Source organism: Xanthomonas campestris pv. phormiicola, from assembly GCA_025666215.1.
In the GTDB taxonomy this organism is placed as follows: Bacteria; Pseudomonadota; Gammaproteobacteria; order Xanthomonadales; family Xanthomonadaceae; genus Xanthomonas_A; species Xanthomonas_A campestris_A.
Genome location: CP102593.1, coordinates 57,672 through 114,342 on the forward strand (window position 1 = coordinate 57,672; position 56,671 = coordinate 114,342).

The following is a 56,671-nucleotide window of genomic DNA, read 5'->3' on the forward strand; positions in this document are numbered from 1 at the left end:
GAGCCTGCGTGCGGTCGGGTAAGGGTTGAGCTTGTCCTGTGCCTCGATCGCTTCGGCCGCCATGCCTGCCAGCCAGGACACGAACATCGCCAATGCGTGCAGCAGCAACACCGTCTCGATCCGCTCGCGCTTGCGAGTCAGGCTGTCCTCGAAGGCCTGGCCGTAGCGATGCGATTTCAGATCGCGGAACCCGAGTTCGATCTGCATCCGCCGGCGATAGATCGCCACCACCTGCCCGGCGCTGACGTGAGCCATCTCCTTGCACGCCATCAACAACCAGGGTTCGGCCTCGCGCTGTGCATGCTGCCGGCTTTGCTTGCCGCGGCGGCGCTCGCCCTTGAGCGTCGTGTGCCGCCGTCCCCGCGGCCTATCCGCATGCAGGACCAGGCGCGCCTGAATCGGCTCGTTGCGCACCACGTCGAACACGCCCAGATCGCGTGACTTGCCCGTCATGGTCAACGCGTACAGAGCGCGGCACGGTACCCACTGATCGGCCTGGTCGGGGATCTCGATAGGTTTGACCTGGGTGCGATGCCGCAGGCGCGTGATCCACTGCCATCCCAGCCGCTCCACCGTCCGGCACCACGGCGCCCGGAAGCCTGCGTCGGTGATCAGGATCGGACGGCTGTGCTCGGGCAACAGTGTTTTGAGGCGTTCAAGGAAGCGACGCTCTGCCTTTGGCGACGCCAGTTCCCGTTCCGGGAACACCTGCTCCAGCAACGTCAAGGTTCGTCCGCCCACTGGCACCGCGGCGCGCAACAGATGCCAGCGGCCATCGCCCTTCAAGCGGCACCAATCGACCGCGATCACCGGCGTGGGCGAGCGCACCAGCCAGCGCACCATGCCGCCATACAGGCGCTCACGTTCGGCGTGCAAGCGTGGGTTGCTCAGCAACCGATCCAGTCGCTTCAGCGGCGCACGGATACGTTCGGCGTCCAACCAGCTGCGGGCCAGATCGATCAGCACCAGGCGGCGACCCGCCAGCAGCGACTCGACCGCCAGCAGCAGCGTCTGCCGGCGTAGTGCATGCATCGGCGACAGTGCCGACTCCAGGCATCTTTGCAATACTTGGCTCGCGCGCATGGTCTGCGATCCTCATTGGTGTGGTAACCGCGAAGATCGCGCCATGCGCGCGCTTTTGCAAACCAAAGCCGCTGCAAACTCTTGATTGCTAAGAACTAAAGCTGGGGAAACCTCAGGGTCAGAGTAGAGTTTCCTTCACAGAACAAGGAATTGGAAAACTTTGCTCTTTGCAAAAGTTATCTTTGGAGCAGTTGCATGCGCTGGAGCAAAAGCTTCTTGAACTGTAAACTTGCACGCAAATACAAAATTTTGTATATTCTTTCGGGGCGTGATAGTCATGCCACTGGAAGACATGACCACATCAAGGAAGGCCAAGCATGGAAGTCCAGGTTAGGAAACTCTCAGGCAGTTGGGATCTAGGGTATGCCCTGCACAAACACACTCTTTCGAGCATCTACATTGGGGATGATGAGTGGGGACACCCTCGCTTCGACAATACCCGCTCCGAACCCGGAGAAGCCCTCTATCAGCTCAAATATCGAAGCGATTGGGGACAGGTCGAACCGCTGGCGGCGCAGGTGCAAGCCACGCTGCTGCCCTTGTTCGGAAAAATCGGCTTGATCGTCCCAATGCCGGCATCGACCGTGCGCGCCAAGCAGCCGGTGAACGAGCTGGCCTACGCGCTCGGTCGGCTGACAGGAATACCAGTGTTTGACAAGATGGTTGCCAAAACGCCGGCCCCGCCTAATAGTACGCCACTCAAGAACATGCACACTAGGGCAGAAAAGGATGCCGCGCTGGTTGGTCGGTTTAGCATCGACCAGCGCATCACGAACGAAGGGCGCTGGAACGCCCTGCTTCTCGATGACCTGTTCGATACCGGCGCGACTATGGAAGCAGTGTGTCAGGTGCTCCGGACCTATCGAAAAATTAATCATATATATGCGGCCGTAATCACTTGGAAATAGACCATGACAACTGTATTTATCGCCGGGTCAATATCCATTAGCCGCCTCCATGAGAAGGTGCAGGAGCGGATCAATAACATTATTTCGTCTGATCTCAATGTCGTTGTCGGCGACGCCGATGGCGCCGACACGTCCATACAGCAATGCCTCCGCGATTACCACGCTACCAAGGTCACGGTTTACTGTACGGGCGACAATCCCCGGAACAATGTGGCTGATTGGCCGGTGCATCGAGTCCGCTCGAAGGCACGCGCCGGAAGCCGTGCTTTCTTCACCGCGAAAGATTTGGAGATGGCCCGGAGTAGCGACTATGGGCTGATGGTTTGGGACTGCAAAAGCACTGGCACACTCAGCAACGTCATTGAGTTACTGAAGGAAAAGAAGAAATCCGTCGTCTTCGTCAACAAAAATAAAGAGTTCGTTACGATTGCCGACAAGGTTAGCCTAGAAAATCTTCTGCATTTTATGTCGGAGCACGCGCGCGCCAAAGCTGAAGAAAAAATTGGCCTCTTGGGGAAGCTCGCTGAGCTGAACCAGGAACAATTTTCCCTCGATATTTCGTGTGATGGTCAGCCCTCGGCAGCACAAGCAGATCAAGGCGATAGTGCAGCCGAAACCATCACAGAGGATGCGGAACAAACCGAAAGCATGAAGCTGCGCTTTGAACTTATGGCTGAACTCAAGGAATACATCTATCGCGAACATCTGAACCAATCGCAAGCCGCCAAGGTGTTTGGCGTGACTCAGCCGAGGATCTCCGACCTAACAAGGGGCAAGGTCGATTTGTTTGGTTTGGACGCACTTGTGAATATGGCCTCAACAGCCGGCCTGCGTGTCGAAATGCGCGTGCGCCCTATATGATCTCGTGGCGAAAAAGGTGGCCAATAAAGGTGGGGCGAATAGGTTTGCTGACCCGATACTGGAGTCAGGTTAAGTTAGTCGTTCCTGAAGCGAAATAGAGATGCCGGAGGAATGAATCTCCTGACCCCAATCCTCCAAGATGGCAGACAACATGCACGCAATCTTCGTCTTCGTGGCCCTAATCACCCTGCTTTTTCCGGCATTTGCACTCGCACATCCTGGCGGTCTGAACGCCGAAGGTTGCCACAATGACCGGAAGACCGGCGATTACCACTGCCACCGAGGTGGCGCTTCTGGCTCTAGCAATTCTACTGTCCCTCGGCAGAGCTTCTCCGCCCCAGCCCGGGTCGGTGGCAATACTCGGCCGTTTGCCAACTGCACCGAAGCTCGGGCAGCCGGTGCTGCACCCGTCCGCCGGGGCGATCCAGGGTACGCTCCTAAGTTGGATCGCGATAACGATGGTGTTGGGTGCGAGTGATATCCAGAGGCTTGAGTACAACAAACCGACCAAGCTGATGTCGCTTCGTTACATGGCTTAATTTGCATGTCTGATATGAGGCGGAAAGAAGTCTGCGATAACAGGATCGAGTTCACTTTTAATCCTGCGATTTCGCCACGTTCATCAGTTGACAATCGAAAAAATCAGTAGCAATCTATTCCCCAAGGAGCGTAGAAACTCCTCTAAGAGCGGTACCCACCTCCGACAAACCGGTGGGTTTTTTGTGCCTGTTTCTCAGGTACAAACCGACGCGATGCCTACGTCGGGAGGGCGGCTAATACAACACCCTTCGGGGAAATACGCCCGCCGTCTCTTAGCGGTTTCTAACCTCCCGACATCCCGTCGCCGGTCGGCGGCGGGCTTCTGGCCGTCAAGGAGGGCTTCGCCATGCATCCACCGTCATCCCGTCCTGCTCCTGCGCGCAAGCGTGCCACGCGCAAGGCCACCCGTTGCCCAAACTGGACCATCGTCGAGTCCGAGCTCATCCCCATGCTGACACCCGAACAGATCGCCGCGGCCGATGCCGCCGATCTCGCCCGCCAGCAACGCGCCCCGCGCCGCACGCGCCCGCCGCAGCACTGCACCGTCGGCTGCGGCCATGCCGCCAACGGCAAGCGCATGCCCGCCTTGCGCCTGGCCGGCCGCTGGATGGAGGAACTGGGCTTCGCCATCGGCAAGAAGTTGCACGTGCGCGTGCGCGACGGCGAACTGGTGGTAAGCCTGTCCGCGGAGGACTGACTCGGGCATCCTGCACCTGCTGCGCCACTGCTCGGCCGGCTGCACCGGCCGCGTACGGCGGCAGCGCTTCATCGACCTGACTGCTCGGAATCGCGCGTCACCAAGCTTCCGTGCACAGGTCCGGTCATTCAATTAAGGGAGCAGGCATCGGAATGTCATCGTTCTTACTTCATGCTGGAAGCGTCGCGGTAGGACACCCAGAGGGAGAGTGCCATTTGGTCGGCTTCGCCGACCAAATGTTCGATACCACAACCTATCTCGTCCTCCAGCGCGCATTCGCGTTCGACGAACAGGACGTGGCATTGGGGATGGACACCTATCATGTCGAATGGTCCGGTCAGGAAACCTCGGGCTATGGTGGCATCTCCCAGTTCCTGCTCAGCCGTAGCCATGCGCGGATCACGTTCGCTCCAGATTCGCCAATGGCAAGGGGCGGCGTGGCGCTTCTCACCATCGTGTTCCAGTTGGTACCTTCGGAGTACCTGGCATTGCAGGATGCCCTTCACCACATCTTCCAGGGGAGCGATTGCCACTTTGTGGCCGACACTTAAAGCGTCACAATCAAACAGTCAGTCCAGGGTTAACCCAATGAGCACTCCCCACAAGATCATTTTGCACTCGCTGCACGGCTATCGAACCGATCTCGAGCCGTTGGTTGCCGACTGGATTCGAGAGGGGATTAAGTACGTCGGTGTTGTAGGTGTAGACGCCGCGCGGATTGAGGAAGCGATCGATGATCTGTGCACGGGCGACGGCTCAACCCCCTACTTCATGCTTACCGCCTCTCATGGCCAAGGCGAGACTCTCGCTGATGCCGTCCTCCTTGCTGAGCAATTGTCGGATGGCTTCGACGGTCCTCTAAGCGTGGTCGAATTCTGAGACACTTATGCAGAAAATGCTGGTATCGGGGAAGCCGGGCAGCACATTGGGCTGATTGACGGCTTTCAAAGGATGGGGTCAGAGTGCACTTCTAGTCACAAATGCGTTACGGCGCGGCGGCCTTGACGTCATACACGACCACGCGCTGCCACAGGTGCTCGCAATCGGCGACGAACTGCTTGTGAATGGGATGGACCTGATAGGCGTTCTGTCCGGCCACATCGTCGAAGAACAGGAGTTCCGAGGCGCTGTAGCTGCCATCGACGACGCCACGCTGCTCGGTCTCCGCCGGCACGCCGATGTGGATGCCGCGCACGGTGTCGATGCCGGCCAACGTTCGCAAACCGGCCAGCAGCTTGGCTAGATCCTCTTTGGAATCCGGATGCTTAAGCCAGAAGAACACATGGTGCACGACCGGCGGGAACGCTGCCTTGTTGGCTGACGTGGCCGTGGCCGCGCGGGAGCCGGCGGCAACCACGCCGGCAGCCAAAGCGGTGGCGGCAACGATGAGATCTCGGCGTGTGCGATCGGTCATGATCAGGCCCTTCAGTTCATAGTCTGCGGGCCTGCGAGTATAGGACGGCAAGAACGTGGTCAGGTTCACTTGAGAGGAAGTCAGCCTGACCCCGCTTTTGTGCGTCTATCCTTGACGGCCCTCGGCTGGTCGAGGATCGCTCCAATCAATCGTCCATGAGCACCTTCCAATTCCAACCACGCTGGAAAGAAGAACTGGTCTGCACCGGCCCGGGCGGCGCGTTCGTGCTGGACTTCACGATGGGCGTGCCGACCGTGTTCGCGCCCACCGAACACGCCTGGGCGCAGAGCGCGCCGGCGTGGGCGCAAGCGCTATGGCCGGTGTTCAAGGCCGAGCTGGAGGCCTGGTGCCAGGCGCATGACGTGCAGTTCTTCCTGGACGGAACGGCGAAGTGCTACTGAACGGCGGCCGGAAGCGCCGATAGCAGGGTCCAGATCAGAAGCAACGCAGCAAGCGGACGTTGGCGGCTTGGTATCCTGGCTTGCCACTGCGGCCAAGTTACTAAGCGCGCACACTCATGCTTCGACATTTCACTTGTCTGTTTGCCTTGCTCCTCGCGGCATCCACTGCTGCGAATGCCCAGTGCCTGCCAGGCCAGCCTTCGGTGGTTCGGCTCACAGGCGTACTTGAGCGCGTCACGTTTGCAGGCCCGCCCAACTACGAGAGCATCCAGAGCGGCGACGCACCCGAAACCTATTTCGTCCTGCGACTGCCGGCGCCGGTATGCGTGCTCGATTCAGATCAAAGCGCAATCTCGGCCAACCGCCTGCAACTGCTCCTGGAGCCGGGGCAATACAATCTATTCCGGCCTAAGCTCGGCAAGCGCATTACACTGCCTGGCGAACTGTGGCCGGCTGAAACCGGTCACCACCACACGCCGCTGATGTTCACGCCGGATCGTGGGAAGACGGGCTAACGATCCGTCCAAGCCGATGCTCGTTTGCCGGTAACGGAGTAAAAGGGCAATCTGACTCCGGTTTCGGGGGTACGAACCGCTTGGCGGAACTTCGTTTCCGGCAACGGCGGGTAACGCAGTCTTCCTGCAGATCCTACAAAGTCGCGGATGGATCAAAACGGCCGGCGTATCGATCTCGTCTACACCAACCCAGATGATCCCCCACTCCCACCAAGCTTTACGCTCAGAGGCTCAGTGGGAATACGAGGCTGACCGTGCGCGGCAACATACGAGTGCAAGCTGGATTGCGGTCAATGGCACCATTACTGGCCCGCGGGAAGTTCCCCGACGTGGGGGCAGATGCCTAGCGTTCCCTTCAAGCCGGCGATGCCGGCTACCAGCTCAATTGGATGGCTACCCCTCAACGACATCAGGACAGGAGAGCCTTGTTGCGACGCCTCTACAAATCCAGCAAAGTGGCGTGGAACCTGCCTCGGTATCGACCCACCCAAGGATGGCGAATGCCATGTTGGATCTACGCAAAGTTGCAGATAGCTTCTCGTGGCCCGTCTACTGCCGCAGCTATCTCACCACTCTGGGCGGCTTGTTGATCGGGCTATGCTGTCTGATCGCAGGACGCGAGTCCGTTGGCGTTAGCGCGCATTCCCCAGCGTGGCAACTTGGGTTCGGACTCGCCCTCCTGGTTGGAGTCTTGCTTATCCTCGTTGGGCTCGTGGGAAAGTCGCGCACGATCGAAAAGTGGGCTGATTCATGGTCGAGGCATGAGATCGCCTTTGCGATCATGCTGCTGGCCTTGCCACTGTACTTCGTGCTCGCCACTTTCTACCGACGCCGCTAAGCCTCGCTCAGCCGTCTTGGCAGGTACCCTTCAAGATGCTTCGTCGAATAGGCGGCCAGCAGCGTTTCCTGGCGTGGTCGCTTCGCAACACGATGGTCTACTCATGTATGGACAGAAAATGAAATTACGTCCCCTGGACAAGCGGCAAGAAAAGCATCTGCTGGCCTCGATGCTGGCCAGCATGAACGAGCCGATAGACAACCGTTGGCAATCGATGTTCAAGAGGGAGGTGATTGGCTTGACGATTCCATTCCTCGTAGTTGTGATTGCTTTGGGCGTCCTTCGTGCCAACTCCCTGCTCACTCTGTTCACGACGACTGGCGCCCTCGTCGTCGGGTTGGCTATTGGTTTTGGCCAGTGGCGCATGAGCGCGGCTCGGCATTGGCCCGCGGTGGCCCGTTGCTTGGACCGAAACAAGATCGAGCAGCGGTTGCGCGAACTGGATGGCTGACAGAAGGAATATGGGGTCAGAGTGCGACCGTCTCCTCTCTATGCGCGCTTTTGAAAGTGCACTCTGACCCTGAGGTTTCCCCAGCTTTAGTTCTTAGCAATCAAGAGTTTGCAGCGGCTTTGGTTTGCAAAAGCGCGCGCATGGCGCGATCTTCGCGGTTACCACACCAATGAGGATCGCAGACCATGCGCGCGAGCCAAGTATTGCAAAGATGCCTGGAGTCGGCACTGTCGCCGATGCATGCACTACGCCGGCAGACGCTGCTGCTGGCGGTCGAGTCGCTGCTGGCGGGTCGCCGCCTGGTGCTGATCGATCTGGCCCGCAGCTGGTTGGACGCCGAACGTATCCGTGCGCCGCTGAAGCGACTGGATCGGTTGCTGAGCAACCCACGCCTGCACGTCGAACGTGAGCGCCTGTATGGCGGCATGGTGCGCTGGCTGGTGCGCTCGCCCACGCCGGTGATCGCGGTCGATGGGTGCCGCTTGAAGGGCGATGGCCGCTGGCATCTGTTGCGCGCCGCGGTGCCAGTCGGCGGACGAACCTTGACGTTGCTGGAGCAGGTGTTCCCGGAACGGGAACTGGCGTCGCCAAAGGCAGCGCGTCGCTTCCTTGAACGCCTCAAAACACTGTTGCCCGAGCACAGCCGTCCGATCCTGATCACCGACGCAGGCTTCCGGGCGCCGTGGTGCCGGACGGTGGAGCGGCTGGGATGGCAGTGGATCACGCGCCTGCGGCATCGCACCCAGGTCAAACCTATCGAGATCCCCGACCAGGCCGATCAGTGGGTACCGTGTCGCGCTCTGTACGCGTTGACCCTGACGGGCAAGTCACGCGATCTGGGCGTGTTCGACATGGTGCGCAACGAGCCGATTCAGGCGCGCCTGGTCCTGCATGCGGATAGGCCGCGGGGACGGCGGCACACGACGCTCAAGGGCGAGCGCCGCCGCGGCAAGCAAAGCCGGCAGCATGCACAGCGCGAGGCCGAACCCTGGTTGTTGATGGCGTGCAAGGAGATGGCTCACGTCAGCGCCGGGCAGGTGGTGGCGATCTATCGTCGGCGGATGCAGATCGAACTCGGGTTCCGCGATCTGAAATCGCATCGCTACGGCCAGGCCTTCGAGGACAGCCTGACCCGCAAGCGCGAGCGGATCGAGACGGTGTTGCTGCTGCACGCATTGGCGATGTTCGTGTCCTGGCTGGCAGGCATGGCGGCCGAAGCGATCGAGGCACAGGACAAGCTCAACCCTTACCCGACCGCACGCAGGCTCTACTGCCTAGTGCGATTGGGTCAGGAAGCCTTACAGCGAGGATGGTTGGAACGACCGCTCCACGCCATGCTTCACGCGCTACGTCAGCTGTCACCGGAGGCCAGTCAGAACATGCGGTTCGTAACATGAAAAAGTGGGGAAACCTCAGCCTCTGGCCCCTTTCTCTGGCACGGCCGTCCCTGCAGGCCCGCGGTTGGTCCCCAACCCGCGGGGAATGGTCACATTCGGCTTGCCCGGCGGGGGAGCTGCGCGAACACTCTGCCGCATCCCGGCCGATGCCCTGCCATGAACGCTTCCCTGCCTTCTCTCTACTCTGCCCCTGACGCCGCCCATCGGCCGGCGGCCGCCCCGGCCGGCGGACACGGCCGCCGCTCCGGCCTGGCGCTGCTGCTCGTGCTGGCGCTCGTGCGTTTCGTGGCGCATCTGTGGCTCAACGGCGCCTACGGCTTCCACCGCGACGAACTGCAGGTGCTGGACGATGCCCGCCACCTGGACTGGGGTTATGTGCCCTATCCGCCCCTGGTGCCGTGGCTGGCGCGGCTGGAACTGGCGCTGTTCGGCACGTCGCTCACCGGCTTTCGCGTGGTCGCCGCGCTGTCCCAGTGCGGCGCCATGGTGCTGGCGGGGCTGATCGCGGGGGAACTCGGGGGCCGCCGCTTCGCCCAGGTCTGCGCGGCACTGGCCGTGGCGTGCATGCCGTTCGGGCTGGTCAACAGCAGCATCCTCATGTACTGCGGCCCCGATCTGCTGTGGGTGGTGGCGGCCGCGTGGCTGGTCCTGCGCCTGGCCAATGGCGGCGATCTGCGCCTGTGGCTGGCGCTCGGGGCGGTCTTCGGGCTTGGCCTGATGACGCGCTACACCATCGTGTTCTGGGCCGTGGGGCTGGGCGTTGGTGTGCTGGCCGGACCGCTGCGCGCGCAGCTGCGCACGCGCTGGCCCTGGCTGGGCGTGGGCGTGGCCTTCATGATCTTCCTGCCGAACCTGCTCTGGCAGATCCGGCACGACTTCATCTACCTGGACTTCGTCGCCCATATCCACGCACGCGACGTGGCCATCGGCCGCACGGACCTGTTCTTTCCCGAGCAGTTGTACGCCAACGCGAGCGCATTGACGCTACCTGTCTGGCTGGCGGGACTGGGTTTCGTGTCGCTGGCTACTTCGATGCGCCGTTACCGCGTGCTGGCCTGGATGTACGCGGTGCCGCTGCTGCTGTTCGCGCTCTCGCGCGGGCGCGGCTACTACATGGCGCCGGGCTATCCGATGCTGCTGGCGGCCGGCTATGTGGCCGTCGAGCACTGCTGCACCCGCCTGCCGGGGCGCCGCGCGCGCTGGCTGCGCCTCGCGCTGGCGGGCCTGCTGGCGGTCGGCCTGCCGCTGGGCGCGGCGCTGCATCTGCCGATCGCGCCGATCCATTCCCCGCTCTGGCAGCTGGCCCGGCGTCTGCACGGCGACTATGCCGAGCAGGTGGGTTGGCAGGAACTGGCACAACGCGTGGCGTCGATCTACCGCGCGCTGCCCGAAGCCGAGCGTGCCAACACGGCCATCCTGGCCAACAACTACGGGGAGGCCGGCGCGATGGCGCTGTACGGCCCGGCGCTCGGCTTGCCGCCGGTGATCAGCCGGACGAACTCGGCCTGGTATCGCGGCTATGGCGAGCGGCCGCCGAAGGTGATCATCGAACTTGGCACTACCGCCGAGGACGAGCGCGGCAGCGTCGCCAAGTGCGTCTCGCACGGTCTCTTCCGCAACCGCGAGGGCGTGGCCAACGAGGAATCGGCGAACGGCTATGAGATCTTCGTCTGCCGCGACATCCCGCCGCTGTGGCCGCAGATCTGGGGCGTCGAACCCCGCTTCGGCTGAACGGCGCGGGCGCCTCGCACCGGCGCGTGGCCTGGCTCAGGCCGGCATGACGGACGTTATCGGTCGGGAGGTGCGCTTATCGGGCCAAGAACGAAGGCGTGGACAACGCTGTTTTTCGCACCTCGGATAACACCTCGCCGACACGCGTCAGGACGTTCTGCGAGCAGAGCCTGAGGCCGGTACAGCTGCAGATCATTTGCTCACCACTGCGTTTTCTCTGGACGGCGGCCCACGCCCGACGCCGCAGGGTATTGAATACGGATGATCGCTCTCAATCCATCAACGTCATTCAATCTTCTGATCGGCGGGGTCTGGTGGCTGGCTGCCAGTCCGCTTGGGGGAAGATCCGGGACCATCGAGCCCACGTGCCTGAGCATATGCGCCAAGAATCGCGGCGGCGAACCCGAAACGGCACCAACGCCGAGCGCCCAGCGCGGCCCGAAAGCGTTCGCCAGCCACCCCACGATCGGGGCGCCGATCGGCGTGCCCCCAAGCGCGATGCCGACACGCAGCGCCATCACCCGCCCCCGCATGGTGGGCTCCGTGGAAAGCTGCATCAAGCTGTTCGTTGTGTTGGTAAAGGTCAGGGCGGCAACGCCGAGAACCACCAGCGCAATGGCGAACAGCCAGGAGCTCGGGGCGAGCGCGGCGAAGGTGCAGCCGAGCCCGAACACCCCGGCGCCAACCAGCAGCAAGCCGAAGCGTGGCCTGTCGCGGCCGGCGCTCAGCAGCGCGCCCGCCATCGTCCCGATCGCCATGATCGATGACAGCAGACCATATCCGCGATCACCGGCGTGGGCGAGCGCACCAGCCAGCGCACCATGCCGCCATACAGGCGCTCACGTTCGGCGTGCAAGCGTGGGTTGCTCAGCAACCGATCCAGTCGCTTCAGCGGCGCACGGATACGTTCGGCGTCCAACCAGCTGCGGGCCAGATCGATCAGCACCAGGCGGCGACCCGCCAGCAGCGACTCGACCGCCAGCAGCAGCGTCTGCCGGCGTAGTGCATGCATCGGCGACAGTGCCGACTCCAGGCATCTTTGCAATACTTGGCTCGCGCGCATGGTCTGCGATCCTCATTGGTGTGGTAACCGCGAAGATCGCGCCATGCGCGCGCTTTTGCAAACCAAAGCCGCTGCAAACTCTTGATTGCTAAGAATTAAAGCTGGGGAAACCTGAGCCTCTGGCCTCTTTGGAGAACCCCCTTTGGAGAACAGGCCATTGCGGCAGGTGGCCGCGTCCGCGTCGTCCGGCGCAGCATGCGCCATCGCCGATATCGTCAGCAGGGCGAGCAGACAGCCCTGTGCATCTGGATCACTCCACGGGCGGGCCGGTGTTGTGGGCCAAGGGCGGTGCACTATCATGGAGGAAGCAGATGCCAGTCGGTGCTGCGGTCACCGCGGAGGTGCACGCTGCGGGCTGGTCGACGGCGCCGAGGATGTGAGCGATGTTGTAAGCGGTGCGGCCTCGGGCCGCCGAATCACGCATTCGAACCGGAGTCAGGCCCATGAGCGCCTCCCAGCCCATCCACGCCCTTACCGTGATCTACGCCAGGAACATCGAGCGGGTCGCCGACTTCTACAGGAACACGCTTTCGCTCGCGCTTGTGGAGCAGGGCGACGCGTTCGTGGTGGTGGGAAACCCCCATTTCGAGATCGCGGTGGTCCGGATGGCGGGCGACAAGGCGCCCGCCTCCGGACCCGGGTCCTTCCACGTCAGAACCGAGACTCCACTCAAGGGCTCGTTCCTGGTGGAGAGCCTGGAGCATGCCCGCTCCGCCGCCGAGGCCTCGGGCGGCGCCTTCAAGCCGCTCGCGTCGGCGTGGCGCTGGCGCGAGCAACTCCACCTGGACGGGCATGATCCGGAAGGCAATGTGGTGCAGGTGCGTGCCCGCGCGACCTGACGATTTTGCTAGGCCAACGCCGCTTCGCGGTGGGCGGTGGCATCATTGGACGAATCCGTTCGTACCAGGCTGCTTCGCGGTCGACCTTGCCGCCGGGCATCGATCAGGGACAAATGATGGCGGTACTCCTTCTCCCGTTCATGGCATTGGCGGCGGTCGGGCTGCTCCTGAGCATCGGCGTTCACATCGCGTCCTTGCTCGGACTCCAGATCCCGGGCGGCGAGTTGGTGTGGTCGCTGCACCTCGGCATCTTCGTGGTGTGGCTTCCCGCGGTGCTGGTCGCCACTCGCGCCAATCGGGGAAGGCCGCATGGCGACTACTGGAAGACGGTATTGTCCGGTTGCCCGCCATGGATGCGTTATGCGGGCTACGCCTTGTTCGCTTACGCCATCGCCAATTTTCTCTGGTTCATGGCGACCAACGGATCGCAGCCTCATCCCAAGAGCGATGGGGGTGCTTCCATCATCCGCGGATTCTCCGGGCATTGGCTGGTCTTCTATGCTGCGGCTTTCGCGATTCTCTATTCGGCATACCGCAATCCACGCCTGTTGCGGCGGCACAGATGCCCTGACGGCCACGAAGTCTCGGGCGGCGACACCTTCTGCGCCAGCTGCGGCAAAAGGATTCGGCCGCCTGCGGCCGAAGATTGATGCAACGCAATGGCGAAGCCAGATCCCGGGCTGATGCCGATGCTACGCGGCCCGGCAGATTTGGAACACATAAGCGGGAATCGTATGCGACGCGTCGTTCTGTTGGCGGGAACGCCGAGCTCGATCCTCGGTGTCCTCGTGACCGGTCCCATTCTGCGCATGCTCGGAATTTCCGTAACGGGCGCCGGCGCGAAGACGCGTTAGGTCGAAAGGGCATTCACGCCCATCGTGTGCTGCAGATACCCTTGAATCAGAAGCTCACTGCCCTAGGCTCGATCCATGCGCATCTATCCTGACGACGAAAGACCAATCCCTCCCGATTGGACATGGGTGTCTTGGCCTGACGAGGCGATCGCGCTTCTGCAGCCAGACGTCGTCGCCGCAATCAGCCTCGACCACGATCCCGGCGACGGCCAGCGGGAGCGGGGCACGGGGTACGACATCGTCGCCAGGATCGAGGACGCCGTCGTCACACGCGGCTTCGTGCCGCCGGCACTCCGCGTGCACTCCGCGAACCCGGCCGCCCGCAAGCGGATGGAGGCGGGCATCGCGGCCATCCAGCGGCATGTCGCGAGGCGCACCGGCGCGTGAGGCCGTCGCTCGCTGGCAACGCGCAGCGGTCATGCGGCTCCCGTATCCTTGCCCGCCTCTGACGTCCACGGATACACCCCATGTCGCTGCGCACCGTGTTCTTGTTCGCCTGCCTGTCGCTCGGCGCGGCGCCATTGGCGCAGGCGCAGCCACACTGCCTGCCCTATGGTCCGATCAAGGTCACGCTGTCCGGCAAGTTGGAGCGGCATGCGGGGGCAGAGCCGGCCGGTGCAGCGGCGGACGCTGGCAGCGAGGTACTGATGCTGCCTGCGCCGGTGTGCGTGGCGGCGACGCCCGCCGGACAGGCGCCGCGCCATGAGGATGTGCGCCGCCTGCGCCTGGCGGTGACCAAGGACCAGGCCGCGCACCTGGAGGAAGAAGGCGCCGGGCAGATCGTGCGCGTCACCGGCATGCTGTCGGAGGTGGCGGGGAGTGAAGGCTCACCCAACCTGCTATTGACGGTGATCGGGATCGATAGCGACTGACGCGGCGCCGTACGCGCCGAGGCCGCAGGCGCAGGCCAGCCGGCTGGCGAAGACCGAGCTGCCAGTGCGTGCGATCACGCGCATGCCGGCCATGCCACGGGCTTGCAACATCGATGACATATCGTGCCGCGCTACGCCATCTCATGGCGCGCCGTCGCGAGCTGCTGCGCAAGCCGAACGGAATCGTCATTCAGCCAAAGGAATCGCCATGTTGCTGCATCCCGATCTTTCCGCGTGCCGCTCGGCCGCGCGTTCGTCGCGCCTGTCCGCTGCCCCGGTCCGCAACCGCCTGGCCCAGGCCTGCGCCGGCCTGCTGTTGGCGTCGATCGTCACCGCGGCCGCTGCGCAGGATATGGCGCCGTCGCTGGCCGGTAGCGAGCAGCAGGCCACGCGCGGCACCGCGACCGGCGATGCGGCGACCGCGCTGGACACCATCACCGTCACCGCCGAGCACCGCGAGCAGAACCTGCAGGACGTGCCGGTGTCGGTGGGCGTGGTGCAGGGCGATGCGATGCGCACCTACACCGCCGGCGGCGACGACACGCTGCTGGCGCTGTCCGGCCGGGTGCCCAGCTTCTACGCCGAGACCACCACCGGCCGCATCTTCCCGCGCTTCTACATCCGCGGCCTGGGCAACATCGATTTCTATCTCGGCGCCTCGCAGCCGGTGTCGATCATCCAGGACGAGGTGGTGCTGGAGCACGTGGTGCTGAAGTCCAACCCGGTCTACGACCTGGACCAGGTGGAAGTGCTGCGTGGTCCGCAGGGCTCGCTGTTCGGCCGCAACACCACCGCCGGCATCGTCAAGTTCGACAGCATCAAGCCCAGCGACGACTACAGCGGCCGGCTCAGCGCCAGCTACGGCAGCTACGGCACCACCTCGCTCGACGGCGGTTTCGGCGGCCCGATCAACGACGTGCTGTCGTTCCGCCTGTCGGCGCTGTACCAGCACCGCGACGATTGGGTGGACAACACCTACAGCGGCCCCAGCGCCGACGGCACGGTGACGCCGAAGAAGGACGCGATGGGCGGCTACGACGACCGCAACGCGCGCCTGCAGCTGCTGCTCAAGCCGAGCGAGGACTTCTCGCTGCTGGCCTCGGCGCATACCCGCGACTACGACGGCACCTCCACGCTGTTCCTGCGCAATGCGATCACCAAGGGTTCGGACAAGGTCGATGTGCCGCGCGACCAGGTCGCCTACGACGAGGCGCACGACAATCCGCAGGCGTACAAGACCCACGGCGGCTCGCTCAAGGCGGTGTACGACGTCGGCGGCGTGTCGCTGACCTCGATCAGCGCCTACGAGACCACCTCCGGCTACAGCCGCGGCGACACCGACGGCGGCGCGGCGGCGAACTATCCGGTCAACGGCGTGGCCAACGGCTACGGCCAGTCGATGGGCCAGGTGCGCGACCTGGACCAGTACACGCAGGAGCTGCGCCTGGCCAGCGAAGGCGACGCGGCGCTGCAGTGGCAGGCCGGCGCGTTCTACTTCGACTGCAAGGACACCACCGATTTCTACCAGCGCGCGTACTTCCTGCAGACCGCGGCGCACAATCCGAACAACTGGGTGCGCCTGCGCAACAGCAATACCTCGTGGGCCGGTTTCGGCCAGTTGACCTACAAGGCCACCGACGCGCTGACCCTGACCGCCGGCGTGCGCCAGACCCGCGACAGCAAGGAAACCAGGCTGCTCAAGACCGCCGACACCGCGGCCGGCGTGGTCACCTACCGCGGCCGCCGCGACGTGCGCATGGCCGACACCCAGCCGAGCTGGGACCTGAGCGCGATGTACGCGATCGACGACAACGTCAGCGTGTATGCGAAGGTCGCCCGCGGCTTCCGCGGCCCGACCATCCAGGGCCGCTCGGCGGTGTTCAACTCCGACTTCACCACCGCCGATTCGGAGACGATCCTGTCCTGGGAAGCGGGCATCAAGAGCAGCCTGTTCGACAACCGCCTGCGCCTGAACGTCACCGGCTTCACCTACACGGTCGACGACATCCAGCTCAACGGCAACGACTCCAACGGCAACGGCGTGCTGTTCAATGCCGACAAGGCCAAGGCCTACGGCCTGGAAGCCGATCTGGACTGGCGCCCGATCCCGAACCTGTCGCTGAGCGCCGGCCTGAGCCTGCTGCACAGCGAGATCCAGGACAAGCGTGTGTACGCGCAGGTGTGCGCGCTGAACGGCGTGGTGGTGTGTACGGTGAACGATCCGACGATCAAGGTCGGCGCCAACACCTTCGCCCAGATCGACGGCAATCCGCTGCCGAACGCGCCGACCTACAACGTCAACCTGGCCGCGCGCTACGACATCCCAGTCGCCGACGGCGGCGCGTTCTTCGTCGCCACCGACTGGAACAGGCAGGGCAAGACCAGCTTCGTGCTGTACGACTCTGCCGAGTTCAATTCCAAGGGCAACTTCGAAGGCGGCCTGAAGCTGGGCTACAGCGGCGACTACGGCGCGTGGGAAGTGGCGGCGTTCGCGCGCAACATCACCAACGAGAAGAACCTCAAGGGCGTGATCGAGAACTACATGGCGGCGGTGTACAACGAGCCGCGCATCGTCGGTGTGTCGGTCGACGTGCACTGGCATTGATCGCGCCGCGCTGAGGTCTGCGCAGGCTCCGGCATGGGCCTGTTGGCGCTCTTGGGCGAGCCACGCCCAAGAGCGCTGGGCAGCTGTCAGCCGCGCCCAATCCTATTGTGGGAGCGACTTCAGGGCACCTCTAATAACCCCAAAAACTCGACCAAAGCACTCGCAAGTCATTGATGCGCATAGTGCGAAATTTTTAGAATCGAGTTTATTAGAGGTGCCCTTCAGTCGCGACAGGCTCTACAGGGAAAGCCCGTCGCGACCGAAGTCGCTCCCACAACAGCGGGCTGTTGCCAGGATGTGCCGCGACCTGCCACTCCTCATCCTCCTGTAGCCGCCGTCTTCACGCTCTGTTAAAGTCCGCGCCCAGCGCTGCCGGGTCCGGCAGCCAGGCACAGCCGTCGCCATGCCTCCGTCCGATTTCTTTCACGGAGCGATGCGCGTGCGCGTCAATTTGCTGCCTTTGTCTGTGTCCGTTGCCGCCGTCCTGGCCCTGCATGCCCCAGCGCCCGCGCTGGCGGCGGAGGCCGACGCGGTCGATCCCATCACCCTGGACCGCGTCGTCGTCACCGGCGAGAAGCGCGCGCGCACCTTGCAGGACACCAGCACCAGCGTGGCGGTGACCACCCAGGCGCGGATCGAGCAGGAGAACCTGCAGAACCTCTACGAGGTGTTCAACCGTACCGCCAACGTGGCGCAGACCTACGGCGATACCGGCTTCACCATCCGCGGCATCCGCGAGATCGACGGCGGCGGCGATGCGCCGCTGACCACCATCTACCTGGACGGCGCGGCGCTGCCGCAGAATGCGATCAGCTCGGCGCCGCTGAGCCTGTGGGACCTGCAGCAGGTGGAGATCCTGCGCGGGCCGCAGTCCACGCTGCAGGGCGAGAACGCGCTGGCCGGCGCGGTGATCCTGCGTACCGCCGAGCCGACCATGGACTGGGAGGGCAAGCTGCGGGTGCTGGCCTCCGATCCGTCCGACCGCACCCTGGCCGCGGCGTTCGGCGGTCCGCTGGTGGCCGACGAGCTGGCGTTCCGCGCTTCGGTCGAGCAGCGCAGTTTCGATGGCTACAGCTGGAACGCCACGCGCCAGGCCTCCGACGATGCGCTGCACGCGCTGACCTACCGCGGCAAGCTGTTGTGGACGCCGTCGGCGATCGAAGGCCTGCGCGTCCAGCTCGGCTACACCAAGGCGCACCGCAGCGGTCCCTACCTGTACGTGTACGTGCCCACCGACGAAGCGGACTACTTCAAGCGCCGCGTCAACTACGACAACACCCCGAACCGCAACGTCACCGACAGCGACATCGCCAACCTCAACGTCGATTACGCGATCGATGCGGCCTGGTCGCTGTCGGCGGTGACGGCATGGAACAAGGTGGACATGGACAGCATCTGGGACGGCGACCGCAGCGCCGCCCAGGTCGCCTATGCCACGCGCCTGGCCACCACCCGCACCACCTCGCAGGAAGTGCGCCTGAACTACGACGGCCAGGCGCTGGACGGCCTGTTTGGGTTGTACTGGGCCAAGCACGACACGCAGAACGACGTGGTCAACCGCCTGAACGTCAACACCCCGCTTGCCACCATCACCCGCCTGCTGGCCGGCGCCGGCTTCCCGGCCGCCACTGCCGCGGCGATCTCGGCCGCCTACGGCCAGGCGCTGCCAGTGATCCCGGTGCTGTACGTCAGCGATGCGCCGACCACCTCGGAGAACCGCGCGCTGTTCGCCGACGGGCAGTGGCATGTGGGTGGCGGCTTCTCGCTGATCGGCGGCTTCCGCTACGACCGCCAGCGCTACGAGATGGCCTCCAGCACCACCGCGACCTTCGTCGGCAGCTATCCGGGCGCGGCCAGTTTCGCCAGCCCCGGCACGGCGCTGTACCAGGCGATCACCGCGATCAACGCGGGCGTGGCCGGCATCGTCGATGCGGCCAGCGGCGAGGTGCCGGACAACACGCGCGACTTCAGCGCGTTCCTGCCCAAGCTGGGCGCGCGCTACGAATGGAGCCCGGACCTGGCCGCCAGCCTGGTGGTGCAGCGCGGCTACCGCTCCGGCGGCTCCAGCTTCAACACCGCGCGCAGCCAGGCCTTCGCCTACGACCCGGAATACACCTGGAACTACGAGGCGGCGCTGCGCTCGCAGTGGCTGGACGGGCGCCTGAGCGTCAACGCCAACGCCTACTACATCGACTGGAAGGACAAGCAGGTCTTCGCCTTCTTCGGCCTCAACGACTACGACTACAACACCGTCAACGCCGGCCGCGCGCATCTGTACGGCTTCGAGCTGGAGCTCAGCCACCGCCTCGGCGAGGGCTTCGACTGGTATGCGTCGCTGGGCCATTCGCGCACCCGCTTCGACGACTTCAAGACCGTGGCCGACGCCGAGATCACCGACTATGCCGGCCGCGAGTTCGCCTACGCGCCGCGCTGGACCGCCGCGCTCGGCGGCAACTGGCGCTTCGGCGCCGGCTGGGTCGCCAACCTCAACGCCAACTTCCGCGACAAGGTCTACACCGACATCGGCACCGACGCGCCGCAGCTGGCTTCGCGCACGCTGCTCAACGCCAAGTTCGGTTACGAGAACCTGGACTGGAGCGCGTGGGTGTTCGCCAACAACCTGCTCGACAGGCAGTACATCCAGTACCGCTGGTCGGACCAGCCGGTCGCCATCCTCGGCGCGCCGCGGGTGGTCGGCATCGGCTTCGAGGCGCGCTGGTAACCGGCGATGGCCATGCATGCGTTGACCACCGCCCTGTACCTGCTCGCCGCACCGCTGGCGGCGCTGGCGTTCTACCTGGCCACCGCGCACCAGCGCCTGCGCCCGGGCTGGCGCCGGCATGCGCGCGCACTGCGCGTGGCCGGTGCGGGGTCGAGCGTGCTGGCGCTGGCCGCGGCGATCGCCGCGCTCGGGGTGTGGGCCGGCACGTTCGCGGCGCTGGCCGCGCTGATGCTCGCCGCGGTCGCGCTGCCGTACCTGGATGCCTGGCGGCACCTGCGTGGAGAGCGTGCCGATGTGGGCTAGGTGGCTGGCGGCGATCGTGCTCGGCCTGCCGTTGGCGGTGGGCGTGGTCGGGCTGTGCGTGCTGCTGTGGCCGGGTGCGTTGCAGGTGCATACGCTGCCCTGGCTGCTGCTGGTGTTCCCGCTGTGGATCGGCGCGATGTCGCTGGCATTCGTGTTCCGCAGCGGCGCGCGCGCCTGGCTGTGGCTGGGTGCGGCCACGCTGCTGTGCCACGCTGCGTTGTATGCGTTGAAGGCCGCCGGCCTGGTGCAGGTGACGCCATGAAGGCGGCGACGCTGCGCCAGTTCCTGTCGGCCCACAGCTGGATGGGCCTGCTCGCCGGCATGGCCTTGTTCATCGCCTTCTACGCCGGCGCGATCACCGTGTTCACCCACGCGCTCAACGACTGGCCGCGCGCGGCGGCGGTCGCCGCCCCGGCGACGCAGACGCCGGAACAGGCGGCGCAGGCCCTGCAGGATGCGGTGCTGGCGCGGCATCCGGCGCTGGCCGAGTCGTTCTCGCTGATGCTGCCGGGGGAACACGGCGCGTTGCCGCGGCTGTATGCGTTCGGGTCGGCGGCGCAGCCGTTCGGCGGGGCGGTGCAGTTCCAACTCGGTGCGGACGGGCGACTGGTGCAGCTGCCGCAGCGCAGCGGCTTTGCCGATTTCCTGTACGACCTGCATTTCACCGCCGGGCTGCCGCGTACCTTCGGCACCTACCTGTTCGGCGTGGTCTGCATCCTGTATGGGTTGGCCCTGGTCAGCGGTGTGGTGCTGTATGCGCCGGTGTTCCTGAAGGACCTGTTCGCGTTGCGCCCGGGACGCAACGTGAAGCGCCTGTGGCAGGACGCGCACAACGCGATCGGCATGCTGTCGCTGCCGTTCCACGTGATCTTCGCCTGGTCCGGCGCGGTGCTGACCCTGGGCGTGCTGCTGCTGGCGCCGTTCCAGTACCTGGTGTTCGACGGCAAGCTGATGCAGGTGCTGGCGCCGGATTTCGAACTGACCCCGCATGTGCAGCCGGCGCAGGTGAAGGCGCCGCCGTTGCCGGTGGCCGACCTGCTGGCGCGCGCACGCGCGGCCAGCCCCGGCTTCGAGCCGGAGAGCCTGTCCTTCCACGACGCCGGCGACGCCAATGCGCGCGTGGAGGTCTATGGCCATCAGCCGCAGCGCCGGCTCAACACGCTCGCCGGCGTGGCCATGGAGGCGGCCACCGGCAAGGTGCTGCGGGTGCTGGCGCCGCAAAGCATGTCGCCCGGCGTGGCCGCGTTGCGCGGGCTGCAGTCGCTGCACTTCGCCAACTACGGCGGGGCGCCGCTGCAGTGGCTGTATTTCCTGCTCGGGCTGGGCGGCGCGTTCCTGTTCTACAGCGGCAACCTGTTGTGGGTGGAAGCGCGGCGCAAGCGGCGCCAGCCGGCGCAGCCGTGGCGCACGCACGCGATGGCGCGGCTCACGGTCGGCATCTGCCTGGGTTGCGTGGCGGGCGTGTCGGCGCTGTTCGTCGCCGCGCGCCTGCTGCCGCCGGGGCAGGAGCGCTACGCGTACTACGCCGTGTTCGGCCTGAGCGTGGCGTGGGCGCTGTTGCGTCCCACCGCGCGCGGCGCGTACGAACTGCTGCTGGCCTGCGCCGTGCTCACCGCGCTGGTGCCGCTGGCCGCGCTGCGCGGCATCGGCGGCTGGGTGGCGCCGTGGAGCAGCGCGCTGCTGTTGTCGGTGGATGGGTGCGCGCTGGCGTTGGCCTGGGCGTACTGGCAGATGGCGCGCGCGACCCATCGTCGCGGCCGCAACGGCGATCCCAACAGCGTCTGGGCGCTGCCAGCGAAGACCTGAGCGCTGCACTACGGCGGACGGGCGAGCCGCCGCGGCAACCGGCGGTTCGCGCTGTCGCGTGCCAGCCGCGGTGCGTCCACATTGCATTCTTTCGCTGGCGTGCGCTGCGCATCGCGCGCATGCATGGTGGCGAAAAGTGGACAATCGTGCGCCAGTGATTTCTCATGTACGCAGAAGTCGAAGTCTGCAGCGTTGGCGCTGGGTGTCGTACGGTGAATTTGTGTGATAGCCGCCGCATTCTGTTCCACGCTGCCGCGTCCAGGGGATCGCATGCACCAACGCTACGAAGGACCGCCGGACGCTCCGTCCGGCGAGGACTACGCCAGGCAACTGCATAACGGCTTTGCCGCTCTGCGCTTCGACCCGCCGCTGGAACGGGCGTATCGCCTCTATACCGCATCGACCATGGGCTTCGCGCAACGCGTGGCGGCTTCGCTCGGGGTGCTGATCGCGTTGCTGCTGCTGGCCTGGGATGCGCTGCATTTCGGTTGGTCGGGCAGCACCGGGCTGGTCGGCTATGCGGTGGCGGTGCGCGCGGCCACCTTGCTGGCGCTGCTGTGGGTGGCGGTGTCGATCCATCGCGCGCATGCGCACGGGCCGGGCCGCGCGGCGCTGTTGCTGCTGGTCGGCGGCACCGGACTGGTGCTGTCGAGCATCGGCTATCCGCCGCAGGAACTGCGCTATGCCGCCGCGGTGATGACCCTGGTGATCGTCGCCGGCTTCTTCCCGCTGGGCCTGGCGCTGTGGCAGAGCGTGGCGGTGGCGCTGACGCTGTGCGCGATCAGTGCCGCGGCCGCGCACCTGCTGCTGGACGGTCCCGCGCAGGCCGGTTACCTGCGGCTGCAATGGCTGCTGTGGGCGGCGGTGCCGATCGGCGCGGTCGGCGGCTATCTGCGCGAGCATTCGCGCCGCGAAGGTTTCCTGCAGCGGCGGGTGCGCGACGACGAGGCCTTGCGCGACGCGCTCACCGGGTTGGGCGATCGCCGCCGTTTCGACGAGCACCTGGCGGTGGCGCTGGCCGAGACCCTGCGCCTGCAGCGCGGACTGGCATTGATCCTGGTCGACCTGGATGGCTTCGCCGCCTTCGTGCAGCGCTACGGCCCGCGCGAGGCCGACCGCGCCGTGGTGGACGTGGCCGAGGTCCTGCAATGCCTGCTGCGGCCGATGGACGTGACCATGCGCATCGACGCCGGCCGCTTCGCACTGGTGCTGTACGACGCCAGCGGCGCGCACCTGCGGCAGGTGGCGCCGGCGCTGCGCGACATGGTCGAGCTGCTGGAGATCGCGCACGCCGACATGGCCAACCAACGGCTCAGCGTCAGTGTCGGCGCCTTGCTCGCCACGCCCGCCGACACCGCCGCCACGCTGATGCAACGCGCCGAAGCGCTGCTGCAGCGGGCGCGCATCGGCGGCGGCAACCAGGTGGTGCTGGCCGAGGACACGGGGTGGTGACAGTGCCGGTGTCGGCGCGGGGCGGACGGGCATTGCAATGCCGGCCGTGCGCCAGCCGATGAGCGATCGTTTGGCCGCACACGCATGCGGTGCAGTGCGCCACTCAAGGTTTTTCCTCTCGGTTCCATGAGCGTTGTGGGAGCGACTGAAGTCGCTCCCACAAAATAGTCGCACCATTGCGATCGAGGCTGGGCTGCGGCAGTCGATCCGGACGAAATCGCGACCGCGCGCAAACAAGGCGCCGCCGGCCTGCCGCCGCATCCTCCACCTCAGAACGTCCCGCGCTGCACGAACGGTACCTGCTGGTAGAGGCGACGCTCGCCGCCGCGCGGGTCGTGCGCCAGGCGGCTGTCGGCATCGAACAGCATGGTCTCGCGCCGGGCCAGCGAATACGCTTGCCAGCGCGGCAGTCCGGCGTGGTTGGGATCGCCGTGGCGGGCGAAGGCGAGCAGGGCTTCGCTCATCGCAGCGGCCACGCGCTGCGCGTCGGCACCGTCGCCGGTACGCGAACCGGGCTGGCGAATGTTGTCGAACACCAGCGGGATGTCCAGGGTGTGGAACGCGCCGAACTTGCCGCCGTCCAGCGGCGAGCCCCAATCCAGCTGGTAGGCCCAGGTCGGCGCGCCCTGCCGCGCGCGCGCCTCGGCTTCCTCGATCGCGCCGCGCCACGAGCGCCCGGCGGTGGTCGCGGCGAAGAACACTTCGCTCGGCGTGTAGTGCGGGTACAGCCGCCGGTACTCGGCGATCACCACCTGCGGCAGCAGGTCCACGAATTGCTCCTGCTCCAGCCTGGCCGGCAGCGTGTCCCAGCTCAGCGCGAAGTTGGCCGGGTCGTTGCCGAGGAAGGCGCGGGTCTCGTCGTGGGTGTTGCCGATCACCAGCGGGATGCGCGCCGACTGCGGCGGCGCGTCCGGCCAGAACGGGTGCCGGTGCAGCACCTGCGCATCCAGCACCGGGCCCAGGTACAGGGACGTGTTCTCCACCCGCGACGGATCGCGCGTGCGCGTGGCCTCGAGCAGGCGTTGCAGCGGCAGCGTGCGCAGCGCCGCCAGTTGCGTGGTCTCCAATTGCAGTGTCTGCAGCAGCAATTGCGCGCGCTGGGTGGCCGCGCGCGGCCCGGCGGCGGTGACCTGCTGGCCGCTCATGGTCCAGGCGCGGTGGAACAGCCCTTGCGCGGCCGGCATCGCCATCAGCGTGGCGATCTTGGCGCCGCCGCCGGATTGGCCGAACACGGTCACGTTGCCGGCGTCGCCGCCGAACTCGGCCGCATGCGCGCGCACCCAGTGCAGCGCCCGCACCAGGTCGAGCTGGCCGACATTGCCTGACGCGGCGAACGCGGCGCCGCCCAGCTGCGCCAGGTACAGGTAGCCGAAGGCATTGAGGCGGTGGTTGACGCTGACCACCACCACGTCGCCGCGCCGGCACAGGCGCACGCCGTCGTACAGCGGATCGCTGCCGGAGCCGTTGTTGTAGGCGCCGCCGTGGATGTAGAACAGGATCGGCCGCTTCGCGCCGTCGCGCAGGGCGGGGGTCCACACGTTGAGGAACAGGCAGTCCTCGCTGACCGGGTCGAGCCTGAGCTGCGGTGCGGAGGCGGCGTAGCTGGTGCAGTCGCGCACGCCGCGCCAGGGTGGTTCCGGCAGCGCCGGCTGGAAGCGGCGCGGCGCGGTGTCGGCGCCATAGGGAATGCCCTTGAACACCTGCACGCCTTGCTCGCGATAGCCGCGGATGCGGCCGCTGCGGGTGCGCGCCAGCGGCGCGTCCGGAGCGGCGGCAACGGGCGCGGCGCCGGCGTTGCCGCCAGGCAAGGCGCCGCTCAAGGCCAGTGCGCCGAGCGCGCTGCCGTGCAGGAAGCGGCGCCGGCCGTGGTCGTCGGGTGCGGTGGACGCGGTGGCGGCAAGGTCGGCAGGCGGGATGGCGGCGGGTGGGGTCATGCGTGGCGGAGTCCGTGGGCAAACGCCGCCGGCCATGGGCCCGGGCCGGCAGCGGAAACGGTCGGGTGGATGCGGCGCGGCACGCCCATGCCGGGCGCGGCGCAAGACGGCCCGCTGCAGGCGGCGTTCGGGCGCTGGGTCAAGGCGGCGTGGTGCATGGCAATGCGGCAGCGCCGGCTACGGCTTCGGCGCGGCAGGCGCAATCGGCGCCAGCGCAGCCGGATCGCCCTGCACGCTGCGCATCCATTCCAGCGCCAGCGTCGGCCAGGCCGCCAGCGGCAGGCCGGCGATGCCACGGGTGCCGAAGCCATGGCCGCCGTGGGCGAACAGGTGCAGTTCCGCCGGCACCCCGGCCTGGCGCAGCGCCTGGTAGAACAGCAGGCTGTTCTCCTCCGGCACCACCCGGTCGTCCTGCGCATGCACCAGGAAGGTCGGCGGCATCGCCGGGATCACGCGGTTCTGCAGCGAATAGGCGGTCATCGTGGCGGCATCGGGGTGGCGGCCGAGCAGCCGCAGGCGCGACCCGGTATGCGCCGCGGTGCCGCTGCCCATGTCGATGACCGGATACAGCAGCAGCAGGAAGTCCGGCCGCGCGCTGCGCCGGTCGATCGCATCGCGCGCCGGGTAGACGCGTTCGTCGTAGCGGGTGCCGAGGCTGGCGGCGACATGGCCGCCGGCGGAGAAGCCGATCGCGCCGACCCGGTGCGGGTCCACGCCGTAGTCGGCGGCGCGCGCGCGGATCAGGCGCAGCGCGCGCTGCGCATCGGCCAGCGGCAGATCGCGCTGCGCCGCCGCCTCGGCGCCCGCCGCTTCCGCATCGGGCAGCCGATAGCGCAGCACGAACAGGGTGATGCCGGCCTGTTCGGCGAAGATCGGCAGCAAGGCGGTGCCTTCCTTGTCCAGCACGATGCGCGCGTAGCCGCCGCCGGGCGCGACCAGCAGCGCACTGCCGTTCGGGGTCTTCGGCCGGTACACCACCAGGTAGGGCTGGTAGCGGCCGCTGATCGCGCGGTCGGGCAGGGCCGGGTCGTCGCTGCGCTCGACGATGCGCGCCTGCTCCGGGCCGGCCGTGGAGCCGGGCGCCGGTCCCGGCCACAGCGGCAGCCGCGCGGCCTGCTCGGCGGCGGTCTCGCTGCCGGGATGTTCGGCCGCGATCGCGGGGCCACTGAGGGCCAAGGCCAGCAGCAGGCCCAGCGCATGCCGACGATCGCGCCACGCCAGCACCAGCGCACCGGCCGCTTGCCCCAGGATCGGGCGCGAACCCCGGCCCTGCCGGCCGTTGTCGTCGATGTAGCCGACCGCATCCGCATGCGCCATGCCTGCGCGTCCCGTTGTCGTCGTCTTCCGCATCCGTCGCCCTCCCAGGTCAAGGATGTGCAGCTAATCCGCTCGCATGGCGCCGCGCAAGCGACAGGTCTTGCAGAAGGGATCAGATCGCAGCGCTTCAGCGAATCCCCCCTCCCGAATGCCCAATCCCGGCTTTTTGCCGCACCGCACATTGCCAATGACACCGGTTTACCATATACAACTGCGCAACGCGCTGTCGATGAGCGGCGCAGCAATTCTTCCGATCCCCCACCTTCTTGCGGAGATGCCCTTGAGCACTCATTCCGGCCCGTCGGACACGCCACCGCCTGCGTTGGCCGACATCGCGGCCCGCTTCGTGCAGGCCCGCCAGCAGGGCCGTTCGCTGCCCGATTTCCCCGGGATCATCCCCGACGACCTGGAGACCGCCTACCGCGTGCAGGACCTGGCGATCGCGCAATGGCCGGACCGGGTGGTCGGCTGGAAGGTCGGCTACATCGCCGCCGAGCGCCGCGACCATTCCGGCGACGAGCGCCTGCTCGGCCCGATCTTCGCTCGCAACCTCTGGAATGCCACCGGTGGAACAACGGACATCCCGGTGTTCGCCGGCGGCTTCGGCGCGGTCGAGGCCGAGTACGTGCTGCGGCTGGACGCGGACGTGCCGGCCGACCAGCTGCACTGGACCGCCGAGCAGGCCGCGCAGCTGCCGTCCACGCTGTTCATCGGCGTGGAAGTGGCCAGCAGCCCGCTGGCCACGATCAACCAGCTGGGGCCGCGCGTGGTGATTTCCGACTTCGGCAACAACAACGGCCTGATCCTGGGGCCGCAGGTCGCCGACTGGACCACGCTGGACGAGACCGCGTTGTTGGCGGAAACCTTGATCGAGGGCCAACGCGTCGGCAGCGGCGGTGCCACCCTGTTGCCGGGCGGCCTGCGCACCGCGTTCGCGTTTGCGCTGGCGCGCTCGGCGCGGCGCGGCCGGCCGCTCAGGCGCGGCGAGCTGATCGCCACCGGCAATGCCACCGGCATCCACGACATCGCCATCGGCCAGCACGCGACGATCCGTTTCGACGGCTATGGCGAACTTCATTGCAGGGCGGTCGCGGCCTGAGCCGCGGCACGCCGACGACGCGCGGGAGGGCGCAGCATGATCACTCGTAGAGGTTTCCTGGGAGCGGGATTGGCCGCGGCCGCGGCGGCCCCGCTGGGCACGCTGGCCCAGGCCGGCGGCGGCGGCCGGCTGCTCACCGCCACCGACGTGCACGTGGCCGACTACCCCACCGTGGAGGCGGTGCGCTGGTTCGGGCAGACCCTGGAGCGGCAGACCGGCGGGCGGCTGAAGCTGCGCCAGTACCACTCCGGCCAGCTCGGCCGCGAGGCCGAGGCGATCGACATGGCCCGCTTCGGCGCCATCGACATCACCCGGGTCTATTCCGGCGCGCTCAACAACACCTTCCCGCTGACCCAGGCGCTGTGCCTGCCGTACGTGTTCGACTCGGTGCCGCATCTGCGCCGCGCGATCGACGGCCATGTCGGCGACAGCATCCTGGCCAGTTTCGAGCAGCGCGACCTGGTCGGCCTGGCCATCTACGATTCCGGCGCGCGCTGCTTCTACAACACCAAGCATCCGCTGCAGCGGCCCGAAGACCTGCATGGGTTGAAACTGCGCGTGGCCTCGTCGGACATCTTCCTCAAGCTGATGCGCATGCTCGGCGCCAATCCGACGCCGATGTCGCTGGGCGAGACCTTCTCGGCGATGGAGACGCACATGATCGACGGCGCCGAGAACAACATGCGCAGCTTCCAGTCCAGCCGCCATTTCGAGGCCGCGCGCTACTGGTCGCAGAGCGAACATTCCTACGCGCCGGACGTGCTGGTGATGTCGCGGCACAGCTTCCAGGCGCTGTCGCCCGGCGATCGCGCGCTGGTGGTGGAGACCGCGCGGCAATCGGTGGCGGTGATGCGCAAGCTGTGGGATGCGTCCGAGGCGCAGGCGCGCCAGGAAGTGCTCGACTACGGCGTGGCGGTCAACGAGGTGGACATGCCCGCCTTCCGCAAGGCCGCCGCACCGTTGCTGGCCGAGTACCGGCGGCAGCCGGAGATCGAAGCCCTGTACCGCCGCATCCGCGATTTCGCCTGAGGCCATGATGACCGACCACGCCATTGCCGTCCCGGTGGCGCCGCTGCAGCGGCTGCTGGACCGGATCTCCAACCTCGCCATCGGCATCGCCGCCGCCGCCCTGCTCGGGCTGGTGGTGGTGCAGGGCTGGCAGGTGTTCACCCGCTACGTGCTCAACGATTCGCCGAGCTGGACCGAGCCGGTGACGCTGCTGTTGCTGAGTACGGCGATGAGCATGGCGGCGGCCGCCGGCGTGCACACCAGGCGCCATTTCGGCTTCTTCCTGCTGGCCGAGAAGCTGCATGCGCACGTGCGCCGGGCGATCGACCTGATCCGTCCGCTGATGATCGCCGCCATCGGCGCGGTCATCGCCTGGTGGGGCGGCGTGCTGCTGCTGGACGGGTTGGACATCAAGATCGCCGGCGCCGCGTTGCCGCAGAGCATCAACTACCTGCCGCTGTCGATCGGCGGCGCGCTGATGAGCGTGTTCGCGCTGTACCAGGCGTGGCAGGTGCTGCATCCGGCCACCGCAGAAGGAGTGAACTGAGCCATGGCCATCGCAATCCTGCTCGGGCTGTTCGTGCTGCTGCTGCTGATCGGCGTGCCGGTGGCCTATGCGCTGGGCGCCGCGGCGCTGGCGACGCTGTTGTACCTGGACCTGCCGGCGGTGGTGCTGGTGCAGCAGATCTCCGCCGGCAGCGGCTCGGCGTCGCTGATCGCGATTCCGTTGTTCATCTTCGCCGGCGAACTGATGCTGCGCGGCGGTATCTCCGATCGCCTGATCGCGCTGGCGTCGTCGCTGGTGGGGCGCATGCGCGGCGGCCTGGGCCAGGTCAGCGTGCTGTCCTCGCTGTTCTTCGGCGGCGTGTCCGGCTCGGCCATCGCCGACGTGTCGGCGGTCGGCGGCACCATGATTCCGCAGATGATCAACCGCGGCTACGACCGCGACTACGCGGTCAACGTCAGCATGACTGCGGCGCTGGTCGCGCTGCTGGTGCCGCCCTCGCACAACCTGATCCTGTTCTCGGCCGCGGCCGGCGGCGGGCTGTCGATCGCCGATCTGTTCGCGGCCGGCATCTTCCCGGCGCTGCTGATGACCGCGGCGATGATGATCACCGGCTATGCGGTGGCGCGCCATCGCGGCTACGGCACCGAGCCGTTCCCGGGCTGGCGCGCGGTGGCGCTGCGCCTGATCGGCGCGCTGCCCGGGTTGGGCCTGGTCGCGCTGATCTTCGTCGGCATCCGCGCCGGCATCTTCACCGCGGTGGAGAGCGCGGCGATCGCGGTGGTGTACGCGCTGATCGTCACCGCGCTGCTGTACCGGCAGTTGCGCTGGGCCGAGTTCTTCGCCGCGGTCACGCATGCCGCGCGCACCACCGGCGTGATCCTGTTCGTGATCGCCACCGCGGCAGTGTTCGGCTGGCTGCTGGCCTACCTGCAGGTGCCGGCGGCGGCGGTGTCGCTGCTGCAGTCGATCGCCGACGGCAAGAACACCGTGTTGCTGATGATCGTGGTGATGCTGCTGCTGCTGGGCATGTTCATGGACCTGGCGCCGAAGATCCTGATCTGCACGCCGATCTTCCTGCCGGTGGTGAAGGCCTACGGCATCGACCCGATCCACTTCGGCCTGGTGATGGTGCTGGCCGGCGGCATCGGCCTGATCACCCCGCCGATCGGCTCGGTGCTGTTCATCGGCACCTCGATCGGCCAGATCACCGTGGCCCAGAGCATGCGCACGATCTGGCCGTTCTGGCTGGCGGCGCTGTGCGTGCTGCTGATCGTGGCGTTCTTCCCGGAACTGTCGCTGTGGTTGCCGCGCGCGCTGCGCGCCTGATGCATCGCGCCGCACGCAGCCGCTGCGGCGCCCACCAAGGAGTGCTCGCATGACCTCGCCCACGATCCCGCCCTGCCTGCGCTGGCTGCTGCTGGCCGGCCTGCTCGCCGCCAGTACGCTGGCCGCGGCGGCCGACTGGAAGCGCGGCATCGAGCAGCAGCGCATCGCCGACCAGGGCGACGGCACCTACCTCAATCCGGTGCTGGCCGGCGACCACCCCGATCCGTCGGTACTCAAGGACGGCGACGACTATTACCTCACCCTGTCCTCGTTCGACGCCTATCCGGGCCTGCCGATCTGGCACTCGCGCGACCTGGTCAACTGGCAGCCGCTGGGCCACGCCATCCGCGAGAACGTCGGTGCGATCTGGGCGCCGGACCTGATCAAGCACGGCAGCCGCTACTACATCTATTTCCCGGCGCGGCGCGGCGAGCAGGGCCAGCGCAGCAACTTCGTGGTCTGGGCCGACGACATCAAGGGTCCGTGGAGCGCGCCGATCGACATCGGCCTGGGCAAGTACATCGACCCCGGCCATGCGGTCGGCGAAGACGGCAAGCGCTACCTGTTCCTGAGCGGCGGCGACTACGTGCAGCTGTCCGACGACGGGTTGAAGGTCGTCGGCACGCCCAGGCATGTCTACGACGGCTGGACCTACCCGGAAAGCTGGGACGTGGAGGCCTATGCGCAGGAAGGGCCGAAGATCACCCGCCACAACGGCTGGTACTACATGACCACCGCGGTCGGCGGCACCGCCGGCCCGCCGACCGGGCACATGGTGATCACCGCGCGCTCGCGTTCGATCCATGGGCCGTGGCGCAACGCGCCGAACAACCCGATCACCCGCACCAGAAGCGCGGCCGAGCCGTGGTGGTCGCGCGGCCATGCGACCCTGGTCGAAGGTACCGACGGGCGCTGGTGGATGCTCTATCACGGCTACGAGAACGGCTACTGGACGCTGGGCCGGCAGGCGCTGCTGGACCCGATCGAGTGGACCGCCGACGGCTGGTTCGTGGCCAGGGGCGGCGATCTCGGCACGCCGCTGAAAAAGCCCAGCGGGCAGGCGCTGGCGCACGGGCTGGCGTTGTCGGACGATTTCCGCGGCGGCCGGCTCGGCCCGCAGTGGGCGTTCTTCAATCCGGACCGCGACGAGTCCCAGCGTCTGTCCTTCGGCGACGGCACGCTGAGCGTGCAGGGCAAGGGCCGCGCCCCGCGCGACAGCTCGCCGCTGACCGTGATCGCGCCCGACCCCGCCTACCAGTTCGAGGTGGAGCTGGAGATCGAACCCGGCGCGCAGGGCGGCGCGCTGCTGTTCTACAGCGAGCGCCTGTACGCCGGGGTGGGCAGCAACGGCGAGGCGTTCGTCATGCACCGCTACGGCGAGGAGCGCCCGGCGCAGCTGGCGCCCAGCGCCAAGGGCGGCCGCCTGTGGCTGCGGGTGCGCAACGACCGCCACATCGTCACCGTTCACAGCAGCCGCGACGGCAGCACCTGGACCAAGTACCCGGTGCAGATGGAAGTGTCCGGCTATCACCACAACGTCGCCGGCAAGTTCCTGGCGCTGAAGCCGGCGCTGTATGCGGCCGGAAATGGAAAGGTGCATTTCCGCCAATTCCGCTACCGTGCGCTGGAGTGAACATGACTACCGGTAGAATCCGTCCCCTTCCGTCCGGTTTTCCGTCCATGGCGCCGAGCAAACCCCCTTCCGCCGATGTCCACGCCTCCGTCCACGGCAAGGCCGCGACGATCAACGACATCGCGCGCCTGTCCGGGGTCTCGAAGAAAACGGTGTCGCGGATCATCAACAACTCGCCGCTGGTGCGCAAGGACACGCGCGAGAAGGTCGAGGCGCTGATGCGCGAAGTCGGCTACGCGCCGGATCCGCTGGCGCGCGGGCTGGCGTTCCGGCGCTCGTTCCTGATCGGCATGGTCTACGACAACCCGACCGCGCAGTACATCGTGGACATGCAGTACGGCGCGCTGGACGCGCTGCGCGGCTCCAGCTTCGAGCTGGTGGTGCATCCCTGCGACAGCCGCAGTCCGGGCTACATCGAGGGCGTGCGCCGCTTCGTGCAGCAGCAGAAACTGCATGGCGTGATCCTGGTGCCGCGCGCCTCGGAGGACCAGGCGCTGGCCGACATGCTCGCCGGCATCGGCGTGCGCTATACCCGCATCGCCTCGCTGCCGCTGGACGAGACCTCGCAGATGGTGGTCACCCACGACCGCGACGGCGCTGCCGAAGCCGCCGACTACCTGCTGTCGCTGGGCCACCGCGAGATCGCGCTGATCACCGGTCCCAGCGCCTACCGCTCCGCGCACGAGCGCACCGCCGGCTTCATCGACGCACTGACCCGGCGCGGCATCGAGCTGCCGCCGGAGCGCATCGTCGAGGCCGGCTACACCTTCGAATCCGGCGTGGCCGCGGCCGAGAAGCTGCTGCTCGGCAAGCAGCGCCCGAGCGCGATCTTCACCGGCAACGACGAGATGGCGGCCGGCGTGTACAAGGTCGCGTTGCGCGCCGGCATCAACATCCCGCGCCAGCTGTCGATCATCGGCTACGACGACAGCCCGCTGGCCTCGCGCCTGTGGCCGTCGCTGACCTCGGTACGCCGCCACACCCGCGACACCGGCCGCACTGCCGCGGCGATGCTGATCCAGCCCGAAGGCACCCCGGCGCTGGCGATCGCCAGCGTGCGCCCGCACCTGATCGTGCGCGATTCCTGCCAGCCGCCGGAAGACTAGAGCCCCTCTCCCGTCGGGAGAGGGGTTGGGGTGAGGGTCCGGCGCGAAGCGACTCGCGGAGTTTGGGTGCACGAGGCTGCGCCCGTACCCTCATCCGCCCCTGCGGGGCACCTTCTCCCGACGGGAGAAGGGAACAGCGCTAGCCCCTCTCCCACCGGGAGAGGGGTTGGGGTGAGGGTCCGGCGCGAAGCGCCTCGCGGAGTTGGGTGAACGAGGCTTCGCCCGTACCCTCATCCGCCCCTGCGGGGCACCTTCTCCCGGTGGGAGAAGGAAAGGCCCCGTTTCGTGCACTGCGCAATGACACCGGTTTACCAGAGCCGCTAGAATGCCCCCACGCGGGCTGCCGCTTGCCCCTGCTTGCCCCGGAGATCCCCATGTCCCTGTACTGCAAGACCCACTACGCCACCCATCCCGACGCCATCAAGGGCGCCAGCAACGACCAGCTGCGCGAGCTGTACCTGCTCGATGGCCTGTTCGCCGCCGACGCGGTCACGCTGAAGTACACCCACTACGAGCGCTTCGTGCTCGGCGGTGCCGCACCGGTGAGCAAGCCGGTGGCGCTGCCGCAACAGACCGAACCGGCCTCGGCCGCCGGCCACCCGTTCCTGGAGCGCCGCGAGCTGGGCGTGATCAACGTCGGCGCCGGCAGCGGCACGGTCAGCGTGGACGGCACCGCCTACACGCTGGGACCGAAGGACGGGCTGTACGTGGCGATGGGCAGCAGCGAGGTCAGCTTCGCCTCCGACGATGCGGCCAACCCGGCCCGGTTCTACCTGGCCTCGACCCCGGCGCATGCGCGCTTCCAGACCAAACAGCTGTCGATCAAGGACGCGGTGGCGCTGGACCGCGGCGCGCTGGAGACCAGCAACGAGCGCACCATCTACCAGTACATCGTGCCGGCCACCTGCCAGTCCTCGCAGCTGCTGCTGGGCCTGACCGTGCTCAAGCCGGGCAGCGTCTGGAACACCATGCCGCCGCACCTGCACGACCGCCGCAGCGAGGTCTATTTCTACTTCGACCTGGGCGCCAACGACCGCGTCTACCACTTCATGGGCGAGCCCGACGCGCAGCGCCACATCGTGATCCGCAACGACGAGGCGGTGGTGTCGCCGCCGTGGTCGATCCACATGGGCGCCGGCACCAGCAACTACGCCTTCATCTGGGCGATGGGCGGCGAGAACCTGGACTACACCGACATGCACGTGCTGGACATCTGCCAGCTCAAGTAAGCCGCCGCGCGCGCCATGCGCGCCGCCCCCCACCGTATCCGCAGCATCCTAGGGAGCACCCGCAATGACGAACCCGTTCAGTCTCGAAGGCAAGGTCGCACTGGTCACCGGCGCCAACACCGGCCTGGGCCAGGGCATCGCGCTGGCGCTGGCGCAGGCCGGCGCCGACATCGCCGCCGCCGGCATCCAGGCGCCCACCGAGACCGAGGAAAAGGTCAAGGCGCTGGGCCGCCGCTTCGTCGCCATCGAGGCCAACCTGATCAGCATCGAGCCGGTGCCGCGCGTGCTCGACGAGACCCTGGCCGGGCTCGGCCGCCTCGACATCCTGGTCAACAACGCCGGCCTGATCCGCCGCGCCGACGCGGTGGATTTCAGCGAGCAGGACTGGGACGACGTGATGAACGTGAACATCAAGTCCGCGTTCTTCATGTCGCAGGCCGCCGGCCGCCACTTCATCGCCCAGGGCAGCGGCAAGATCATCAACATCGCCTCGATGCTGTCGTTCCAGGGCGGCATCCGCGTGCCCTCGTACACCGCCAGCAAGTCCGGCATCGCCGGCATCACCCGCCTGCTGGCCAACGAGTGGGGCGCCAAGGGCCTGAACATCAACGCCATCGCGCCCGGCTACATGGCCACCGACAATACGGCGCAGCTGCGTGCCGACGCCGCGCGCAACCAGTCGATCCTGGAACGCATCCCGGCCGGGCGCTGGGGCGTGCCGGAAGACCTGGGCGGCACCGCGGTGTTCCTGGCCAGCAGCGCCTCGGACTACGTCAACGGCACCATCATCCCGGTCGACGGCGGCTGGCTGGCGCGCTGAGCCAAGCACGCAGCGTGCGCTGTTCCCTTCTCCCCCCTGGGACCATGGCCCCTTTTTGGGGGGAAGGTGCCCGCAGGGCGGATGAGGGTCGGCCCGCACGCACACCAACCAGAGGCAAATGAAGGTCGGCACCGCACGCACCGCAACGATCACGCGCAACACTCTTCCCCCGCAATCGGAGACACCCATGAAAATCGCACTGATGAACGAGTTCAGCCAGGCCGGCAAGAACCCGGTGATCCTGCAGCAGCTCACCGACGTGGCCGGCGAACAGGGCCACAGCGTGTTCAACGTCGGCATGGACGGCGACAACGACCATCGCCTGACCTACATCCACCTGGGCATCGTCGCCAGCCTGCTGCTCAATTCGAAGGCGGTGGATTTCGTCGTCGCCGGCTGCGGCACCGGCCAGGGCGCGATGATGTCGCTCAACGCCTACCCGGGCGTGTTCTGCGGCTACTGCATCGAGCCGACCGACGCCTACCTGTTCGCCCAGGTCAACAACGGCAATGCGCTGGCGCTGGCCTTCGCCAAGGGCTACGGCTGGGGCGCGGAGATCAACGTGCGCTACATCTTCGAGAAGGCCTTCAGCGGCGAGCGCGGCATGGGCTATCCGGCCGAGCGCCGCGAATCGCAGCAGGCCAACGCCGGCATCCTGGCGCAGGTCAAGCAGGCCACCGCCAAGTCCTACCTGGACGGCCTGCGCGCGCTGGATCCGGAACTGGTCAAGCAGGCGGTCGGCGGCGAGCGCTTCCAGCAGTGCTTCTTCGACAACGCGCAGGATGCGCAGATCCGCGCCTTCGTCGCCGGCGTGCTGGGCAAGCCGGAAGCCGCGGCGGCCTGACCGCATCGAGCCCCTCTCCCGCGGGAGAGGGGTTGGGGTGAGGGCCGAACGGTTCGACCAACCCGCACCGCGCTTTCCTGTCGCCTCGCCACGCTCGCCGTGACAGCGGTGGCGGCGCAAGCGCGGACACCGCGCACCGGAGCCCAGCATGCGCCTGCTCTTGTCCGTCTTGCTGTTGCTCTGCGCAGGTAGCGCCTGCGCAGCGCCGCAGCGCGTGTTCATCGCCGGCGATTCCACTGCGGCCGACTACGGCCCCGAGCGCGCGCCGCAGGCCGGCTGGGGCCAGGCCCTGCAGAGCTACCTGGATCCGGCCGCCTGGCAGGTGCGCAACCATGCCAAGGGCGGGCGCAGCGCGCGCAGCTTCATCGCCGAAGGCCGCCTCGACGCGATCGCCAGGGACCTGCGTCGCGGCGACGTGCTGCTGATCCAGTTCGGGCACAACGACGCCAAGGTCGAAGACCCCAGCCGCTACGACGATCCGCAGCAGGCCTATCCGCAGTTCCTGGCGCGCTACGTGGCGCTGGCCCGCGACAAGGGCGCCACGCCGATCCTGCTCACCCCCGCCGCGCGCCTGCTGTACGACTTCGGTTCCCTGCTCGACACCCACGGGCTGTACACCCAGGCAGTGCTGCGCCTGGCCGCCGAACAGCAGGTGCCGCTGATCGATCTCAACGCCAGCAGCAGCGCCTGGATCCGCGCGCTGGGCGAACAGGCGGCCAGGCCGTACTTCCTGTTCGTGCCGGAACAGGGCAAGGCCGACGGCACCCATTTCAGCCACGCCGGCGCCACCGCAGTGGCGTGCCTGGTGGTGCGCGACTGGGCGGCACTGCAGCCGACACTGCGGGCGCAGCTGCGCCGCGATATCGACTGCGGCATGCCGGCTGGCACAACGGGCGCGCCGCGTCCATCGACCGCGCCATCGATGTCGGCGCCGTCGCTGGTGGCACAGGAACGCGACCTGGCGCGTACGCAACCCGGCCCACACGGCGGCGCGGGCGAGACCACCGCGTATCCGCTCTTCGCCGACGCGCCCGGCCTGGCCTTCGTGCTGCGCAAGCGCGTGCTGGACAAGGGCGCCGGCATCGGCCTGCACCTGCACGACAAGGACGAGATCTACTACATCGTCAGCGGCCGCGGCCTGTACGCGCTGGACGGCAGGCAGTACGCCGTGGGTCCCGGCCATGCGCTGCTGACCCGGCCCGGCAGCACGCATGCGCTGCAGCAGACCGGCGAGGAGCCGCTGGTGCTGCTGTTGGCCTATCCGACCGACGCGCCGCACTGACAGCAGCACCGCGAGGCCGCGCGTGGCGCTCGGCCGGTGCCGCGGCGCGTTCGTCGCGCGATTGGCGCGTTCCGTCGCCGCCGGGTCCGTTCCGTCGCGGCACGGTGCTGCGGCGACGGTGCAGGCATTACCATCCGCCGCGGACAGCGTGCCGACGTGGCGAGGAACGCGGACATGCATGGGATGCAAACGAAATGCGCTGCGGCGATCGCGACCGTGGCGGCAATCCTGCTGTGGGTGCCGGCAATGGCCACGACAGCGGAGAAGACATCGGACACGGCGCCGATGCCGATGAGCGCTGCCGAACTGGATCGCACGATCGAGCAGCGGATGCGCGAGGGCGGCCTGGTCGGCGTCGGCGCGGCGATCATCGTCGACAAGCGCCTGGTGTGGATGCAAGGCTACGGCTACGCCGACCGCGAACGCGCGATCGCGTTCACGCCCGACACGGTCATGAACATCGGCTCGATCAGCAAGACCGTCAGCGGCGTGGCGCTTATGCGTGCGGTGCAGGACGGCAAGTTGTCGCTGGATGCGGACATCGACAGCTATCTGCCGTTCGTGGTGCGCAATCCGTCCTTTCCGGACGTGCCGATCACGCTCAGGCAACTGGCCACACACACGTCGTCGATCACGGACCGCTGGTCGGTGTACGCGCAGACCTATCACTACGGCGGCGATTCGCCGCAACCGCTGGCGAGTTTCCTGGCGGACTATTTCGGCGCCGGCGGCAAATACCAGGCAGCGGAAAACTTCCTGCCGAACAAGCCGGGCACCCATCGCGACTATTCCAACATCGCTGCGGCGCTGGCCGGCTATATCGTCGAGCGTGCGGTCGGCGAGCGGCTCGACGCCTACACCCAGCGCCAGATCTTCGCACCGCTGCGCATGCGCAGCACCGCGTGGTTCCTGTCGCAGGTACCGCCGCAGCGCCACGCGCAGCTGTACGTCGCGCAGAACGGGCTGTCGATCCCGATCCCGCTGTACGGCGGCACCACCTATCCCGACGGCGGCGTGCGCACCTCGGTGGCGGATCTGTCACGGTTCTTCCTGGCCCTGCTCAACGACGGCGCCTACGACGGTGGGCGGATCCTGCAACGGCGTTCGGTCGAGGAAATGCTGCGTTTCCAGTACAGCCCGGCGAACAAGCCGGACAACGTGGAACTGGACAAGAAGAACTCCGGCATCTTCTGGGCGACGAAATTCGACGCGACCCGGATCGGCCACGGCGGCTCCGATCCCGGGGTGAAGACCGAGATGTTGAGCGATCTGGACAAGGAACTCGGCGTGATCTTCTTCACCAACACCTCGCTGGACGAGCACCAGTTCAGGGACTACGAAGGCATTCTCGACGCGCTGTGGCAGCGCGCACGCACGCTGAAGCAGCAGGGCGCCGCGCGCCGCTAGCGCGTGATCGCCGCGGCAGCGCCGCCCCCGGGCGAGCGCGGGGACGCACCGGCGTGGCGAACGCATGCGCGCAAACGCGCCTTCACGGCTCCAACCCCCGCGGCTGCCGCGCTGGTCCACCCGATCCTGGGGCGATCGGGGCAGCGCCACGTGTTGTTGCCGATTCAATGCCGGGACATATCCATGCGGAACCGCCCATGGGGCCAGCGACTGCACGCCGCCGTCGCGGACCCGGCGTGCGCATGCGCTCCGGCCGCTCCGGTGACCGGGAGCGGCGTGGCCTGTTGCCCCGAAACGGGGAAGCGAAGTGCCGACGTGGCCATGGCGTGTCAGGACGATCGTGCCGCCGCGCTCAAGTTCGGCCATGCGCAGCCGATAACGCTACCTGCAACGCAGACTCGCCGCCGATGGCGGGTGTGCATGGATTGGTTTTTTCTATTTCAGGACTGTCATGGAACGACATCGCTTGCCGTTGCGGCCCTTCGCGGATATCGCTGCGCCCCGCTTCGCGGCACCCCCGAACGCCTTGCGCCGGATGCTTGTCTTGAGCGCGCTGGCGCGCGTCCGTCTCCAGCCATGCAGACGCGCCTGTCCAGGCTTGGCGTCCACGCGCAGCCGATACCTTTGCCCGTCTGGGCAGGTGGCGGTTCTTCCGCGAGATGCGCTCGCGCGCCGTGCGACGGCGCGGATCCAAAAAACGCTCCATCCATCGATCCATTCAACAAGGGGAACACCATGAAGCGTGCTGTTTTGAGAGGGTGCGTGTCATTGGCACTCGTGGCCGGGCTGGCCGGTTGCGCGACCGAGAGCTATCGCAGCGTCAAGCCGCAGAGCGTGGCCACGGCGGGCGTCGCCTATGCCGGTGCGCGTGCGCCGATCGCGGTTGGCAAGTTCGACAATCGTTCGTCTTTCATGCGCGGCCTTTTTTCCGATGGGGCGGACCGCCTGGGCAGCCAGGCCAAGACCATCCTGATCACCCATTTGCAGCAGACCAATCGCTTTCGCGTGCTCGACCGCGACAACATGGGCGAGATCAGGCAGGAAGCGCAGATCAAGCAGCAGGCGCAGCAGCTGAAAGGCGCGGACTACGTGGTGACCGGCGATGTCACCGAATTCGGCCGCAAGGAAGTCGGCGACACGCAGCTGTTTGGCATCCTGGGGCGAGGCAAGCAGCAAGTGGCTTATGCCAAGGTCAGCTTGAACGTGGTGGACAGCGCGACGTCGGAGGTGGTGTATTCGGTCCAGGGCGGCGGCGAGTACTCCCTGTCCAACCGCGAAATCGTCGGCTTCGGCGGCACCTCGAGCTACGACTCCACGCTCAACGGCAAGGTGCTGGACCTGGCTATCCGCGAGGCCGTCGACAACCTCACCGCGGCGATCGACTCCGGTGCCTGGAAGCCGGCCAAATAATTCAATCCATCACGGAAGAACATGAAAACCATTCGATCACATGTGTTTCGCTGGGCGGTCGCGTGCGCGCTGCCGATCCTGGTTGGTTGCGCCCATCAGCCGGCTTCGCTGTACCAGTGGGGAAGCTATCAGGAGCAGGTCTACAGCCATTTCAAGGGTGGCAGTCCCGAACAACAGATCCAGGCGCTGGAGAAGGACCTGCAACTGAGCCAGGCAGCCAACCGCACGGCGCCTCCGGGGCTGCACGCGCACCTGGGCATGCTGTACGCCGAAACCGGAAACGACGGCAAGGCGCAAGAGCAGCTGCTGGCCGAGAAGGCGCAGTACCCGGAGTCGGCCACCTACATCGACCTGTTGTTGAAGAAGAGCCAGAAATGAGGGAGACCGCCATGAAACGATTTGCGAGATTCGCTCTGGTGGCAGGCATCGCCCTGCTGATGAGCGCCTGCGCGACGCAACCGGCGTCCCGCGACTACACCGCGTACAAAGCCAGCAAACCGCGTTCGATCCTGGTGCTGCCGCCGATCAGCCGGTCGCCGGACGTCAACGCCAGCCTGAGCGTGCTGTCGGTGACGACGCTGCCGCTGGCCGAAGCGGGCTACTACGTGATGCCGGTGGCGCCGGTGTACGAGACGTTCAAGCAGAACGGCGTGACCATCGCCGACGAGGCGCAGGCGATCGCGCCGGAAAAGCTGCGCGAGATCTTCGGCGCGGACGCGGCGCTGTACATCACGGTGGACAAGTACGGTTCGGTGTACCAGGTGATCAACAGCGTCGTGGTGGTGTCGGCCAATGCCAAGCTGGTGGATCTACGCACCGGCGCCACGCTGTGGCAAGGCCAGGCGCAGGCATCCAGCGCGGAGAACCAGAACAATGGCGGCGGTGGCCTGCTCGGCATGCTGGTCAGCGCGGCGATCAACCAGGTGGTCAATCAGGTGACCGACAAGGGCCACCAGATCGGACAGGTAACCAGCGTGCGCCTGCTGTCGGCCGGTCACCCGGGCGGTCTTCTGTACGGTCCGTACAATCCCAAGTACGGCACGGACTGACCCCCAAGCGCGCTGCTGCGACCTGCGGCAGCGCGCTCCCAATGGCACAGGCACCGAGCCGAGACGCAAGGTCTCATACGTCGCCGTCGCGGCTCCAGCCCTCGCCGCTGCCGCGCTGGTAGACGCGGTCCTGCGCCTGCACGTCGCCGGCGGCGATGTGCGCCTGGTCGCTCAGCTGCGCATACAGCGGGGTGAAGTCCGGCGCTGTCGCCTGCATGAGCTGTTCGAAGCTGTCGATGACGAAGTAGGTCTTCTGGTAGCTGTCGATGCGGTAGCGGGTGCGCATGATCCGCGCCAGGTCGAAGCCGATGCGGTTGGGTGCGGCCGATTCCAGTGCGTACAGCGATTCGCCCTTGGACGAGACGATGCCGGCGCCGAAGATGCGCAGGCCGTCGGCGCTGGCGATCAGTCCGAATTCCACTGTGTACCAGTACAGGCGGGTAAGGTTCTGCAGCGCGTCCGGACCGATGCCGTGCGCCTTCACCCCGCCGCGGCCGTAGGCCTGCATGTAGTCGGCGAACAGCGGGTTCATCAGCAGCGGCACATGGCCGAACAGGTCGTGGAACAGGTCCGGCTCGGCGATGTAGTCGATCTGGTCCGGGCGGCGGATCCACCAGGTCACCGGGAAGCGGCGGTTGGCCAGGTGATCGAAGAACTCCAGTTCCGGCAGCAGGCCTTCGACCCCGACCAGGGTCCAGCCGGTGGTGGCGCCCAGCACCTCGTTGAGTTGGTCGAAGCGCGGGATCGCCTGCGGACTCATGCCCATCACGTCCTGCGCCTGCAGGAATTCGTCGCAGGCGCGGCCGACCAGCAGTTCGCGCTGGCGCAGGTACAGCGTGCCCCAGGTGGCGTGGTCGTCGGCGCTGTAGCTGTCCCAGGGCTGCGCGACCACGGCGGTGGCGTAGACCGGCACATAGCCCTTGTCGGTCTGCTGGTGTTCGACGCGGCGCGGTGCGGTGTCCATGGGCGGCGGCTCCGGAGGGGGGATACCGACGATGGTAGGCGCCAGGCCGCGCAATGAGCTTGCGAAGTTGCGCCATTCCCGCCGCTGCGCGCAAGATTGTTGCAGCGAACCCATGTTGCGGAGCAGTAAATGACGGAATCGGCCCTGTTCGACCGCACCGACCTGCGCTTGCTCGCTCTACTGCAGCGGCAGGGGCGGGCCAGCAACGCCGAACTGGCCGCGCAGGTGAACCTGTCGCCGTCGGCCTGCCTGCGCCGGGTGCAGCGGCTGGAGGCCGAGGGTGTGGTCGCCGGCTACGCCGCGCGGCTGGTGCCCGGCGCGATCGGCCTGGGCCTGCAGGCCTTCGTGCGCGTGCAGTTGGAAAAGCACGGGCAGAGCGGCATCGCCCATTTCGCCGACAGTGTGCAGGGCTGGGACGAGGTCGTCGCCTGCCATGCGCTGACCGGCGACATGGACTACCTGCTGCACGTGTACGTGCGCGACCTGACCCATTTCTCCGCGTTCCTGCTGGACAAGCTGCTCAACGCCGCCGGCGTGGCCGACGTCAATTCCAGCTTCGTGCTGCGCACGGTCAAGGACTTCACCGGCCTGCCGCTGCCGCGCGGCTGAGCGTGCGGTCAGGCAGCGGGTCGGGCCAAACGGCGACGGAGCCCAGCGGGCCAGCATCCAGCCCATGCTGTTGTTGCGGTTACAGGACATGTGCTTCACTCGGTGTTTATAACGGGCGATCGCATATCACCGGAGGACGCACACGATGAGATCGGTTTCGCGCCTGGCGTTTTGCTTGCTGTTGGCTAGCATCCTGCCGATGGCCGGCTGCGCCAAGCCCAGTGCTGCCGATTCGCCCGCTGCCACGTCCACCAATGCCCAGGGCTGCGTGAGGAAGCGCCATCTCGGTCCACAGGATCCGTTCCAGACGCCGCCGCCGCTGATGGAAGCGTGCCTGGGGCCTTACAAATTGCGGATCCCGGCCAACTACTTCGGCGACCAGATGGGGCCGAACTTCGACGACAGTTTCGGTCTGTATCTGGAGTATCCGACGCTGCAGCCGTTCGCACCGGGTGAACGCACGCATCTGCGCCTGGATGTGTCGACGCGGACGGTCGATATCGCGTATCACTATCTGGATCGGGTGGATGTGCATGAGGCGCTACGCAGGCGCTATACCGGCTATTCCGCAGACAAGGACAATCCGGCAGAGCATCTGGAGAGCCGTCTCAGGCAAAGCGCGGTGTATGGCCTGACTCCCTACTATGCGGATCTTCCGAAAGTGTTTTCCTACTACAAGGCAAAGGGATACCGGGCGTCGGCGCCTGTGTTCAAAGCGGATGAGCACGATGATTGGTACGTCGAACGGGATGCGAATGGCGAAATTCGCACCTTCATCAAATGCACCTCGCATGTAGTTGCCGAAACCGGTGTGGAATATCGGGACGGAAAGCTGGTGCGTAGCCAAGAAGCCGAACTTCCAGAGTGCCGTCATCTCTTCGCGCTTCCAGAAATCAGTACGCTCGTGGAGGTGCGCTACGTGCGCGCCGCATTGCCGGACTGGAAGAGAATCGAGGATGCGGCCCGCAGCTACATAGAGAAGTTCATGGTGAAAGGAAATCGGGTGCAGAACAGGTAGTTATGTAGGCGAACGTCAAAGGAGCTCTGGAAGTGAATGGTCTGGACAAGCGCGATATCGAAGTGCTCGGTTACTACGCCGAACAGGGAAATCGAGAGCTTTATTGGAACTACCTTGCAAACAAGCAAGGCAACGATGGCTACGGATTGCTCGCGCTCGGTGTAGTCCGCAACGATAATGCACCAGGCGCCACGGCAAACGCGTTCGCCGACAGCCAGGCCCGTCGCGGCCGCGTCGCGATGAGCGAACGGCAGTGGAACGAATTCGGCATTGATCTGATGAAGAGCGACTTCGAGAGTCGGCGAAGCTACTTCGACAATGGCCAGCCCGCGCCGGCGCTCAACCTTCCAGTCAAGGACGTCGAAGCCGTCCACGATGCCACCTTCCAGAAGCACCGCATCAACCCCAACGGCTGGACGCCGCGCGAGCTGCTCGACGCCGCGCGCCGCCATGGTGGCGAGCCCGAGGCGGAGAAAGTCTGGTCGATGATGCTCGACAACTCCGCGCTGGGCCTGGATCGCGCAGGCTCCACGCTGAACGACGTGCGCAAGTACGACGACACGCAACTCGATGTGGTGTCCTACACCGCGCGCATGACCGCTGCGCGCCTGCTCGCGCACGAAGCACGGCCGATCACCGATCCAGAGCGGATCGGCGCCGAGCGCTTCTATTACCAGCGCGATGCGCGGACCGGACAATGGACCAACTGGGTCGATAGTGGCGAGCAGACCATCGCCCAGTCGGTGCGCGATCCGCAGCAGCTGCGCGAACTTGACGATACCCGCGCACTGCGCCTGGAGCGCCAGCAGTTGCGCGAGCAGTTCCATCCCGAGGATCCGTACCGCCACTAGCCGATCCTGCGCAGCCCGCAGACGCTGGCCGAGGCCGATCCGGCGCGCCCGGCGGATGCCGAATTGCTGGCGGCGCGCGCCACCGATCCGACCCGACCGGACCATCCGCGCCACGCCCTGTACCGGCAATGCGAGATGGGCACGTAGGCGCTGGACCGTCAGCTCGGGCGCAGTCCCGACGCGGACAGCGCCTGCATGGCTGCCAGCCTGACCGATCTGGCGGCGCGCAACGGCCTGGAGCGGGTGGACCATGTGCAGTTGAGCGAGCGCGGGCGCAGTGTGCAGGCGGGCGAACTGGTGTTCGTGGTGCAGGGCGACCCGAAGGACCCGGCGCACCTGCGCGCGCAGATGCCGACCGAAGCGGCGGTCCGCACGCCGGTCGCGCAGTCGTTCGAGCGGCTGGCCGAGTTCGATCAGCAACAGGCGCTCGCGCAAACGCAGCAAGCAGCCAGGCAGCTGGATGTGCAGCAGCAGGAAGCGCAGCGCCAGGGCGCGGCGGCGATACGGATCTGAGCGAAGCGGTGGAGCTTGCGCGCGGCGATCATCGTGGTCGCGGCGTGCATCCCACTCCACCCCATGCTCCGCGAGTCGCTGCGCGCCGGACCCTCACCCCAACCCTCTCCCGGTGGGACAGGGGCTAAAGCGCTGCGGCTGTTCCCTTCTCCCGTCGGGAGAAGGTGGCCCGCAGGGCCGGATGAGGGTACGCGCGAAGCCCCGTGCATCCACCTTCACGAGTCGCTGCGCGCCGGACCCTCACCCCAACCCATCCCCCGAAGGGAGATGGGCTATGCGTGGTGCGGTTGTTCTGGACGTGCCGCGACGTTCAGTCCCGCTGCTTGCACGGATCGTCGCGGCCGATCAGGCGGCCCAGGCGCGAGCGCGGTTCGCACGGCGGCGGCGCCGGCTGTGCCGCCTTGGCGGCCGCGGCTGCTGCCGCCGCGCGCTGTTGCTGCAGCTGCGCCAGCTTGGCCTTGATCTGCGGCATCGCCGCCAGCGCGGCCTTCTCGCCTTCCAGGATGGCGGCGTTGCGCTGGGCGAAATCGGCGGCACCGATGTCGTTGACCTTGGGCCGGATCACGATGTCCGCGCGCGCCAGTTCCTGCTGGCCCAGGCGCTGGCCCATGATCGCGATCGACTGGTTGACGATGCCGAGCATGCCGGCCGGGTTCTTGCCGCTGGCCTTGCTTGAGATGTCCACCGCGACCACGAAGTCGGCGCCGAGCTGGCGCGCGGCGTCCACCGGCACCGGGCTGACCACGCCGCCGTCGACGTAGTGGAACTTGCCGATGGTCACCGGCTCGAACACGCCGGGAATGCTGCTGGAGGCGCGCACCGCCTGGCCGGCGTTGCCGCGCACGAACACGGTGCGCTCGCCGTCTTCCAGGCGCGTGGACACCGCGGCGAAGGGCTTGGCGAGCTTCTCGATCGGGCGGTTCTTGAGCTGGGCGTTGACATAGTCCTGCAGCGCCTGGCCCTGCACCAGGCCGCCGGAGAACAGGCGCATGTCGCGGATGCTGCTCTCGTCCAGCGCCACCGCGGCCTGCTGCATCTGGAACGCGTCCATGCCGCTGGCGTACAGCGCGCCGACCACGCTGCCGGCGCTGGTGCCGGACACCACCACCGGCTCCAGCCCGTTGGCCTGCAGCATCTTGATCACGCCGATATGGGCGAAGCCCTTGGCCGCGCCGCCGCCCAGGGCGATGCCGATGCGCAGCGGCTTGGCCGCGGCGGCCGGCGGCGGCCCCACCACCACCGGTGCCGGGGGCGCCGGCTTGGGCTCGCCGCCGCATGCCGCGAGCAGGCCGAACAGGGACAGGGACAGGAGCAGGCGCGGGCGACGGAGGGCGGTCATGGAGGGGTATCGTGGAAGGAGAGGGCGGAGCCGGCGCGAGCATACCGGGATCGGCCTGCACCGCCCACGACCGGAGGTCATGCAGTGGCCTGCCCGGGCGCGTCGCACCGGGCTGGCGAACGCCACGCCGCCGTGTGCGATGGAGCCACGCGGCTTGCGCAATGTGGCCACGGATGCAGCGGACGGCGTGGCGCCGTGCGCTCACGCTCACAGTTCTGCGCAACGCTTCGCGCCGTACCCTCACCCCAACCCCTCTCCCGACGGGAGAGGGGCTAGAGCAGGCTGCGGCTGTTCCCTGCGCGCGGCGGACCATGGCCCACGTCGGGGAAGGTCGCTCGCAACGGAGGAGGTGCGCACGCCAAGGCGATGCCGCCCGCGCCGGCCGCCATCGCCGCGACCGCGGCCACGCAGCCGCCTCAGAAGGTGTTGTCGCCGTCCAGCATCCGGCCCAGCCCGCCGAGCACCGAGCCTTCGCCGCGGTTCTGCCCGCCGCCCTGCGGCGCGGCGGCGAACATGCGTCCGGCCAGGCGCGAGAACGGCAGCGACTGCAGCCATACCTTGCCCGGGCCGGTCAGCGTGGCCAGGAACATGCCTTCGCCGCCGAAGAACATGCTCTTGATGCCGCTGACCGCGCGCACGTCCATGTCTACCGTGGAATGGAACGCGACCACGCAGCCGGTGTCCACGTCCAGGCGCTCGCCGGCGGCCAGCTCGCGCTCGACCACGCAACCGCCGGCGTGCACGAACACCCAGCCGTCGCCTTCCAGCTTCTGCATGATGAAGCCCTCGCCGCCGAACAGGCCGGTCATGATCTTGCGCTGGAAGTGGATGCCCAGCGACACGCCGCGCGCGCCGGCCAGGAAGCTGTCCTTCTGGCAGATCAGGCGGCCGCCGTGCTGGTCCAGCTTCATCGCCAGCACCGTGCCCGGATACGGCGCGGCGAAGGCGACCTTGGCCTTGCCCTGGCCCTGGTGGGTGAACACGGTGGTGAACAGGCTCTCGCCGCTGACCAGCCGCTTGCCGGCCGAGAACAGCTTGCCCATCAGCCCGCCGCCCTGGCTGTTGGAGCCGTCGCCGAACACGGTGTCCATCTGCACCACGGCGTCCTTGAACATCAACGCGCCGGCCTCGGCGACCGCGCTCTCGCCCGGATCCAGCTCGATCTCCACGAACTGCATTTCGTGGCCGACGATGCGGAAGTCGATGTCGTCGGCACGGCCGCTGCCGCCGGGCGGGGGCGGCAGGCCCGGCGGCAGGCTGGCCGCGCTCGCGCCGCGCAGCTCGTCGATCTGGTTGGCCGGCTTCCAGCCGCTCTGGCCCTGGCGCCAGGCCATGGCGGCGGGGTTGTTGCGGGCGAAGGCGATGGCGTCGGCATCGTCGAACGGGCCGGAGCGGGTCTGCTCGCTGCCGGTCAGGAAATACCACTGGGTCATGGCTGCAGGTCCTTGGCGGAAATCTGCGGCGAGTCTAGCCCGCCGCCCCGGTCGATTCGCATCTGCCCAATGGCATGGGTGCGGGGACCCCTCGTGAAGTCGGGGACGGCAATGTGGGAGGGGCTTCAGCCCCGACGCGTTGGACATTCCGGCGTCGGGGCTGAAGCCCCTTCCCCAAGTTGCGCCCGCCCTCGCGCGAGGTGTCGATGTCGCGTCACGCCGGCTGCGATTCGCCGGCGTGACGGTGTAGCGGCCGCTATTGCTGCGCTTACAGCGCGCTGGCCGGCCGCACCTGCAGGGTCTTGGCTTCCGCGGCGCAATCCTTGGCCGGGGTCAGGCCCTGCGCGCGCGCGGCGGCGATCTCCTTGCGCGCGCCCTCCAGGTCGGCGCGGAACTGCGGATTGTCCTGCAGCCTGGCGACCGTGGCCGCGCCGACGATGCGGCTGGCCAGCACGTCGCTCTGCCAGTGCACGTTGCAGACGATGCGGCTCTCGCCGTAGCTGCGGCCGCGCGCCATCAGGGCGTCGGTGCGCGCCGGATCGGCTTCGCTGAGCACCTGCGCCCAGGCCCAGCCGATGGAGGTGTGGCCGGACGGGTAGGAGCCGTTCGGGCGCAGCTCGGCCTCGTCGGCGGGCGTGCAGCTGGCTTCGCCGTTGTCCATGAACGGGCGCGGCACGTGGTAGTAGGCCTTGGCCTTCTCCGCGGCGTCGCCGGCGTCTTCGGCCACGCGCTGCAGCAACCGGTACAGGTGCGGGGTGTGCTCGACGCTGACCTGGACCCCGAGCGGGCAGCTGAAATGGTTGGCCGCGCCGGGGAAATGCAGTTCGGCGTCCTGCGCCGCCTGCGCGAAGCGCGGGGTGCCGCGCATCGCCCGCGCTTCCCGGTTCACCGCTTCGTCCAGCGCGCGCCCGGCCGAACCCTTGGCCGGTGGCGGCGGCACCAGCAGCAGGCTGTCGGGCAGCTGCGCCGGCGTCAGGTAGCCGCTGGCCTTGGCCTCGGCCATCGACTTGGACGCGGCGGCGGCGGGCGGCTTGGCCTGCAGCAGGGTCGGCGCGGCGATCGCCGCAGTCAGGGCCAGGCCGAGGCCGGCGAGCACGGGGAAGCGGGAGGAGCGACGAACCATGGCGGGATCCACTGCAGGAGAGACCGGCCATGTGAAGGCAAAAATGTGACAGTGCGTGGCGCCGTCGCGATCGCCGTACAGCTGGCGTCAGGCAAAGCCGGCGCGGCCTTCGCCAGCGCCGCGCGCGACGCCCGCCGCGGAGGCGGCGCGCGGCACGTCGCGCCTCGGGCCTGGCGCGTCGTGCGAAGGAGCCGCGGCGCGCGGGGCCCGCGTTCCAGGGCCGAACCGGTGCTGGAGCGCGAAGCCGGCATCGCCTGCACCCGCCAGTCCGGCACCGGCGGACCGGAAGCGCCGGTGCTGCTGCGTTCTTCGCCGCCGACCTTGATCCAGATCCGGCGCGCGCCGGATCGCGCCGGTTGCGCGCTACAGCGCGCTGGCCGGCCGTGCCTGCAGCGTCTGCGCCTGCGCCGCGCAGTCTTCGCCGGGCGTGGCGCCCTGCGCCCGCGCGCGTGCGATCTCGCCGCGCGCTGCGTCCAGGTCGGCGCGGAACGCCGGGTCGGCATGCAGCCGCGCCACGGCGGCCGCGCCCATGAAGCGGCCGGCCAGCACGTCGCTCTGCCAGTGCACGTTGCACACCAGCCGGCTCTCGCCGTAGTTGCGGCCGCGGGCGATCAAGGCATCGGCGCGGTCGGGCGCGATCTCGCTCAGGATCAGCGCCCAGGCCCAGCCGATGGCGCTGTGCCCGGACGGGTAGGAGCCGTTGTGGCGCAGTCCGTCCTCGTCCTCCGGGGTGCAGGTCGGCTGCTGGTTGCGCATGAACGGGCGCACACGCCGGTAGTGGTTCTTGGCCGCCTTGGTCGCGGCGCTGGCGTCGATGCGGCTGCGTTCGAGCAAGGTGTACAGGTGCGGGGTGCGCTGCGCGTCGATGGCCACGCCCAGCGCGCAGGCGAACTGGCCGGCGCCGGCCGGGAAACTCAGATCGGCGTCGCGCGTGGCCTGCTGCCAGCGCGTGCTGCCGCGCAGCGCCAGCGCCTCGCGGTTCACGGCCTGGTCCAGCGCTTGCCCGGGCGACCCTTCGGCTGGCGGCGCCGGCAGCAGCTGCAGGCTGGCCGGGACCGCGGCAGGCGCGAGGTAGCCGACCGCCTTGCCCGGCTCGGCCGCGGCCATCGCCTGTGCCGATGCCGGCGGTGCCGGAGCACGCGCGGTCGGGGCGCTGCACGCGGCGAGCGCGAGCGCCAGTAGGGCGAGGGCGGCAGAACGGAAACGGAAGGCAGGGGACGCGGACATGCGATCTCGGGTGACGACGAGGGATCGGGCAGTGTACGACCGGTGGCGTGGCGCGGCAGGCCGCCATGGCGCAGGCCGGAGGGTCTGGAGCGGTGCTGCCTGCAGCAGCCAGGTCGATGCGTCCAGCGTGCGCGCGAGGCGGTGTTGGACTGGGACGGCAGCAATCACGCCGAAGCGGGCGGTCACCCTGTGGGAGCGACTTCAGTCGCGACGGGCCTTGCCGGTAATGCGTCGCGACTGAAGTCGCTCCCACAAAAAAGCGCGCGCCAACCGTCAGTACCTGGGCCGCATGGTCCAGCGCCGGGAAGCGCGGCAAGCAGGCAGCCGCCATCGTGCTGCGTAGCGGAGGGCCACGCCCGTGGCGCCAGCCTCAGCCCTCGTCGCGTTCCGGCCGCGGCGGGAAGCGCACCACCACCCCGCGCGGCACCTGCGGCGGTTGCCACAGCACCGGCACCTGTGCCGGCGGTGGCGGCTCCAACTCGTCGTTCAACGGCGCCAGCGTCTCCTCGTCCTCGTCTTCCCAGCTGTAGCGCTTGCGCGGCGGCAGCGGGTCGCGGTGGCGCAGCAGCAAGGCCGCGACCGCACCGCCCAGCGCGCCGCCCAGGTGCGATTGCCAGGACACCCCGGCCTCGTGCGGCAGCACCGTCACCAGCATGCCGCCGTAGAACAGGAACGCGATCATGCTGGCGGCGATCGCGGCGCGGTCACGGCGCAGCAGGCCGAGCACGAACACCAGGAACAGCAGGCCGTGGGTGACGCCGCTGGCGCCCAGGTGGTGGCTGCCGGGTTCGCCCAGCAGCCACGCGCCCAGGCCCGAGCCCAGCCACAGCAACGGCAGCGCCGCCACGGTGGCGCGCGGATACACGCTGCCGGCCAGCGTGCCCAGGATCAGCAGCGCGCCGGCATTGGCGGCCAGGTGCTCCAGCGACCCGTGCAGCAAGGGCGCGGTCAGCAGGCCGAGCAGGCCGCTGGCCTGCTGCGGTCCCACCGACCACGGCCGCCAGTCGAACAGGCCCTGGCTGGCGAACACCGCCACCAGCAGCGCGATCAGCGCGAGGCTGGCGTTGAAGGCGCGCAGGATCCGTGCCCGGTCGAAGCGGTCCTGCGCCTGCGCATCGTCGGCAGGCGGGGGCGGGGAGAGCGAAGGAGAGGTGTCCATGGTCCCTGGATGGCGGCGCCTGTCGTCCAGGGCAAGGCGCCGCCGGTGGGAGGGACTGGCCACGGCCGCGGGACAATCCCGCGGCCGTGGTCGTGCCCGTGCCTCAGTGCGCCGGCCTGGCCGGGCGCAGCAGGCTCAGCGCCACCGTCGCGCCGATGATCAGGGCCACCGCCAGCAGCGAGACCAGCACCGGGATCTTGTACAGGTCGATGATCAGCATCTTGGTGCCGATGAACACCAGCACGATCGCCAGCCCGTACGGCAGCAGGTGGAAGCGGTCGGCCATGCCCGCCAGCAGGAAGAACATCGCGCGCAGGCCCAGCACCGCGAACACGTTGGAGGTCAGCACCAGGAACGGGTCGGTGGTGATCGCGAAGATCGCCGGGATGCTGTCCACCGCGAAGATCACGTCGGTGATGGCGATCAGCATCAGCACCGCGAACAGTGGGGTGAACCAGCGCTTGCCCTGCTGGATCACGCTCAGCGCGTTGCCGTGGTACTGCGGGGTCAGGCGCAGGTGCTTGCGCATGAAGCGCAGCACCGGGTTGGCTTCCAGGTCCGGTTCCTTGCCTGCCGAGAACCACATCTTGATGCCGGTCAGCAGCAGGAACGCGCCGAACACGTACAGCAGCCAGTGGAACTTGGTCAGCAGCACCGAGCCGGCGAAGATCATGATCGCGCGCAGCACGATCGCGCCGAGCACGCCGATCACCAGCACGCGCTGGCGCTGCTCCTCCGGCACCGCGAAGTAGCTCATGATCATCAGGAACACGAAGATGTTGTCGACCGCCAGCGACTTCTCCACCAGGTAGCCGGTCAGGAACTCCAGCCCGTACTGGTTGCCGGTGGCCACGTCGATGGTCTCGCGCAGGTACCACCACAGCCCGGCGTTGAAGGCCAGCGCCAGCCCGATCCAGCCCAGGCTCCACCACAGCGCTTCCTTGAAGGTGACCTTGTGCGGACCGCCGTGGCGCATCAGCACCAGATCCGCCAGCAGCGCTGCGATCACCACGATCGCGAAACCGCTCCACAACCACACGTTGCCTATCGTTTGCATGGGGAATTCCCGTCAGTGAAGGTTGAACCTCGGGCCGCGGCGGCGAGGCGTCCTGGACGGAAACGTTGGGATCGTTCCAGGGATGCCTTCGCCACTGCGGCGAAGGTCTCGCTCGCAGCCGATGGTCTGGCTGCCGTTGCACCGGAGCCCGCGGGCTCGAATTGACGGCGACAACGTTGGGAGCTACTCCCCTTCTGCGCCCATTCTTGCGGCTGGCGGCGGTGGCGTCAATCGGGGCGGATACAATGGCGTTCATGAATACTCCCCTGCCCGTCCTCCGCCTCAAGAACGCCTGGCGCTCCAGCCATCCGTGGATCTTCCAGAAACTGGTCGAAAAGCCCGCCGCCAAGCCCAAGCCGGGCAGTCTCGTCGACGTGGTCGGCGTGGACGGCGAGTGGGTCGGCCGCGGTTTCTACAACGGTCATTCGCGCATCGCCGTGCGCATCCTCGAGATCGATCCGGAGGTCGCGGTCGACGAAGCCTGGTTCGCGCGCAAGATCGCCGAGGCGGTGTCGCTGCGCCGCGACGTGCTCAAGCTGGACGCGGTGTCCGACGCCTGGCGCGTGGTGCATGCCGAAGGCGACGGCCTGTCCGGGCTGGTGGTGGACCGCTATGGCGACCTGCTGGTGGTGGAGTTCTTCAGCGCCGGCATGTTCCGCTACCGCGACTGGATCTACGCCGCGCTGCGCACCCAGTTCCCCGGCGCGCGCTTCTACAGCTTCGCCGAGGAGCACGTGCAGAAGCAGGAGAGCTTCGACTACCGCCCGGTGTCCAGCAGCGGCGAGCGCCCGGAGCCGGCGATCATCAGCGAATACGGCGTGCGTTTCCGTGCCGATCCGGCCGGTGCGCACAAGACCGGCTTCTTCGCCGACCAGCGCGAGAACCGGCAGTGGCTGAGCCAGCAGGTGGCCGGCAAGCGCGTGCTCGACCTGTGCTGCAACACCGGCGGCTTCGCCGTCTACGCCAAGGTGCGCGGCGCCGAGGAAGTGGTCGGCGTGGACATCGACGAGGACGTGATCGAGATCGCCAAGGGCAACGCCAAGCTCAACGACGTGCGGCTCAAGTTCGTGCAGGCCGACATCTTCCCGTACCTGCGCGATGCCGCGCTGCGCGGCGACCGCTACGACGTGGTGATCCTGGACCCGGCCAAGATGACCCGCGACCGCGACCAGGTGATCCCGGCGCTGAAGAAGTATCTGGACATGAACAAGCTGGCATTGGGCGTGGTCGCGCCCGGCGGGCTGTTCGCCACGTTCTCCTGCACCGGCCTGGTCGCCGAGCACGAGTTCCTGGACATGCTGCGCCGCGCCGCGTATTTCTCCGGCCGCACCATCCAGATCCTGAAAGTGGCCGGCGCCGGCGCCGACCACCCGTTCATGGCCCACGTGCAGGAATCGCGCTATCTGAAGGCCGTGTTCTGCCGCGTGCTGAATTGAGCCACCGCTGCGCGCCGGCGCTCGCCGCGCGCAGCACGATCGGGTGACCGCACAAATGCCGAGCGGCCTGCCGACGCAGCGCTGGCGCTGAGCGGCGTCTGCACAGTCGCGTGCGCCGAGCCGGCCACGCATTCACGCCTGTGCGCATACCGCTTTGCATCCCACGCATCCCGCGATTGCCGCCAGCGGCGATGCGCTGCATGCACTCGCCTGCGGCACGCGGCGGCGTGCGCAACGACAACGGCGCGCGTCCATCGCGGACCGCGTGAATTGCGCAACGCCGACCCTGATAACGCTTACATCGTGGTCTGTATCCCATCCGATGTACGCACAACGTAGCTTTGCTGCGCCGCACGGTGACAAACGTCGGCACACGGGATTAGGTTTGCGGCGTCGGGTGATAGCGCTATCACTCCCGGCCAGGCGCCGGGAGATGTGGTTGCCGCGTCACCCGCCGCGGCGCCAGCGCCGCACCGATTTCGCTTCGTGTTCGAGTACCGGCATTGGTTGTAGCGGGCGGCCGTTCCGGCGCCCGGATCGGAAGCGGGCGCGCGATGGCGCACCCGGCGCCCTTCGGGGGAAGGCGCGATCCATCCATCGATCGAGACGTAGGGGATCACATGCAGGCATGCAGCGATGCGTGCCACGTACCAGGGACCGCTTCGGCGCGGGCAATCGCCGCGCCGCACGCCGCAGACGGCGTTGTCCGTCCGACTCCAGCACCGAGGACATTCTGATGCGTCAGCAGTTGAAGAAGTTCCGCTCCAGGGCCATGTTCACCTTCGTCGGCGGGGTACTGGTGGTCAATCCGGCCTTCGCCCAGCAGGCGCCGCAAACCCAGGCGCAGTCCCAGACCAGCCAGCAGCAGTCCTCTCCTGACGCGACCACGCTGGACACCGTCAGCGTCACCGGCATCCGCAACAGCCTCAACCAGTCGATGGGGATCAAGCGCGACAACGCCGGCGTGGTCGATGCGATCAGCGCCGAGGACATCGGCAAGTTTCCCGACACCAACCTGGCCGAGTCGCTGCAGCGCATCACCGGCATCTCGATCGAGCGCCGCGACGGCGAAGGCGCGCAGGTCACCGCGCGCGGCTTCGGTCCGCAGTTCAATGCGGTCACCCTCAACGGCCGCGTGATCCCCGGCGCCGATGCGTTCGGCGCGCCGGGCGCGGTGCCGATCGGCGGCGTGGACGGCGGCACCCGCGCGTTCAACTTCGCCCAGCTCGCCTCCGAGGCGATCACCGGCCTGGAGGTGTACAAGACCAGCCGCGCCAATGCGCCCAGCGGCGGCATCGGCGCCACCATCAACATCCTCACCGACCGCCCGTTCAACCACAAAGGCCTGGTCGCCAGCGCCGGCGCCAAGGCCGCGTACGACGACTCGCAGCCGTTCGACAACAAGGTCACGCCGGAAGTGTCCGGCATCTTCAGCTACACCAACCCGGACAAGACCTGGGGCATCGGCCTGAGCGGCAGCTACCAGAAGCGCCGCGGCGGCTCGGTGCAGGCCACCGAGAACACCTGGAACATCCAGCCCTGGACCGGCACCGATCCGGCGCTGCGCCCGGACGCCACCGTGCAGAACGCGCCGGCGATCGGCCAGCTGTACGGCATGCCCAACGACCTGCGCTACGCCTTCGCCGATTTCGAACGCGAGCGGCTCAACGGCCAGGCGGTGGTGCAGTTCGCGCCGACCGACAGCCTGACCCTGACCCTGGACTACACCTACTCGAGCAACGAGATCCGCGAGGACCGCGGCGAGCAGGGCATCTGGCTGCAGCGCGCCAACAGCTTCACCGACCTGGTGTTCGACACCGGGCAGGCGGTGGCCACGCCGGTGTACCTGCGCGACGTGCCCAACGGCGCCAAGGACTTCGGCATGGAGCAGCAGCGCAACATGCAGAAGTACAAGCTCGGCTCGCTAGGCTTCAACGCCGACTGGCAGGCCACCGACCGCCTGCGCCTGACCTTCGATGCGCACGATTCCAAGACCCAGAGCCTGCCCAACGATCCGGTCACCGGCGGCAGCGCCACCTACTTCAGCTTCGCCGGCACCAACAACTGCACCGGCGGCACCCAATGCGGCGGGCAGTGGGCGCAGGAACTTTTCTTCAACAACAGCCTGCCGATCGGCGCGCGCACCTGGTATCCGACCGCGGCCGATTCCATCGCCGGGACCAATGGCGTGGTCAACCAGGACTTCTCCCCGGCCGAACTCGGCTCGCAGGTGCTGCGCATCTACTACCAGAGCCAGGTGACGGAGGTGAAGGAAGGGCGCGTGGACGGCCAGTTCGACTTCGACAACGGCCGCTTCCAGTTCGGCGTGGACAGCGCCAAGACCACCATGCACCGGCGCACCAGCGACACCTATTCGACGCTGGGCGACTGGGGCGTGGCCAACGCCGGCAACGAGCCGGGCATGCTCGCGCTGCTGCAGCCGGTCGGCATCACCGGCATGTTCAACGACTTCAACGCCTCCGGCGCGGCGCCCGGCGCCTGGCGCGGCAACGCCGACCAGCTGGCGCTGTGGGGCGGCAGCACCTACGGCGCGACCACGCGCTACAACCCGCAGTTCAGCGCCGACAACCAGGTCGAGGAGAAGACCCGCGCCGCCT

The 56,671-nt window shown here is 67.5% G+C and carries 53 protein-coding genes and 1 pseudogene (2 of these 54 only partly in view); 41 read left to right on the forward strand and 13 right to left on the reverse strand.

Going from position 1 to position 56,671, the window contains the following annotated elements; genetic code table 11:
- On the reverse strand, positions 1-1,083 hold the 5' portion of the coding sequence (locus NRY95_00240; GenBank protein ID UYC16454.1) for an IS4 family transposase. 207 nt of this gene lie to the left of the window's left edge; 1,083 of the gene's 1,290 nt are visible here — the first part of the coding sequence; it begins with the start codon at positions 1,081-1,083; its stop codon lies beyond the left edge, outside the window.
- A 317-nt stretch (positions 1,084-1,400) separates the two neighbouring features.
- On the opposite strand from NRY95_00240, the gene NRY95_00245 reads away from it, so the two are divergent.
- The 5 genes from NRY95_00245 to NRY95_00265 all read left to right on the forward strand — a co-directional run bounded on the left by NRY95_00245 (position 1,401) and on the right by NRY95_00265 (position 4,968).
- Entirely contained in the window at positions 1,401-1,991 is a 591-nt protein-coding gene (locus NRY95_00245; protein UYC16455.1) for a ComF family protein, read from the forward strand.
- A 3-nt stretch (positions 1,992-1,994) separates the two neighbouring features.
- Positions 1,995-2,852, forward strand: a complete 858-nt coding sequence (locus NRY95_00250) for an XRE family transcriptional regulator (GenBank protein ID UYC16456.1) — start codon at positions 1,995-1,997, stop codon at positions 2,850-2,852.
- An 886-nt stretch (positions 2,853-3,738) separates the two neighbouring features.
- Positions 3,739-4,089 (forward strand): type I toxin-antitoxin system SymE family toxin, encoded by a 351-nt coding sequence (locus NRY95_00255; GenBank protein UYC16457.1) that lies wholly within the window; start codon positions 3,739-3,741, stop codon positions 4,087-4,089.
- A gap of 215 nt (positions 4,090-4,304) precedes the next feature.
- Positions 4,305-4,640 carry an Imm10 family immunity protein gene (locus NRY95_00260; protein UYC16458.1) on the forward strand — a complete coding sequence of 112 codons (336 nt, stop codon included), beginning with the start codon at positions 4,305-4,307 and terminating at the stop codon, positions 4,638-4,640.
- Between the two features lie 37 nt (positions 4,641-4,677).
- Positions 4,678-4,968: a hypothetical protein gene (locus NRY95_00265; protein ID UYC16459.1), complete on the forward strand. Its 291-nt coding sequence runs from the start codon at positions 4,678-4,680 to the stop codon at positions 4,966-4,968.
- Positions 4,969-5,074: 106 nt separating this feature from the next.
- Here the strand turns inward: NRY95_00265 and NRY95_00270 are convergent, their stop codons facing one another.
- Positions 5,075-5,572, reverse strand: a complete 498-nt coding sequence (locus NRY95_00270) for a Dabb family protein (protein ID UYC16460.1) — start codon at positions 5,570-5,572, stop codon at positions 5,075-5,077.
- Between the two features lie 86 nt (positions 5,573-5,658).
- Here NRY95_00270 and NRY95_00275 point away from each other — a divergent pair, with 86 nt between their 5' ends.
- The 6 genes from NRY95_00275 (at position 5,659) to NRY95_00300 (ending at position 10,836) form a co-directional block, all read left to right on the forward strand.
- Entirely contained in the window at positions 5,659-5,904 is a 246-nt protein-coding gene (locus tag NRY95_00275) for a hypothetical protein (GenBank protein ID UYC16461.1), read from the forward strand.
- Positions 5,905-6,020: 116 nt separating this feature from the next.
- Complete coding sequence (locus tag NRY95_00280; protein ID UYC16462.1) at positions 6,021-6,419, forward strand: DUF4431 domain-containing protein; 399 nt, start codon at positions 6,021-6,023, stop codon at positions 6,417-6,419.
- 505 nt (positions 6,420-6,924) lie between these two features.
- Positions 6,925-7,257, forward strand: coding sequence for a hypothetical protein (locus NRY95_00285; protein UYC16463.1), 333 nt, complete (start codon positions 6,925-6,927; stop codon positions 7,255-7,257).
- 118 nt (positions 7,258-7,375) lie between these two features.
- Positions 7,376-7,708: a hypothetical protein gene (locus NRY95_00290; GenBank protein ID UYC16464.1), complete on the forward strand. Its 333-nt coding sequence runs from the start codon at positions 7,376-7,378 to the stop codon at positions 7,706-7,708.
- Positions 7,709-7,893: 185 nt separating this feature from the next.
- Positions 7,894-9,105 carry an IS4 family transposase gene (locus NRY95_00295; protein ID UYC16465.1) on the forward strand — a complete coding sequence of 404 codons (1,212 nt, stop codon included), beginning with the start codon at positions 7,894-7,896 and terminating at the stop codon, positions 9,103-9,105.
- A gap of 156 nt (positions 9,106-9,261) precedes the next feature.
- Positions 9,262-10,836: a glycosyltransferase family 39 protein gene (locus tag NRY95_00300; GenBank protein ID UYC16466.1), complete on the forward strand. Its 1,575-nt coding sequence runs from the start codon at positions 9,262-9,264 to the stop codon at positions 10,834-10,836.
- 200 nt (positions 10,837-11,036) lie between these two features.
- Here the strand turns inward: NRY95_00300 and NRY95_00305 are convergent, their stop codons facing one another.
- Both NRY95_00305 and NRY95_00310 read right to left on the reverse strand, forming a co-directional pair.
- A complete protein-coding gene (locus NRY95_00305) occupies positions 11,037-11,594 on the reverse strand; it encodes an MFS transporter (protein UYC16467.1) in 558 nt (185 codons plus the stop codon).
- Positions 11,595-11,698: 104 nt separating this feature from the next.
- Positions 11,699-11,899, reverse strand: a pseudogene (locus tag NRY95_00310) (IS4 family transposase).
- 443 nt (positions 11,900-12,342) lie between these two features.
- Here NRY95_00310 and NRY95_00315 point away from each other — a divergent pair.
- From NRY95_00315 to NRY95_00360, 10 genes are all read left to right on the forward strand, one after another.
- Positions 12,343-12,738, forward strand: coding sequence for a hypothetical protein (locus NRY95_00315; GenBank protein ID UYC16468.1), 396 nt, complete (start codon positions 12,343-12,345; stop codon positions 12,736-12,738).
- Between the two features lie 113 nt (positions 12,739-12,851).
- Positions 12,852-13,388 carry a hypothetical protein gene (locus NRY95_00320; protein UYC16469.1) on the forward strand — a complete coding sequence of 179 codons (537 nt, stop codon included), beginning with the start codon at positions 12,852-12,854 and terminating at the stop codon, positions 13,386-13,388.
- Positions 13,389-13,667: 279 nt separating this feature from the next.
- Positions 13,668-13,979, forward strand: a complete 312-nt coding sequence (locus tag NRY95_00325) for a hypothetical protein (GenBank protein ID UYC16470.1) — start codon at positions 13,668-13,670, stop codon at positions 13,977-13,979.
- Positions 13,980-14,059: 80 nt separating this feature from the next.
- Entirely contained in the window at positions 14,060-14,464 is a 405-nt protein-coding gene (locus NRY95_00330; GenBank protein ID UYC16471.1) for a hypothetical protein, read from the forward strand.
- A 208-nt stretch (positions 14,465-14,672) separates the two neighbouring features.
- Positions 14,673-17,069 carry a TonB-dependent receptor gene (locus NRY95_00335; protein UYC16472.1) on the forward strand — a complete coding sequence of 799 codons (2,397 nt, stop codon included), beginning with the start codon at positions 14,673-14,675 and terminating at the stop codon, positions 17,067-17,069.
- A 466-nt stretch (positions 17,070-17,535) separates the two neighbouring features.
- The gene (locus NRY95_00340; GenBank protein ID UYC16473.1) at positions 17,536-19,791 is read left to right on the forward strand and encodes a TonB-dependent receptor; all 2,256 of its coding nucleotides are present in this window, start codon (positions 17,536-17,538) and stop codon (positions 19,789-19,791) included.
- Positions 19,792-19,797: 6 nt separating this feature from the next.
- Positions 19,798-20,094, forward strand: coding sequence for a hypothetical protein (locus NRY95_00345; protein ID UYC16474.1), 297 nt, complete (start codon positions 19,798-19,800; stop codon positions 20,092-20,094).
- Positions 20,084-20,356 carry a hypothetical protein gene (locus NRY95_00350; protein UYC16475.1) on the forward strand — a complete coding sequence of 91 codons (273 nt, stop codon included), beginning with the start codon at positions 20,084-20,086 and terminating at the stop codon, positions 20,354-20,356. Before NRY95_00345 ends, NRY95_00350 begins: the two co-directional genes overlap by 11 nt.
- Complete coding sequence (locus NRY95_00355) at positions 20,353-21,900, forward strand: PepSY domain-containing protein (GenBank protein ID UYC16476.1); 1,548 nt, start codon at positions 20,353-20,355, stop codon at positions 21,898-21,900. Before NRY95_00350 ends, NRY95_00355 begins: the two co-directional genes overlap by 4 nt.
- A 270-nt stretch (positions 21,901-22,170) precedes the next feature.
- Entirely contained in the window at positions 22,171-23,352 is a 1,182-nt protein-coding gene (locus NRY95_00360; GenBank protein ID UYC16477.1) for a GGDEF domain-containing protein, read from the forward strand.
- A gap of 269 nt (positions 23,353-23,621) precedes the next feature.
- Here NRY95_00360 and NRY95_00365 read toward each other — a convergent pair whose 3' ends face one another.
- Positions 23,622-25,286 (reverse strand): carboxylesterase/lipase family protein, encoded by a 1,665-nt coding sequence (locus NRY95_00365; protein UYC16478.1) that lies wholly within the window; start codon positions 25,284-25,286, stop codon positions 23,622-23,624.
- 177 nt (positions 25,287-25,463) lie between these two features.
- The gene (locus tag NRY95_00370) at positions 25,464-26,474 is read right to left on the reverse strand and encodes an alpha/beta hydrolase (GenBank protein UYC18672.1); all 1,011 of its coding nucleotides are present in this window, start codon (positions 26,472-26,474) and stop codon (positions 25,464-25,466) included.
- Positions 26,475-26,877: 403 nt separating this feature from the next.
- Between NRY95_00370 and NRY95_00375 the strand changes: the two genes are divergently transcribed.
- From NRY95_00375 to NRY95_00440, 14 genes are all read left to right on the forward strand, one after another.
- Positions 26,878-27,702: a 2-keto-4-pentenoate hydratase gene (locus NRY95_00375; protein UYC16479.1), complete on the forward strand. Its 825-nt coding sequence runs from the start codon at positions 26,878-26,880 to the stop codon at positions 27,700-27,702.
- A 36-nt stretch (positions 27,703-27,738) separates the two neighbouring features.
- Entirely contained in the window at positions 27,739-28,731 is a 993-nt protein-coding gene (locus NRY95_00380) for a TRAP transporter substrate-binding protein (GenBank protein UYC16480.1), read from the forward strand.
- Positions 28,732-28,738: 7 nt separating this feature from the next.
- Positions 28,739-29,257, forward strand: coding sequence for a TRAP transporter small permease subunit (locus NRY95_00385; protein UYC16481.1), 519 nt, complete (start codon positions 28,739-28,741; stop codon positions 29,255-29,257).
- Between the two features lie 3 nt (positions 29,258-29,260).
- Positions 29,261-30,544 (forward strand): TRAP transporter large permease, encoded by a 1,284-nt coding sequence (locus NRY95_00390; GenBank protein ID UYC16482.1) that lies wholly within the window; start codon positions 29,261-29,263, stop codon positions 30,542-30,544.
- Between the two features lie 49 nt (positions 30,545-30,593).
- Entirely contained in the window at positions 30,594-32,177 is a 1,584-nt protein-coding gene (locus NRY95_00395) for a family 43 glycosylhydrolase (protein ID UYC16483.1), read from the forward strand.
- 47 nt (positions 32,178-32,224) lie between these two features.
- On the forward strand, positions 32,225-33,283 hold the full coding sequence (locus NRY95_00400) for a LacI family DNA-binding transcriptional regulator (GenBank protein UYC16484.1): 1,059 nt from the start codon (positions 32,225-32,227) through the stop codon (positions 33,281-33,283).
- Between the two features lie 374 nt (positions 33,284-33,657).
- Positions 33,658-34,512 carry a 5-dehydro-4-deoxy-D-glucuronate isomerase gene (gene kduI / locus NRY95_00405; protein ID UYC16485.1) on the forward strand — a complete coding sequence of 285 codons (855 nt, stop codon included), beginning with the start codon at positions 33,658-33,660 and terminating at the stop codon, positions 34,510-34,512.
- Between the two features lie 64 nt (positions 34,513-34,576).
- Positions 34,577-35,332 carry a 2-dehydro-3-deoxy-D-gluconate 5-dehydrogenase KduD gene (kduD, locus tag NRY95_00410; GenBank protein UYC16486.1) on the forward strand — a complete coding sequence of 252 codons (756 nt, stop codon included), beginning with the start codon at positions 34,577-34,579 and terminating at the stop codon, positions 35,330-35,332.
- A gap of 187 nt (positions 35,333-35,519) precedes the next feature.
- Entirely contained in the window at positions 35,520-36,176 is a 657-nt protein-coding gene (locus NRY95_00415; GenBank protein ID UYC16487.1) for an RpiB/LacA/LacB family sugar-phosphate isomerase, read from the forward strand.
- Between the two features lie 148 nt (positions 36,177-36,324).
- Positions 36,325-37,458 carry a GDSL-type esterase/lipase family protein gene (locus NRY95_00420; protein UYC16488.1) on the forward strand — a complete coding sequence of 378 codons (1,134 nt, stop codon included), beginning with the start codon at positions 36,325-36,327 and terminating at the stop codon, positions 37,456-37,458.
- Between the two features lie 183 nt (positions 37,459-37,641).
- Positions 37,642-38,865: a beta-lactamase family protein gene (locus tag NRY95_00425; protein ID UYC16489.1), complete on the forward strand. Its 1,224-nt coding sequence runs from the start codon at positions 37,642-37,644 to the stop codon at positions 38,863-38,865.
- Positions 38,866-39,600: 735 nt separating this feature from the next.
- A complete protein-coding gene (locus tag NRY95_00430) occupies positions 39,601-40,275 on the forward strand; it encodes a CsgG/HfaB family protein (GenBank protein ID UYC16490.1) in 675 nt (224 codons plus the stop codon).
- Positions 40,276-40,296: 21 nt separating this feature from the next.
- Entirely contained in the window at positions 40,297-40,653 is a 357-nt protein-coding gene (locus NRY95_00435; protein ID UYC16491.1) for a DUF4810 domain-containing protein, read from the forward strand.
- Between the two features lie 11 nt (positions 40,654-40,664).
- Entirely contained in the window at positions 40,665-41,324 is a 660-nt protein-coding gene (locus NRY95_00440) for a DUF799 domain-containing protein (GenBank protein UYC16492.1), read from the forward strand.
- Between the two features lie 73 nt (positions 41,325-41,397).
- Here the strand turns inward: NRY95_00440 and phhA are convergent, their stop codons facing one another.
- The gene (phhA, locus tag NRY95_00445; GenBank protein ID UYC16493.1) at positions 41,398-42,288 is read right to left on the reverse strand and encodes a phenylalanine 4-monooxygenase; all 891 of its coding nucleotides are present in this window, start codon (positions 42,286-42,288) and stop codon (positions 41,398-41,400) included.
- A gap of 129 nt (positions 42,289-42,417) precedes the next feature.
- On the opposite strand from phhA, the gene NRY95_00450 reads away from it, so the two are divergent.
- From NRY95_00450 to NRY95_00465, 4 genes are all read left to right on the forward strand, one after another.
- Positions 42,418-42,897, forward strand: a complete 480-nt coding sequence (locus NRY95_00450; protein UYC16494.1) for an Lrp/AsnC family transcriptional regulator — start codon at positions 42,418-42,420, stop codon at positions 42,895-42,897.
- A 145-nt stretch (positions 42,898-43,042) separates the two neighbouring features.
- Positions 43,043-43,915: a hypothetical protein gene (locus NRY95_00455; protein ID UYC16495.1), complete on the forward strand. Its 873-nt coding sequence runs from the start codon at positions 43,043-43,045 to the stop codon at positions 43,913-43,915.
- Positions 43,916-43,947: 32 nt separating this feature from the next.
- Positions 43,948-44,766: a hypothetical protein gene (locus tag NRY95_00460; protein UYC16496.1), complete on the forward strand. Its 819-nt coding sequence runs from the start codon at positions 43,948-43,950 to the stop codon at positions 44,764-44,766.
- A gap of 195 nt (positions 44,767-44,961) precedes the next feature.
- The gene (locus NRY95_00465; protein ID UYC16497.1) at positions 44,962-45,279 is read left to right on the forward strand and encodes a hypothetical protein; all 318 of its coding nucleotides are present in this window, start codon (positions 44,962-44,964) and stop codon (positions 45,277-45,279) included.
- Between the two features lie 310 nt (positions 45,280-45,589).
- Here NRY95_00465 and NRY95_00470 read toward each other — a convergent pair whose 3' ends face one another.
- The 6 genes from NRY95_00470 to NRY95_00495 all read right to left on the reverse strand — a co-directional run bounded on the left by NRY95_00470 (position 45,590) and on the right by NRY95_00495 (position 52,617).
- Positions 45,590-46,618, reverse strand: a complete 1,029-nt coding sequence (locus NRY95_00470; GenBank protein ID UYC16498.1) for a patatin-like phospholipase family protein — start codon at positions 46,616-46,618, stop codon at positions 45,590-45,592.
- A gap of 416 nt (positions 46,619-47,034) precedes the next feature.
- Positions 47,035-48,051, reverse strand: a complete 1,017-nt coding sequence (locus NRY95_00475) for a TIGR00266 family protein (protein UYC16499.1) — start codon at positions 48,049-48,051, stop codon at positions 47,035-47,037.
- A gap of 268 nt (positions 48,052-48,319) precedes the next feature.
- Positions 48,320-49,174 (reverse strand): phosphatase PAP2 family protein, encoded by an 855-nt coding sequence (locus NRY95_00480; protein UYC16500.1) that lies wholly within the window; start codon positions 49,172-49,174, stop codon positions 48,320-48,322.
- A gap of 363 nt (positions 49,175-49,537) precedes the next feature.
- On the reverse strand, positions 49,538-50,401 hold the full coding sequence (locus NRY95_00485) for a phosphatase PAP2 family protein (GenBank protein UYC16501.1): 864 nt from the start codon (positions 50,399-50,401) through the stop codon (positions 49,538-49,540).
- Between the two features lie 370 nt (positions 50,402-50,771).
- Entirely contained in the window at positions 50,772-51,560 is a 789-nt protein-coding gene (locus NRY95_00490) for a rhomboid family intramembrane serine protease (protein UYC16502.1), read from the reverse strand.
- Between the two features lie 103 nt (positions 51,561-51,663).
- Positions 51,664-52,617 carry a TerC family protein gene (locus NRY95_00495; GenBank protein UYC16503.1) on the reverse strand — a complete coding sequence of 318 codons (954 nt, stop codon included), beginning with the start codon at positions 52,615-52,617 and terminating at the stop codon, positions 51,664-51,666.
- Positions 52,618-52,871: 254 nt separating this feature from the next.
- On the opposite strand from NRY95_00495, the gene NRY95_00500 reads away from it, so the two are divergent.
- Together NRY95_00500 and NRY95_00505 are read left to right on the forward strand one after the other, a co-directional pair.
- Complete coding sequence (locus NRY95_00500; GenBank protein ID UYC16504.1) at positions 52,872-54,053, forward strand: class I SAM-dependent rRNA methyltransferase; 1,182 nt, start codon at positions 52,872-52,874, stop codon at positions 54,051-54,053.
- 736 nt (positions 54,054-54,789) lie between these two features.
- Positions 54,790-56,671, forward strand: partial view of a TonB-dependent receptor gene (locus NRY95_00505; protein UYC16505.1) — the 5' portion only. Its footprint extends 1,286 nt past the window's final position; the window shows 1,882 of its 3,168 coding nt (coding positions 1-1,882); it begins with the start codon at positions 54,790-54,792; its stop codon lies off the right edge, out of view.

Excerpts from the sequence above, each read along its gene's own strand:
- NRY95_00245 (UYC16455.1), top strand. The coding sequence starts at position 1,401 with ATGGAAGTCCAGGTTAGGAAACTCTCAGGCAGTTGGGATCTAGGGTAT.
- NRY95_00250 (UYC16456.1), top strand. The coding sequence starts at position 1,995 with ATGACAACTGTATTTATCGCCGGGTCAATATCCATTAGCCGCCTCCAT.
- NRY95_00255 (UYC16457.1), top strand. The coding sequence starts at position 3,739 with ATGCATCCACCGTCATCCCGTCCTGCTCCTGCGCGCAAGCGTGCCACG.
- NRY95_00265 (UYC16459.1), top strand. The coding sequence starts at position 4,678 with ATGAGCACTCCCCACAAGATCATTTTGCACTCGCTGCACGGCTATCGA.
- NRY95_00275 (UYC16461.1), top strand. The coding sequence starts at position 5,659 with ATGAGCACCTTCCAATTCCAACCACGCTGGAAAGAAGAACTGGTCTGC.
- NRY95_00280 (UYC16462.1), top strand. The coding sequence starts at position 6,021 with ATGCTTCGACATTTCACTTGTCTGTTTGCCTTGCTCCTCGCGGCATCC.
- NRY95_00285 (UYC16463.1), top strand. The coding sequence starts at position 6,925 with ATGTTGGATCTACGCAAAGTTGCAGATAGCTTCTCGTGGCCCGTCTAC.
- NRY95_00290 (UYC16464.1), top strand. The coding sequence starts at position 7,376 with ATGAAATTACGTCCCCTGGACAAGCGGCAAGAAAAGCATCTGCTGGCC.
- NRY95_00295 (UYC16465.1), top strand. The coding sequence starts at position 7,894 with ATGCGCGCGAGCCAAGTATTGCAAAGATGCCTGGAGTCGGCACTGTCG.
- NRY95_00300 (UYC16466.1), top strand. The coding sequence starts at position 9,262 with ATGAACGCTTCCCTGCCTTCTCTCTACTCTGCCCCTGACGCCGCCCAT.
- NRY95_00305 (UYC16467.1), bottom strand. The coding sequence starts at position 11,594 with ATGGCGATCGGGACGATGGCGGGCGCGCTGCTGAGCGCCGGCCGCGAC.
- NRY95_00315 (UYC16468.1), top strand. The coding sequence starts at position 12,343 with ATGAGCGCCTCCCAGCCCATCCACGCCCTTACCGTGATCTACGCCAGG.
- NRY95_00320 (UYC16469.1), top strand. The coding sequence starts at position 12,852 with ATGATGGCGGTACTCCTTCTCCCGTTCATGGCATTGGCGGCGGTCGGG.
- NRY95_00325 (UYC16470.1), top strand. The coding sequence starts at position 13,668 with ATGCGCATCTATCCTGACGACGAAAGACCAATCCCTCCCGATTGGACA.
- NRY95_00330 (UYC16471.1), top strand. The coding sequence starts at position 14,060 with ATGTCGCTGCGCACCGTGTTCTTGTTCGCCTGCCTGTCGCTCGGCGCG.
- NRY95_00335 (UYC16472.1), top strand. The coding sequence starts at position 14,673 with ATGTTGCTGCATCCCGATCTTTCCGCGTGCCGCTCGGCCGCGCGTTCG.
- NRY95_00345 (UYC16474.1), top strand. The coding sequence starts at position 19,798 with ATGGCCATGCATGCGTTGACCACCGCCCTGTACCTGCTCGCCGCACCG.
- NRY95_00350 (UYC16475.1), top strand. The coding sequence starts at position 20,084 with ATGTGGGCTAGGTGGCTGGCGGCGATCGTGCTCGGCCTGCCGTTGGCG.
- NRY95_00355 (UYC16476.1), top strand. The coding sequence starts at position 20,353 with ATGAAGGCGGCGACGCTGCGCCAGTTCCTGTCGGCCCACAGCTGGATG.
- NRY95_00360 (UYC16477.1), top strand. The coding sequence starts at position 22,171 with ATGCACCAACGCTACGAAGGACCGCCGGACGCTCCGTCCGGCGAGGAC.
- NRY95_00365 (UYC16478.1), bottom strand. The coding sequence starts at position 25,286 with ATGACCCCACCCGCCGCCATCCCGCCTGCCGACCTTGCCGCCACCGCG.
- NRY95_00375 (UYC16479.1), top strand. The coding sequence starts at position 26,878 with ATGCCCTTGAGCACTCATTCCGGCCCGTCGGACACGCCACCGCCTGCG.
- NRY95_00380 (UYC16480.1), top strand. The coding sequence starts at position 27,739 with ATGATCACTCGTAGAGGTTTCCTGGGAGCGGGATTGGCCGCGGCCGCG.
- NRY95_00385 (UYC16481.1), top strand. The coding sequence starts at position 28,739 with ATGACCGACCACGCCATTGCCGTCCCGGTGGCGCCGCTGCAGCGGCTG.
- NRY95_00390 (UYC16482.1), top strand. The coding sequence starts at position 29,261 with ATGGCCATCGCAATCCTGCTCGGGCTGTTCGTGCTGCTGCTGCTGATC.
- NRY95_00395 (UYC16483.1), top strand. The coding sequence starts at position 30,594 with ATGACCTCGCCCACGATCCCGCCCTGCCTGCGCTGGCTGCTGCTGGCC.
- NRY95_00400 (UYC16484.1), top strand. The coding sequence starts at position 32,225 with ATGGCGCCGAGCAAACCCCCTTCCGCCGATGTCCACGCCTCCGTCCAC.
- kduI (UYC16485.1), top strand. The coding sequence starts at position 33,658 with ATGTCCCTGTACTGCAAGACCCACTACGCCACCCATCCCGACGCCATC.
- kduD (UYC16486.1), top strand. The coding sequence starts at position 34,577 with ATGACGAACCCGTTCAGTCTCGAAGGCAAGGTCGCACTGGTCACCGGC.
- NRY95_00415 (UYC16487.1), top strand. The coding sequence starts at position 35,520 with ATGAAAATCGCACTGATGAACGAGTTCAGCCAGGCCGGCAAGAACCCG.
- NRY95_00420 (UYC16488.1), top strand. The coding sequence starts at position 36,325 with ATGCGCCTGCTCTTGTCCGTCTTGCTGTTGCTCTGCGCAGGTAGCGCC.
- NRY95_00425 (UYC16489.1), top strand. The coding sequence starts at position 37,642 with ATGCAAACGAAATGCGCTGCGGCGATCGCGACCGTGGCGGCAATCCTG.
- NRY95_00430 (UYC16490.1), top strand. The coding sequence starts at position 39,601 with ATGAAGCGTGCTGTTTTGAGAGGGTGCGTGTCATTGGCACTCGTGGCC.
- NRY95_00435 (UYC16491.1), top strand. The coding sequence starts at position 40,297 with ATGAAAACCATTCGATCACATGTGTTTCGCTGGGCGGTCGCGTGCGCG.
- NRY95_00440 (UYC16492.1), top strand. The coding sequence starts at position 40,665 with ATGAAACGATTTGCGAGATTCGCTCTGGTGGCAGGCATCGCCCTGCTG.
- phhA (UYC16493.1), bottom strand. The coding sequence starts at position 42,288 with ATGGACACCGCACCGCGCCGCGTCGAACACCAGCAGACCGACAAGGGC.
- NRY95_00450 (UYC16494.1), top strand. The coding sequence starts at position 42,418 with ATGACGGAATCGGCCCTGTTCGACCGCACCGACCTGCGCTTGCTCGCT.
- NRY95_00455 (UYC16495.1), top strand. The coding sequence starts at position 43,043 with ATGAGATCGGTTTCGCGCCTGGCGTTTTGCTTGCTGTTGGCTAGCATC.
- NRY95_00465 (UYC16497.1), top strand. The coding sequence starts at position 44,962 with ATGGCTGCCAGCCTGACCGATCTGGCGGCGCGCAACGGCCTGGAGCGG.
- NRY95_00470 (UYC16498.1), bottom strand. The coding sequence starts at position 46,618 with ATGACCGCCCTCCGTCGCCCGCGCCTGCTCCTGTCCCTGTCCCTGTTC.
- NRY95_00475 (UYC16499.1), bottom strand. The coding sequence starts at position 48,051 with ATGACCCAGTGGTATTTCCTGACCGGCAGCGAGCAGACCCGCTCCGGC.
- NRY95_00480 (UYC16500.1), bottom strand. The coding sequence starts at position 49,174 with ATGGTTCGTCGCTCCTCCCGCTTCCCCGTGCTCGCCGGCCTCGGCCTG.
- NRY95_00485 (UYC16501.1), bottom strand. The coding sequence starts at position 50,401 with ATGTCCGCGTCCCCTGCCTTCCGTTTCCGTTCTGCCGCCCTCGCCCTA.
- NRY95_00490 (UYC16502.1), bottom strand. The coding sequence starts at position 51,560 with ATGGACACCTCTCCTTCGCTCTCCCCGCCCCCGCCTGCCGACGATGCG.
- NRY95_00495 (UYC16503.1), bottom strand. The coding sequence starts at position 52,617 with ATGCAAACGATAGGCAACGTGTGGTTGTGGAGCGGTTTCGCGATCGTG.
- NRY95_00500 (UYC16504.1), top strand. The coding sequence starts at position 52,872 with ATGAATACTCCCCTGCCCGTCCTCCGCCTCAAGAACGCCTGGCGCTCC.